The organism is Desulfoluna sp., from assembly GCF_030145185.1.
Classification (GTDB): Bacteria; Desulfobacterota; Desulfobacteria; order Desulfobacterales; family Desulfolunaceae; genus Desulfoluna.
The window spans coordinates 57,672-110,373 of sequence record NZ_JAQYWB010000007.1; the positions used below are offsets into that span (position 1 = coordinate 57,672).

The window sequence follows — 52,702 nt, forward strand, 5'->3', positions numbered from 1 at the left end:
TTGGTCGAGGCACAGACTCTCTTTCAGGGGGAAAAGAATACCGACACCTTGAAACGGGCCAGTGCCGATCAGATTGCCCGTTTGATCGCGACGTGGAAAAAGAGGGTATGCAAAACGGAACAGGAGCGCCTTCGGGTCGTGGAAGCGGTTCGTTTTTTGCGGGTTCTTTACCGGTTCAAGGGCCAGTATGAAGGCATTGCCCGTTTTATGGATCTGTTTAATGAGGGGGGCATGAAGGTCTCTGCGTCCCGGCTGATCCATGCCATGTTTCACACGGTCTTTTACTCCATGTACACCCGAGTCTGGGGTGAACTGGAAGGGGCGGAAGGGTTTGAGGCAAAGGAAGAGGCTGCCGAACGGACCCTGGAACGCACCCTGGATCCTGACCCAGGGACCACCGCCGTTCATTGATTTAAACCATCATTTTTCTTCTCAAGGGTACCATGTCTGACAGGCTGGTGATCTTTATCCGGATTTTGGCCGGATTTTTTATTATTTTACTCGTCTCTCCCGCCTCGGCGCAGCCCCGGTTTCGCCTTGTCTCTTACAATGTTGAAAATCTGTTTGATCTTACCCAAAATGGCAGCGAATACATTGGCTACATTCCCCACACCGTCTATGGCTGGAATGAGGCGGCGGCACGGGTGAAGTATGCCCATATTGCCTCTGTGATTGCAGACGCAGGCGCTCATGTGGTTGTGCTCTCTGAAGTGGAGACTCTGGAGGCGCTGGAGCGGCTCCAGGCTTCTCTTTTGGCGTTGTGCCATCCCCTGGACCATGGGGTCATCTCCAAACATCCCTCCATTGTAAGGTGTGCTGTGCTCTCTTCTTTTCCGGTGGTGGAACGCCGGGAGGTGGTGGTTGGAACGGGGATGCGGTCGATATTAAGGGTGACCCTGGATATCACGGGCACTCCGGTCGTGATTTACGCAAATCACTGGAAATCGAAACGCGGGCCAGAGAGTGGGCGCTTGCCGTACGCCCGGGCCCTGGCCGCAGATATCGCCACCTTGCCTGCCGGAACCGATTACATCCTTGCCGGTGATTTTAACTCCGATTACAACGAGTGGCAGATGTTTCACAGGGAGCCGAGGCTTAATGACACGGAAGGGGAGACCGGTATCAACCACGTCCTCGCCACCTGTTATAACGATGCCATGGTTACCGAAGAAGGGCTCAAAAAGGGCTGGGGGTGCCATTACGATCTTTGGATGGAGATCGAGCCGGCGAGGCGATGGAGTTACAATTTTTTTGGCAAAAAAGGAAGCCTCGATCATATCCTGCTTCCAGCCGCCCTCTATGACAATCGGGGTCTGAGTTATGTGGACGGTTCCTTTGGCCGGTATGCCCCGGATCGGCTCTTTCAAAACGGGGGCATCTATCGCTGGCAGCGAGAGAAAAAGGGGCAGGGCAGGCATCTCGGCAAAGGGTATTCGGATCATTTGCCCCTCTACGCAGATTTTATCGTCGGGCCTTTTGTGGCTGCCACCGAGAAGGCTTTTCGTGGTGACATGCGGGTTGAAAGGATTCCCCAGACCAACAACAGCGTTGAGGATTTGTACAATTTGCCTCCGGGCCTTGCCAACTATCGCCTCAAGGGACTTGTTGTGGTATACAGGGCGGCATCCGGTGTGGTGGTCAAGGCCAGGCATGGCAGGGCCATTTATCTCTACAGGGCCGGAGAGACCCTTAAGCCGGGTTGGGTTGTCGATCTGACGGTGACGCAGCTAAGTGATTATTACGGACTCCGAGAGATCACGGCTGTGGCCGATGTGGAGAAACGCGGGGAGACCGATCTTGCGCCACACCTTCTACCCGTCGATGGGGACGTTGACCTTTGCGAAAGTCGTCGGATCAATGAGGTTGTGGATAGCGTTTGTGGCCATTATATTAATGGTCGGCTTCGATATGGTGCCGGGCGTTCCGTTCGTGTTTACACGGTTAAAGGGATCAACCGTCCGAAAAATGATACGCCTGTCTGTCTGAGCCGGGTACGGGTCGGGTTTCACCGGACACCCGAGCTGGTGGTAGAACGTCAGGAACAGCTTCGTGTGGGTGACAGACCATAGACGCCTGGTACCTTGAATGTATGGGCCGGAGCGTACCGGAAACGGTCTTGGCTTTTGAACTCGCGGGGCCTCGCAGGGAGTACGGGAACACCTGAGGCCGAGTGGGTTTCAGCCTTTAATGATTTTAAATTGTTTTGTTTGTCTGAATAAGTTGTGGGATGGATTGTATGGTCGTGAGTCAAATGAAAAAGTGGCAACATTGTGAAACGATTTCCGGCATGCCTGTTGAAGCCGGGGCCTGTCTGGCCGCCTCGACGGGGCTCTCCCGGGGGCGGGTGAAGCTGGCCATGAAGCAGGGGTCGGTCTGGATCCGTCAGGGAAAAAAGAGGCGCCGGATCCGTCATGCCAAGCGGACGGTTCAGCCCGGCGAAACCCTGGAAATATATTATGACGAAGCCCTGCTGACCTCCGCACCACCTGAAGCCTGGTGTTTGAAAGACGGGGAAGATTACAGCGTCTGGTTTAAACCTGCCGGACTTCTCACCCAGGGGACCCTTTACGGCGACCATTTTTCTCTGGAACGTAAGGCGGAACTTCATTTTGCCGGAACGCGCCATATCCATCCTGTGCATCGCCTCGACCGGGAGACCGCAGGGCTGGTGATTTTAGCACATGGGAAAAAGAGCGCGGCGGCCCTTTCGGCTCTGTTTCGGGAGAGCCGCATCGAAAAGATTTATCGCGCTGAGCTCCTTGGCGATCTCCCCCCTTCCGGGACCGCGTCATTTATCGATCTCCCCATCGACGGGAAAGAGGCAAAAACAGAATTCGTCCTTGAATCCGTGGACGCGGAGAATCATATCTCCACGGTCCTTGTCCGCCTTCATACCGGTCGGATGCACCAGATCCGCCGTCATTTTGATATGATGGGTCATCCCGTCATGGGCGATCCCCGCTACGGCGAGGGCAACAAAAACCGCTTCGGGCTTCGCCTCGCCGCGGTCCGGCTCTCCTTTGTCTGTCCTTTTCTTAAACGACAGGTGGTCTTTACCACAGACGAGACACTGCCGGACCCTATCTTCAGGCAGCCCCACGGCGGCATGTTTGGTTGACGTGCTGATTTATCAGCCGGTCTGTTTTTCCATCTAACCCGGATATTTCACGAAGGGTGGGAAGGGTGAGTAGAAAAAGGTGAATTACATTTTGTATTTTTGAAACGACTGAAAATATTACTGCAAAGAACTGTTATTACAAATTATTCCTTACTCCTGATTGTTTTCTCATGAAATATCCGGGCTAAGGAGCTTTCCTCCTTGTCTGCCCTCCATTCAGGCTGAATAGTTAATGCAAGGCCACGATTATTAATAATCGTGGCCTTTTTTTATGCTTAAAAAAGTATGTCCTTTTTTAGGGAAAGATATTTCGTCAAGGATCGTTAAATTTTTGTATCTCTTCGCCGTTTTAATGCTTGAGAGGAAAAGGGGTGCGTCGGAGAGTCTATTTTTTAATAGATCGCGAATTGTTGCGAAAAGAAGCGTAGATGTATTTTGTGGGTGATACCAGTTCGCTTTAGTCGCCGTAAATATTGCATAAATGGGGCATGCTTTCTGCGGCCATTGTTTAATGAAACACCATTTAATTTTTTAACATTTATTAACTGAATTAATAATAAGTATTGAAAAAATAAAAAAAATATCATAAGTCATTGTTTTGAAGAAATATAAATTATTACAATTGATATAAGTAAAAACAATTGTATCATAGGTATGCTATTGATTAACCCTATCTCAAAAGGTGATCAGACGACCCTGTATTGAAAGATGAAAATAGATACCTCGCCTATCTACCTGTAATAATGTTTTAAAATTCAAAATATCTGGAGGCGTCATCCTCAGTGTTGGGCGGTCTTCCATGTTATAGTATACTCGTGTTTACCTGTGTCTTGAGCAAAGAGAGTGCTTTTTAAAAAAATCGTCGTAGGGCCGCTGTAGATATTCGTGAGAAGTAAAGAGTGCTGAGGGATTTCAGTGATCCATCTTTTAGAAACAATCAGGAACGAGTCATGCTTGCCTTCATAAAAACCATTAGGAGCACTAACCCGGATATTTCACGAGTCGGGTGCGCTTATCTGCAAGGCATCAGAGCTGCAGATGTAGTGATTTACCTCAAAGCTTTGATAACGCAGCAGATGAGTGCACCCGGCTCGCCCGAAGGGTGAGAAAAGCGAACAGATAACCGTGAATTATATTTTGTATTTTTGAAAAAACTGAATTTTTCGCAATAACCAATTGCAATAACTATTTATTGCTTTGCGTCGATCCTTTTCTCATGAGATATCCGGGCTAACCCGGATATTTCACGAGTTGGGTGCGCTCATATGCAAGGCATCAGAGCTGAAGATGTAGTGGTTTACCTCAAAGCTCTGGTAACGCAGCAGATGAGTGTACCCGGCTCGCCCGAAGGGTGAGAAAATCAAACAGAATACTGTGGATTACATTTTGCATTTTTTAAACGACTGAAAATGTTACCGCAAAGAACTGTCATTACAAATTATTCCTTAGTCCTGATTGTTTTCTCATGAAATATCCGGGCTAAAGAGTATCCGAAATTATAGTATATCAATCGTCGTGTGCTCTTTTTGTGGTAAAAATTGTCCTCTTTAAGCCTCATGATTTCAGTCGGATGGGTGACCATGCGCCTGTATTTTACAGCTTGATAATATATTGTTTCTATGCTGCGGGATCGATCGATGTGATGCCTTTGTTTTTGCTTGTCGTCTTTTGTTCAAGAAACAATGGGACTGTTGATTCTCGTGAGCTCGTAATTCGCGGGCCATTATCGGGTAAGGAGTTAAATGTGAAAAAAGTCGTCCTTGGAGTCATGGTGTTTCTTATTGTTACGATCAGTGCGTGTGGTCTGTCGCCCGTTTCTCCACCGGACTGGAAACTTCAAAAAGAGGGAATTATCCTTCATTTTGACGCAGATAATCAGCTGAACCAGAGCCATGGGAAAGCATACACCTTATATCTTGTGCTCTATCAGCTTAGTGATCCCAATTCATTTAATCAGCTTTGTGAAGATCAAGACGGACTCTCGACGTTACTGGAAGGCAAAGTGTATGACGAGAGTGTCGCGTCGGTTAAGAGTGTGTATATCTATCCGGGGAGTGATGTGACGCACAAGCTGGAGCGGGCGGAAGGGGCGAGATACCTTGGTATCGTCGCAGGTTATGGTGTACTGGCGAAAGAGAGAATTGTGCGGTTGGTGGAGGTCCCGGTATACATTGAACGAACCCGTACTTTCAGTATGAATAAAAAACTGGTCCCCGGACAGTTGCGTTGCGATTTTGTCCTGGGCCCGGATCAGATTGAAGACGTAAAGGATATCTAGGTATGGAGAAACCACTTTTCTGGCACCAGGGGCTTTTCCTTCAGCCCCAGCATCTTCAACTGACACACGGGTACCATGAGTCGTTGCTGACGCCTTTCAATCGTCATCTTCAACCGCATCTTAACGGGGTAGGTGCCTTGTCCATACGACGCTCGGCGGTATCCGGGCAGTCCATTCATATTGACACAGGGGCCTTCTGGTTTTTGGATGGGACCTATGCCGTGATTGGGGAAAACGCGTTGCTGGAGGCCAGGCGTTTTCAAGACTCCTGGGTGGATGGGAGTAAACCTCTGGTGGTTTATGTGGGCGTTAAAAAGACGAACCGGCTTCAGAGGAATGTCACTGTTCTTAAATCCGGGGTCAATCCGGCTGTTGTCACCACCCGATACGTGGTCGGGGAGGAGCCGGAGAGTATGAATGATCTTCACCACGACGGTCCGCCGGCATTGCTTAAAACCATGAGCCTCCTTCTTAAGGTTTTTTTTCATTCGGAGCTGGACCAGCTGGGTGGGTATGAGCTGATTCCCGTTGCCATGCTGGAGAGGAGTGGGGATGAAACCGTCCTCTCCTCCCGTTTTATCCCTCCCGTCTACACGTTGAATGCGTCCCCGGCCTTATGGGGTCTGGTTCAGGATATTTATGATCAGCTTTCTTACAAAGGGCATGATCTGGAGAGTTACAAAAAAAAACGGGGTGTTCATAACGCGGAGTTTGGATCGCGCGATATGGTATTTCTCTTGTCTTTGCGGACTCTTAACAGATACATCCCCAAATTAGCCCATCTGATTGAACACAAGGAGGTCCACCCTTGGGACCTCTATGCCATCCTGCGACAGATCATTGGCGAGCTCTCCTCGTTTTCAGATCGTGTGAATGTACTGGGAGACAGGGAAGAGGGGGGCGAGGGGCTCCCAGCCTATGACCATAACAACCTGTGGCATTGTTATTCCCAAGCGGGGTTGGTTCTCGCCAGCCTGCTGGAAGAGATTACATCCGGGCCGGAGTATATCATCGAGTTTCAGCGAGATGATCCCTATTTGAGTGTGATGCTTTTACCTTCTCATCTCGAAGCAAACAGCCAGTATTATATGGTGGTGACAGGCGCTGTGGAGAAGGATGAGATACTCGAAGCGGTGAACATTGGAGTCAAGCTTGGCTCCAAAGCGTCTGTGCCCGCATTTGTCGAACGATCTCTTCCGGGGATTGGCCTTGAGCACCTCACGACGCCCCCGCAGGAACTTCCGCGGCGGGGAGATTCATCCTATTTTCGCATTGATACCCAGGACGACCGATGGCTTCGCGTTGAGAGAGAGAAGCATCTCTGTCTTTATTGGGAAGGACTTTCAGACGTGATGAAAGTCGAGATTATGATCGTCAGGAGGCATTAACCATGTATTTGAGTGACTGTTTTATTCCTCTGATCGCTTGTGTGGCTTATGCCCTTCCTGAAGCCGAGAAAAAAGAGACGCCGTATTCTGATTTTCGGTCTTCGGTCATCGCCCATGTGGACCGTTGCCGTCTTCATCCGGATCGGGAAGGTGTTGAGGAGGATGATTATACGCAAGCTATGTTTGCGGTGTTCTGTTGGGTGGATGATCGGGTCATGCAGTCCGCATGGAGCGGAAAATCTCAGTGGCAGAAAGAGTCTCTGCAGCGAGTTTATTTGAAAACAGCCCAGGGGGGGGCCGAATTTTTCACTCGCCTTAAGGAGACGGATTCCTCTCAAAGGGGGGTCTTGGAAGTGTTTTATCTCTGCCTTCTGGCGGGGTTTCGAGGGCGTTATGGCTCAGAGGACGATGAGCAGATCCTTGACAATCTTAAGTCTGGAGTTCGTAAGAAAATGCTCCGAGATGATGAGACATTGGTGGGGGAGGGCCAGGGGAAGTTGTTTCCAGCCCCATACGAAGGGGTGTCGGCCTCTTTGGGTGGACCGGTCATTCCGCCTGAAATGCCCATGCTTCGGCTTTTATTTTTGTTTTCCCCTGTTTGCTTTTGTGGAATTCTTTTCGTGATTTATCGCTTTATTTTAAACAGTGAAATGATCACAAGTCTGGTGCCATAAATGAGAGTGTTTATGAAAATAATGGGTATTATCCTCCTTTTTTTGATTCTGCTCCTCGGCTTGCCTGTGGCTTCTGTTTTTATGGGATATTCCGCTTTAATAGGGATGTCTCTTGGTGCAGGCATATTGGGTGCTTTTTTACTGGTTGTGCTGGTGCATTTTTTATGGGGCAGGCGTCGTGAAAGAAATTTTGTCAACGGGTTGGTGGCGGAAGGGGGGGCAGAGCCTTCCATTGATGAAAAGGAGATCGACAAGGCCCAGCGCAAGCAATGGAAGACGGCCCTGTCCGAGCTGAAAAAATCCCACCTCAGGGTCAAAGGGGACCCGCTTTATGTGCTCCCCTGGTATATGCTTCTGGGCGAAACGGGGACGGGGAAATCCACGGCCATAGAGAATTCGGGCCTGAGTACCAATCTTCCCCAGCCCCCTCGGGTATCGGGGGTTTCAGGAACACGTCATTGCGAATGGTGGTTTTTTAATGAGGCCATTGTCCTCGATACGGCGGGGCGATATGCGACGCATCAAGACGAGCCGCTGGACAAACGGGAATGGCACTCTTTTCTCGGTCAATTGCCTCGATATCGCAAAAAAGAGCCTTTGAACGGATTGGTTGTCACGGTGTCGGCTAAGACGCTGTTGACAGCATCTCGCGGGGAGATTGAGTCGGAAGGGCTTAAAATCCGTGAACGCATCGATGAGTTGATGCAGGTGCTCGGGGCAAAATTTCCCATTTATCTGCTGGTCACGAAGTGTGATTTGATTCAAGGCATGACGCGATTTTGTGATTTGCTGCCCGAGACCGCGTATGAACAGGTTTTCGGATGCCTGAATGTCGACACGCCGTGTGACGCTCCGGATTTTCTGAATGCGTCTTTTGCACAGGTAACGCAAAAATTGAGGAGTTACAGGCGTCAGATTACACGGAGCCTTGATGCGGTCGGGAGTGCTCCGGTGTTCCTTTTTTTCCCCGAAGAGTTTCAGACGATGGAACCAGGCTTGTCCGCTTTTGCACAGGCTGCGTTCAGCAGTAATGTGTACCAGGAACCCCCGTTTTTCAGAGGGGTCTTCTTTTCAAGCGCCAGGCAGTCCGGTTCACCCGTTTCACATTTTCCAGAGGCACAGCCTTTTCTGGAGAATGAACAGAGCGAGGGACTCCAGGAGGCAACGGACAAAAGTTATTTTCTCCATGACCTTTTCTCGAAAATTCTTCCCGCCGATCGGCATCTGCATGTGCCTACCCGACGTTTTATAGATGGAAAAACCCGAATGTTCGGGCTGGCTTTTTCTTGCCTGATACTGGCTTGTCTGACCTTTGGGGGGCTTTTAAGCTACTCTTTTTCCGTGAATCTTTCGTTGATTCGAGAGGTTCAGCGAGAATATGTCACCTATGCGGCGTTGGGCGGAGATCTGGTTGAAGATGTCACGACCCTGGAGCGCCTTCGCCAGTTGATTAAAAAGGTAGAGAAGAGGAATCAAAGACGCTGGGTTCCCGATTTTGGACTGGGGCATTGTGTTCGGTTGGAGAGGGAACTCAAGCGGTTGTATTGTGAGAAATTTCAGGGTGAATTTATGGCGTCCTATGACACAAAGATGGGCGACTCTGTGGTCTATTTTTCCGAAGAAACTCCCGAGGAGGAGTTGGGGGGCGTCATCCTTCATTATATTCGTCGGATCAACCTGATCACACAACGGGTGAACGGTGGTGGATTCTCTGAGTTAATGAATCATCCGCAGCCGGATTATGACGTTTTGATGATATCGCCGGGGCACCAGAGTCTTCCCTCCGCCCTTGAAATTGTTCAAATACAGTATTGTGACTATCTGATCTGGGCAAGCCGGAAGATGTTGATTGGGGAGAGGGGGATGCTCTCTTCGTGGCTGTCCTATGTGATGAAAAATGAGAAGATCTCTCTGGCGTGGCTCGTGACGTGGTGCAACAGCCATGGGGGTGGGACTGTCTTGACTTTGGAACAATTTTGGGAAGGAAGCCTCCAACTTAAGGATGAACCGGTGGTGAATCCGGCCTTTACCCTTCAAGGGGTTGATCAGATTACCGGGCTTATCGGAGACCTGGAGCATGCCCTGGAAAATCCTTTGGATATAGCGAAAAAGAAAGAGGCATTTTTGAAGGGGTACAAAGAAACTTATGCCAAGGAGTGGTATGCCTTTGCGTCTTTTTTCCCTCGGGGGAAAGAGACGATTAAAGGCAGGGAACAAGGCCTTTCAACGACGGTCAGGATGGGCACTTCAGAAAATCCTTATTTTATGTTGTTGGAAAAAATGGCACGGGAACTCTCATTTATTCGGGACGATGTAGAAGAGACGCCCTTGTGGATGACTCCTATCTTTGAGTTTCAAGAGATCAGGCATTACGCGTCGACGGCGACACAGAGGCAGGACGCGCGTCACGCGGGTATTCCGGGCAAGGGGGGGCGGTTTTTGTCCAGAGTAAAAAAATATGCCGGTTCTGTCCGTCCTGTCGGAAAGGACGTCTCTGAATCTGTGATGATTTGTGCTGAGGCCTTTACCCAGTATACCGCAGGTATTTCTGGCATCTCGAAGGCCTCTTTGTCCATCGGTGGGTCCTTTGCACTGGCAGGCATCGTCTTCTCAGAAGATCCTGTGACGGGGAAATCGCCGGTTCGTCTGGCGACGAGTTCGGAGGAGACAATGAAGATTGCCATGGAGAATCATCGCGCCGCACGGGCGCTGTTTTGCACTCTGTTTCACGGACCCTTTGACTATCTGTGGGACCGCATATGTACCAACACCGGGGTGCATCTTCAAGAGGTGTGGGATGAAACGGTTCTTTCCGAAATTAATGGAATTTATGATAAAAAAACCATGAGTAATGCTCTGTTCGGGAAGAGTGGATGTGTGAGTAAATACATCGCCGGACCGGCAAGACCCTTTATCGGAAAAAAACGAAGAAAAGGATATTACGCCAAAAAAGCAGTTGGGAAAGTTATACCCTTTAAAAAATCTTTGTTTACTTACGTAACTCGCGGTACTTATGGAAATAAATCTGAAAAGACGGAATTTAAAGTCACCATTGAGGGGCTCCCCACTGATATTAATTCGGATGCAAATATTCAGCCCCATATGACCACCCTTAAGTTAGACAGCGTGGATAAAACCCAGGTGCTGGTGAATAGAAATTATCAGGTCAAAGAGACGTTTCAATGGTCTTCCCGAGAAGGCGGCGATGTGACGCTTAAAATTGGGGTGGGTGATCTGGTTCTCGAAAAAAAATACACCGGAAACTGGGCTTTTGCCAAGTTTATTAAAGCATTCTCTCATGGACAGCATGAGTTCCATGTGAAGGATTTTCCGGAATCTGAAGCCACTCTGAAGCGCATGGGGGTGCGTTATATTCGAGTCAATTACAAAATGACCGGGACCAGGCCCATTCTTCGGATGATGTACAACGTGGCGGGAAAACCCCCTGAGGTGATTATTGCGTGTTTGGATTGATCGGGAGACAAAAATGGAACGGGTACCTTTCAGGCAAACACCCAGTCGCCGGAGATTTTCTCCAGTTAGGGAGGCCGACGCCTTTGCTGAAGGGATTCTCCGGGTGGATGGAGAAGGGATACGAAGGGGGCGGTCGAGAGATCTGTTGGGATCCTGTCCTTAAATGGAATTTCTGGGCCAGGGGGCCTAACGGGGAATGGGTCTGTGGAATGATGAAAGCGAGCTGCGACAACCATCGTCGACGTTATCCCTTAATGATTGTAGGCGCGGGTTCGGGGGCAGCGAGTTCTGAACACTGGGACCTTTTGCCCTATGCGTGTCAGGAGACATGGACGGCCCTGGCATGCCTGGCCGAGTCTGATATCAGGAGCGTTGACGAATTGAAAAAGAAGGTGATCGGGATCCGGTGGCCGGATCCATCCTGGGGGACGCTTTACCGGAAGCGGGAGAGGGATAAAGACTCGGTGATATACAGGATCGGACAGAATCGGGGGTCAGAGTTTATGGATAAGATGAACAACATTGAGGGGCTGGCTCGGCGGGATTATTTTCAGGTTCCTTTGGATGTGTGTGAGGGAAGGGATGTCTTCACGCCGGCGTCCAAATTCCTTCGGCTCCTAAAAAGCCGTTCTGCCTTTGAGCCGACAATGGTTTTTATGGGAGGCTCCAAAACAAATCAACGCATGCTGTGCCTGAAGCGGCCTCTTCTTTTGGATGATTTTTATGCGTTGTGGTCCGTTGACGGAAAAAAAACATGCTGAGCTCGTCTGCTTTGCTCGGCAAAGAGCCCATCTGCGAAGCCTTTCCCGCCGGACAGGATGTGCGTTATGAGGTCGGTTTTGAATGTCTGCAGGAGGAGCTTGATAAACTCAGTTCTCCTGTCACCCGGGAAACGTTTCAATGGGATACGGTGGCGGCCCTTTCAATCGAGATATTAAAGACGAAGTCCAAGGACATCCTGGTGGCCAGTTATCTTTGCGTCGCCCTCGTTAAACTGAAAGGCTGGCCGGGCTTGGAGACGTCTACTGCGATTTACTCCGACCTTCTTGAGACTTACTGGGAAAACCTTTTCCCTCCGATGAGGCGCATGGGGGGGCGTCTTTCCGCCGTGCAGTGGTGGATGGAAAAAATGAGTGAGGCCCTTTCAGATGAAATGGAAGGGATACCGGATGAGAGCATGTCCCGACAGATTCTTGAAAATCTGGGACGGATTGACGCTTTTATAAAGGCGCATACAGAGTTGGATTTATCACTCGTCGCCTTAAGGCAACAGATCGAAGGTCTCCCCTTGAGAAAAGCGCAGGCTGGAATTCAGGACGATAAACCGGGAGAGCAAAAAGTCTTCGATCCCGAATTCACAACCGCTGTGACGCTGGATGCCGGGAATCTTATGAGAAGCCTGGCGCCGGTTTTTAAGAATATCAAGGCTGCGTCCAGAATGGTTCGAGATGATGGGACGCACAATCCCCAGTCGTATCGGTGGCTGCGTTTTGCTGTGTGGGAGCCGGTGAAAGCTCTCCCCCCAGCCATAAAGGGTGTAACGAAGATCCCGGCTCCTCCGCAGCAGGTGACGGCACCCCTGAGGCAAATGATGGTGGACGAGGCTTGGGAAGCGTTGCTTTTGCATTCAGAGAGTCAACTGTACAACCCACAAAATACTTTTTTGTTTTCACTGAATTACTATTCCGCTGAAGCACTGTGTCAATTGGGGAAAAAGTACACGGGGGCCCATGAGATGGTTTGCCGGGAGACCCGGCTTTTTTTTCAGCGTCTTCCTGGTATTGAGGCCTTGCGTTTTGCTGATGGGACGCCCTTTGCCTGTGAGGAGACGCTGGCGTGGGCCGTCCGAATGACGTCGTTAAAGGAAGGACAGGAGGAGACCTTTGATCAGGCGCCTGTGGATGAGGGGTCGTTGGCCGATGTGATTAAAAGCGCCCGGACGCTGGTCCGGCAGGGCATTGATCTCAACGAAGCCGTTGATGGGTTGCAACAGAAAATAAGGGCAAGTGTTTCGGGAAAAGAGGCTCTTGGCCTTCGCCTGGGGTTGATAAGCCTCCTTGCGGACTACAGGCATGAAAAAATTGCCGTCGTCCATGTAGAGAAGGTGTTTCATGATATGGCCCGCTTTAACCTCATCCGGTGGGACCCGCCGCTGGCACTTAACGGGTTGAAGGTGATGTACAAGGTCATGAAAAAACTGCCGGGAAAAGTGCCTGCCTCACGAGCCGCTGAGATTCTTGCCATGATTGCAGAGACCAGCACGGTGGAAGCGATAAAATTACATAAAATATGACAATACCAAAAAAAGAACGGGGGTAGGACATGGCAAAAGAAGCATCCGTTGCACCTAAAGAGCGCGTTAATATTGTTTATAAAACCTCTGTAGGCGAAAAGGAAGAATCGGTTGAATTGCCTCTGAAACAACTGGTTTTGGGGCATTTTTCTGACATGGAAAAAGAGAAGCGCATTGAGGATCGAGACTCCATCGCCATTGACAAGGACAACTTTAATGAGGTCTTGAACGCACAGAATGTGTCGGTGGACGTAAGCGTTCCCAACAAGCTCTCGCAGGATCCCGAAGCCGAGATGCGTGTCTCCCTTGATTTTAATCATATGAATGATTTCGGTCCGGAATCGGTGGCGCAGAAGGTACCTGAACTTCAGGCACTTTTGAAACTTCGGGACGCGCTCCTTGCCCTGAAAGGACCCTTAAGCAATATTCCTGAATTCCGGAACAGTATTCAGGAATTGATCCTCGACGCATCGCAGCGAAAGCAGCTTCTTACAGAACTTGGGTTGGATGAAGAATAAAGGAGGATGACATGAGTGAGGTACAGGAATCCGTTAATACGGCAGACGCGGGGGATGTTTGTGAAGGTTCCTCGCTTCTTGAAGAGATCATCGAGTCCACCCACATTAAGCCTGAAGACGATGCCTATGATCTGACCATGCAGGGGCTTCATGCCCTTATCTCAAAAATTGCCTCTTCTGAGGCCGGTATTGAGAAGGTCACAAAATCGGTGGTGGACGACATGATCGCAGAGCTGGATCGGCAGATCAGTGTGCAACTGGATGAAATCATCCATCATGTTGAGTTTCAGAAACTTGAATCGCTGTGGCGGTCTCTTAAATTTCTTGTGGATCGAACCGACTTCAGGGAGAACAACAAGCTCGAAATTTTAAACGTGTCCAAAGAGGAGCTTTTAGAGGATTTTGTGGATGCTCCCGAGGTGACCAAATCTGGACTCTATAAACGGGTCTACACCGAAGAGTACGGGCAGTTCGGCGGGGAGCCTTACGCCTCCATGATCGGCAATTACGAATTTGGCAGCTCTCCCCAGGACATCAAATTGCTGGGATTTTTAGGCAGTGTGGCGTCCATGGCACATGCGCCTTTTATCGGGGCTGTGGCTCCCTCTATGTTTGGCCTGGAGTCCTTCTCGGGTATGGCTCAGCTCAAGGATTTGAATTCGATCTTTGAAGGTCCTCAATATGCCAAATGGAAAGCCTTGAGAGAGTCTGAAGATGCTCGTTATATAGGTCTGGTGATGCCACGATTTCTGCTGAGACTTCCCTACGGCAGGGAGACAGACCCGGTGAAATCCTTTGATTACCGAGAGGATGTCTCGACGGACAACGAAACGTATCTCTGGGGAAATATTGCCTTTGCCTTTGCCTCTAAGTTTGCCGAGAGTTTTGCCAGGTATCGTTGGTGTACCAATATTATCGGGCCCAAAGGTGGAGGCGCCGTTGAAGATCTTCCCCTTCATTTTTTTGAGGACATGGGGGCGATTCAGAACAAAATTCCTACCGAAGTGCTTCTTTCTGAACGACGGGAGTTCGAGCTGGCCGAAGAGGGGTTTATCGGGCTGGCCATGCGCAAAGGGAGCGATAACGCAGCCTTTTTCTCTGCAAATTCCATCCAGAAACCAAAAAAATTTCCCAACACCACCGAAGGGAAAATTGAAGAAACCAATTACAGGTTGGGAACTCAGTTGCCCTATATGTTGGTCGTCAATCGATTGGCCCATTACTTGAAAGTGATCCAGCGGGAGAATATCGGGGTCTGGAAAGAGCGGGTGGATCTGCAAAGAGAGCTCAATGACTGGATCCGGCAGTATGTGGTGGATATGGATAACCCCATGCCAGGTGTCCGGAGCAGGCGTCCCCTGCGTAAAGCCCAGATTACCGTCGATGATGTTCCGGGGGAACCCGGATGGTACAAGGTCAGCCTGAAGGTGTGCCCGCATTTTAAGTACATGGGTGCATCCTTTACTTTGTCCCTGGTAGGTAAGTTGGAGAAAGAATAATCATTAACCACGGAGGAAATGTTTATGCCAATGACATCGCACATGGAAGTGACGGGAAATACGCAAGGGAAGATTGACGGCTCCTGCGATATGGAACGTCGTGAGAACACAATGCTCATCTATGCTTTTGACCATAAAGTGCATATTCCCAGGGATCCCCAATCTGGGCTTCCCAGCGGAAAACGCATCCATGGTCCCTTGACCGTCGTTAAGGAAATCGACAAAGCCTCTCCCAAGCTTTACCAGGCGCTCTGCACCGGAGAGCAGCTGTCCGAAGTGATACTCAAGAAGTACCGAATCGACAGCACGGGGACCGAAGAACACTATTTCTCCATCGCTCTTGAAGACGCCATTATCGTTGAGATGAAGCCTTACATGCCTATGGCATTTCTCGCCGAGAATGAACCTTTTCGCCATATGGAGGAGATCAAGTTCACCTATTCCAAGATCAAATGGACCTGGGAAGTGGACGGCATTGAATCCGAAGACTCGTGGAAAATTCCGGCGTAATTAAGGGGGCAATGTGAGTGATTTGAGACTGCTTGAGCGCGTCCGGGAATGGCAGCATACCCCCGGATTGCGAGCGAGAAACCATGCCGGGACACGGGTGACGTCTGTGGTGAAGCACCTCCAGCTTTTGTTGAATTCAAGGGTGGGGACCACATTGATGGACGGACAGTTCGGTCTGCCTGATTTGTCGGATTTGAAGCTCACCTATCCCGATTCTGTTCAGGATATGGAAAAGACCATTTCACAGACCATTGAAACCTATGAGCCGAGGCTTACCCGCGTCGGGGTCAACTTTGTTTTCCAGGATGACCGGACGTTAAGCCTTTTTTTTCGGATCGAGGCGACGCTGATTACCGGGGTAAAAAATGAAGAAATTATTCTGGAAAGTTCGGTGGATGCCTTTGGGAAAATGACCGTGAGAACGTGAGGTCTGTGACTCAGGCCTGCTGATGCATAAGGTTGTTGAAAAGGAGAGCGTGAGGGCAATCACGCTTCCCCCTGATAAACCAACCCGATACACCGGCTGAAAATCGACCTGAGCACAGACTGAACCAAGCCTGTTGCCTTAACCGGCAACAGGCCCTTCATCAGAAATAAATACCTCAGAGTCAGGTAGGAAATCAAGGACTATCAAACGATAAAGAATACTATGATGTTATGGATAATGAAGAAAAATAGAAGTGTGCTGCAAAATCGCTGTTCAACAAACAGAGGCAGACTCTATGAGATCTGTATTGTTGGTGCAGGCTCCCTGAAGCGTCATGTAGAATTGGAACTTGCGTTTGGAGGATAGATGAAAGGCATGACAGTGTTTGTGCTGTATATTTTTATAGGCTTGTTCATTAATGCGACCGCCTTAGTAGAGGATAGCGTTTTAGCTGCCGAAGGTAAGGCGTCCTATATGTTCAGAGGCATTTCATGTGAGGCATTTAAAGAGACCCTTTTACATGAAAGCCTCTATGTAACGTTTACGGAAAAACCCCTGTTTCATAAAAAAAGTAAATGCTGGGCGCTGTCGTGGAACGGGGTTCACGTTCTTCTTCCCCAGACTGATTTTGAGCATGTGTATGTAAAAAAGAATAAAAACGGCAGGTATGAGCTATTTTTGAAAACAAAAGAGGGGCTTTTGGTCAGTGTCACCTCAGACGAAAATACGGTATTTAACGATATTTTCGCTGTGACTGCAGATGGAAAAAATGTGGAATCCAGTGCGGATGGAGTGGTTTCCACAACCAGGATGTACGGAGGCCCTGTCACACTTTCTGCTTTGATGATGGCCGCTTATGAACACACTCCAGATCAGGTTACCTGCTGCAAGGAGAATTATGACGAAGATATTTCCGTTGCTATCGTGATGATTCTGAAAAAAATGAATAGGATAGAACTAGTCGCAGCCTATAAAGGAGTCGGTGCTCGTGCCGGCTGGATGACCGAATCAAAGGGCAAACAGCTCAGGGAGTATGACCTTAATATCCTTGATGCGACTCAAGAGCGCATCTTTCACCTGATGTATCGATTGCCTGAAGACGATCCATACCAAGACCTTCCCTTCCGGGTTGGCGAGGCCGGGGCTGCCGATAGTGAAGACGCGCCGCCCTGGCTTGAGGCATTGAACCAGGCATTGGCGTACTCTTCTGATGACGATTGGAGACGATACGCGGCCATCGCAAGGCAAAGTGGCATAAGTGAAAAGAGTATTTCAAAGACGTTGGAACGTGTGGTCGTGAAGCCCGTTCCGTAAGATTTTTATTTGTGAGTTGGAACCGGGTATCCGCAGTTCATGCGTTTGCGCCATACGTAAGCATGCCCCCAACCTTCGTGCGAATGGGGATCCGGGTACCCAGAGTTACAGCACGACGAATCGTACTCCTCGAAAACTTACGACATCAGCACCCCCCGCATGGTTTTTTTATAATTTATGGAGCGTAGCGACTCCTCGAACGAAGCACGAAGAACCAAGCACGAAGAACGCTTTTTAATGTTTTTTAACATTTTTTATAATCCACCCAAGCTCTTCATGGTGGCTGAGAAAGAGTGGCAATCAGAATGTTTAACTATTATTTTCAGCAGGAATTGAGTCATCTGAAAGAGATTGGCTCGGCGTTTGCCCGGGAGAATCCGGCCATTGCACCCATGCTGGGTGAGCCATCTTCCGATCCTGACGTGGATCGGCTTCTTGAAGGGGTTGCCTTTCTCACCGGTTCGATCAGGGAAAAGATTGATGACGAGTTTCCGGAAATTATCCATAATTTTATTCGTCAGGTGTGGCCTCATTATTTGAGGCCGGTTCCCGCCACGACCCTCATCGAAGTGGTTCCGGAGGCGGGGTCGGATTCTGGTGTGTCCGTTCGAACAGGCGTCGAGGTGGATTCCTTTGAGGTGGACGGCACCTCGTGTCGTTTTCGTACATGCTCCCATGTGAACATGGTTCCGGTTTCTATTGTTCGGGCAGGCTATGAAGAGTCTTCGGATGGCATCTCCGGCATTCGGGTGACCCTTGCATGCAAATCTCCTGAACATTGGGAATCAGACACCCTTAAATTTTATCTGGGAGGCGGGTACGCGAGGGCGTCCGAGCTTTATCTTCAGATGATGACCGGGGTGAGTCGTATTGCCATCGATTCCGGCGGGGAGAGACCCCAGGTTGTGTTATCGCCTGATTGCATAAAATCATGCGGCTTTAGCGAAGAGGATCCCTTGATTCCCTGGCCCTCTCAATCCTTTGCCGGGTATCGGTTTGTTCAAGAATATTTTGTATTGCCGGAGAAGTTTCTCTTTCTGGAGTTGACCGGACTCCATGCATGGAAAGAGCGCAAGGGCGTGAGTGAATTTGATCTTTTGTTTGAACTGAAGGGCATACCTGAGACCCCTCTGCGAATTGATGCGTCGAGTTTTATGTTGCGGGTGACCCCTGCGGTTAACGTTTTTAAACACAGCGCGGATCCGGTGCGGGTGAGCCAGAAAAAAAATGAATACAGGGTGAGGCCCACGGCTTCTGACCCTTCTCATTATCAGATTTATTCCATTGAACAGGTCTCAGGCTTCAAGGTGGGTCGTGGTGAGGGCTACCCCATGAAGCCTTTTCACAGCCTCGTCATTGAAGAGTCTGATATTGTTTACAACGAAATTTTAAGGCGGTCTCCGGTGAGAGATGCCATGGATTTCAGTCTCTCCCTTGCCATGCCCGAAGGGGGAGAGGTTTCCGACGTGAGGTCTCTTTCTTTTGATGTGCTCTGTACCAACGGAGACCTTCCCGAGCAGCTTCTTCCCGGTGATATAAAGGTGCCCACGGCAACTTCTCCCGAAGGGGTTGGGTTCAGAAACATTCGAAAACCTACCCAGGCTGTGTTGCCACCCTTGGGCTCCGAGTCTCTATGGGCCTTGGTATCCATGTTAAATCTCAATCATTTTTGTCTCACCCGGTGTGAGAACATGAAGGCGATGCTCAAGTTGTTTTTGATGGACGGGAGCTCGGGAAGGCGTCTCTTTGCGGCAGGTGAAAAGCGGGTTGAAGGCATCGTGGCCCTTGAGTCGACCCCAGTAAATCGACTTTTTAAAGGGACGATGATGAGCGGACTTATGATCCAGATCTCCATGCGAAAAGAACATTTCGCCGGCATGGGGGATTTGTTCCTTTTTGCCTCGGTGTTGGACCACTTTATCGGTCTCTCGGCAGCCCTTAATACATTCACGCAACTTGTGGTCACGGAAGTGACGACGGGGGAGAGGTTTGCATGGAAGGAACGCATGGGAAATCAGCTGCTGCGGTGAGGAAGATGCTCCTTGAGCAGGGGCGCTCCTTCTCTTTTTTTCAGGCCATGCGGCTTCTTGGGAATCTCAAGGCCGAGGCGGGAGAGAACCGCAGAGAGCGACAGGACACCGGGGGGACGTTTCGCGCGCGTCCTAACCTCTCCCTTGCCTTTGCCGGATCTGACGTTGAAGGGATTACAGAGAGTGCCTCGGGAAAATTGATATTAACGGCCAATATCTTAGGCCTCTATGGGACGGGGTCCCCCCTGCCGGTTTTTTATACGGAGGATTTGTTTGAGGGGGGCGATGAGGAGCCGAACGCCGCCAGAGATTTTTTGGACGTGATTAACCACCGTCTCTACGAACTTCTTTATGCCGGGTGGGCCAAATATCAAGTCGCCATGAAGGTTATTGAGGAAGAGGACGGCCGACTTAAGGACAGGATGTTCAGTGTAAGTGGCCTGGGCCATAAGTCCTTGCGGAAGGGGTTGCCACATTCTTGGAGAATGATTCGTTATTCTGGCCTTCTCTCCCAGGGAACCCGATCCGCATCGGGCCTTGAGATCCTCCTCTCCGACGCTCTGGACGGCGTGGCTGTTGAGGTGGTGCAGGCCGTGAAAAGGCTCGTGCCCATCAGCTTCGATCAGCGATGTGTTTTAGGGGTGTCTGGAAACATCCCTGGAGATACCTGCTACCTGGGGGATACCTTTGAGGACAGCATGGGAGCCGTGTTGATACGCATCGGCCCCCTCTCTGAAGCGTCGTATCGCTCCCTTTTACCCGGTACGGATGCACACCAATTGATTGTCTCCCTCACCCGGTTTTATCTCTCCACACCCATTGAATTTATCGTGGAGGTGGTGATGGGAGCGGAAGAACAGAAGAAGACCGCTCATCTTGGAGAGATCTCATGGTCACAGCTTGGATTGGATACCTGGCTCTTCTCCGGAGAACCGCCCGGTGAGCTGTCGTCACGATTTTATCCGGAAACGGATGGGGTGTGTCCCTCCGGTTAAACGGCGAGCTTTCGTTTCTCAGGTCAATCATATTCGCAGCCTGGTTTTTCCAGAATCCCACGGTGGATGCGATGTGGCTTTTAGACGGTATTCTTTAACCCTCAGGAAATTAACATGATCACAGTGGATATGAAATCCTTGTTAAGCCGATTGAATCCAAGTTGCCGGAGAGCCCTTGAGGCTGCTGCCGGGGTGTGTGTCTCGCGAACCCATTATGAGGTGACGGTGGAACATGTTCTGGCGCAGTTTTCCCAGGCACCGCTGTCCGATTTTTCCTTGATCCTGCGTCATTTTGGCATCAACGGGGACGCCTTACGAGGCACGTTGAACCGGACCCTTGAAGGGTTTGCCACAGGCAACGGGGCCAAACCGGTTTTTTCTCCCCGGTTGATGGAGTGGTTCCAGGAAGCCCAGCTCATCGGGTCGGTGGATTTTGAGGAGACGCAGATTCGTTCGGGGGTTCTTCTTCTGGCCTTTTTGAGGAAGCCGTCGCAGTTCTCCACCCTTGAAATCGCCGATATGATGCTTGAGATTAGTCGCGATGCCCTAGTGAAAGATTTTATGGGGATTACCACTCGGTCGGAGGAATCCAAAGGGGGGGCACCCCGTGGGAGGACTTCCGGGAACGGCGGCGGGGCGCTGGCGAAATATTGTGAGGATTTTACGGCCAAGGCGCGTGAGGGAAAAATCGATCCGGTCTTCGGACGTGATATTGAGATACGCCAGGTGGTGGATATCTTTGCCCGCAGGCGGAAAAACAACCCCATCGTGGTGGGGGAGGCCGGGGTGGGCAAGACCGCCATTGTGGAGGGGTTGGCCTTGCGTATCGTGGAGGGGGATGTCCCGGACTTTTTAAAGGAGATCACCTTGATGAGCCTGGATATGGGATTGCTTCAAGCCGGGGCCGGGGTGAAGGGGGAGTTCGAAAACCGCCTGAAACAGGTGATTGAAGAGGTCAAGTCATCGGAGACGCCCATCATTCTTTTTATTGATGAGGCCCACGTCATGATTGGTGCCGGGGGCTCTGCCGGTGGCAGCGATGCGGCCAATCTTTTAAAGCCTGCCCTTGCCCGGGGGGAACTCCGAACCATTGCTGCCACGACCTGGTCTGAGTACAAAAAATATTTTGAAAAAGATGCGGCCCTGGCCCGGCGTTTTCAGCTGGTCTACCTTGATGAACCGTCCGAAGCAACCACCACCCTGATTCTAAGGGGGCTGAAAACAAAATACGAAAAGAGCCACGGGGTCATCATTCGCGACGATGCTGTGCAGGCCGCCTCGGAGCTGTCCTCCCGTTACATTTCTGGCCGTTACCTCCCCGACAAAGCCATCGATCTGCTGGATACCAGCTCCGCACGGGTCAAGGTGCTGCTCACGGCAAAGCCCGGAGCTGTGGAGGACGTGGAACGCAATCTCCAGGCTATCGCACGTGAGAAAGAGGCCTTGATCCGGGATGGCGTGTACGGCACCGTCGTGGATACGGAACGCCTTGATGTCGTTGAGGTGGAGATGGCCGAGATGGAGGGAATGCTCACCGAGGTGACGGGGCGATGGGTTATGGAACAGGCCCTTGCAACGGAGTTGATTGATTTACGCCAGCAGTACTGGGCTCTGGCCCATTCCTCGCAGGCAGAAGTGGCCTGTGGCGAACTCTGCTGCGAGGTAGGGGAGACGGTGGACGGCGATGCCTGTGCACCGCCAGCCATAGGGGATAGCCCCTGCGATGAGCCGGGAGCCGCAGCGAATATACCGGACCCCGTGGCGCTTTTGTCCCAGATAGATGACAGGGCCAACGAGTTGGCCTCCATCCAGGGGGACAATCCCCTGATTCGAACGGAAGTGGATCCGGGGATTATTGCTGAAGTGGTCTCGGACTGGACCGGTATCCCCGTGGGCAAGGTCATGCACGATGAGGCCCAGGCCATGATGGGCATGGAGGAGGGCTTAAAGGGGCGCATTAAAGGCCAGGACGCCGCCCTTCATGGGATCTCCCGTATTATCAAGGCATCAAAAGCCGGTCTCTGCGATCCAGACCAGCCCCTCGGCGTTTTTCTTCTTACGGGTCCCAGTGGGGTGGGTAAAACAGAAACGGGCCTGGCTGTTGCCGACCAGCTCTTCGGGGGCGAGCGGTTCACCATCTCTGTCAACATGAGTGAGTTCCAGGAAAAACATACGGTAAGTCGCCTCATCGGATCCCCTCCCGGCTATGTGGGATACGGGGAAGGGGGCCTTCTCACAGAGGCCGTGCGCCAGAGGCCCTATTCTGTGGTGCTCCTGGACGAAGCAGAAAAAGCCAACGATGACGTTATGAATCTCTTTTATCAGGTCTTCGACAAAGGCGCTCTCTCCGATGGCGAAGGCCGACGGATTAACTTCAGCAACACGGTTATTTTCCTGACCAGCAACCTGGCCTCAGATGTTATTGCCAACGCCGCCGCACAAGGCGAAATGTGCGACAGCGAAACCCTGGTCGCCGCCATTCGGCCGGTCTTGAGTAACCATTTTAAGCCGGCCCTTCTTGCCCGTATGAGCATCATCCCCTTCCTCCCCCTTTCTGTGGATGTCATGCAGGAGGTAGTGGCCGTCAAGCTGCAGAAGGTGGTGAATCGATTGCAGGAGAGCCACAAAATTGCCCTGACGGTCTCACCCGCCGTCACCGCACAGATCGCAAGTCGCTGCAGCGAGGTGGAGACCGGGGCCCGCAACATCGACCACATCATGAGCGGCACCGTGTTGCCGTTGATCTCCCGGGAACTCCTCCTGCGCATGAGTGAGGGCGTACTCCCCCCGGAAATGCGGCTTGATACGGCAGATGGGGCCTTTGTTCTGAGGTAGTCCAATCTAAACAGGCAAAAAAACAGCCACCGCGGGTAAGGGGTGCCCCCTTGAAATCATGGGACAAAACCTGTTTGTCAAACTTTTCAAAAGTTTGGCCCCCGGCAGGGCCGCCGGAGGCATAGTGATTCCGGTGATAAATGATCATTTCATAGCCTGAAACGTCTAGTGGGCCCATATCGGAGGTGAACGATGATGTCAGTTGTTGAAATATTCAAGAACATGCGGCAGTTCGATTGTGTCTTGAACGGTCAAAAGCTCGATGTGTTTGAGTTCTCATCAGACGAATCGATCTCTGACTGTTTCGTTGTGCGAGCCACTGTGGTGTCTAAGAGGCGTCTCCTCAGTGCTGATTTTATCGGACGTGAAGGGCTTTTTACCCTCCAGGGGAGAAAGCAGGAACGGTATATTCACGGGGTGGTGCGTCGATTTGAGGAGAGGGAGACGCGGGGACGCCATTACCTCTATCATGTGACCCTCGTGCCCAGGGTTTGGGCGCAGGCGCTGATCTCAGATATCCGTATTTTTCAGGAGAAAACCGTCCCGGAGATTGTGAGGGAGGTGCTTCAAAGCGGGGGGATGCAGGCCAACGATTTTGAGTTCCGAACCCACCAAACGTACTCCCCAAGGGAGTATTGCGTGCAGTACCGGGAGACCAACTGGGATTTTGTGACCCGCCTCCTCGCGGAGGAGGGAATTTTCTTTTATCACGAATTCACGGAAGACGATCACATCCTTGTGTTCGGAGACATGCACGCCTGTCATAAGCTGATCTCAAAAAATGATTCTGTCCTTTTTACCCCGCCGGGCCAATTGGTGGATGAAGCGGAATATGTCACAGAGTTCTGGGTCTCAGAGAACATTACCGCAAGCCAATCTGTATTCAAGGATTACCATTTTCAGACGCCCTCCTATAAGCCCATCTCCAAAACCATCGCAGAGGGTGACAAGACTCTCGAACTCTACGATTATCCCGGCTATCTGACCAACGAGGCCACGGGCCAGCGCCTTGCCGATATCCATTTGGAGCGGGCGCGCCTTGACCGGGAAGAGTATTCAGGCAAGAGCCTTTGCCGCAGTTTTGCCGTGGGCCACCTCTTCACCCTGACAAAATACCCGTACAATGAGAGTAATCGGGAGTACCTCCTCACCCGCGTCTCTCACAAGGGCACCCAGCCCCAATCCCTTGAGGAGCTTGCCCCGGAAGGGCAGGGAAATACTTACTCCAATGAATTTACCTGCATTCCCTCAGAGACGCCATTCCGACCGGCCGCGGTGAAAAAACCTTCCGTGGAAGGGGTCCAGACCGCTGTGGTTACCGGCCCGGAAGGCCAGGAGATCTATACCGACGCATTTGGCCGCATTAAGGTTCAATATCACTGGGATCGCCTGGGTAAAAACGATGACAAGAGCAGCTGCTGGATGCGTGTGGCCCAGTCCGTCAGCGGCAAGGGCTGGGGCGCTTTTTTCCTCCCTCGCGTCGGCCAGGAGGTGATCGTCAGCTTTATCGACGGCGACCCCGACCGCCCCATCGTCACCGGGGCCGTCTACAACGGGGCCAACATGCCTCCCTATTCCCTTCCTGCAGAAAAAACCAAGAGCACCCTTAAAACCCACTCCACCCCCGGAGGCGATGGGTTTAACGAGCTGCGGTTCGAGGACAAAAAGGGTGAAGAAGAGATCTACATCCACGGCGAGAAAGACTGGAATATCGAGATCAAAAACGACAAGGGTCAGCATATCGGCCATGATGAGACCCTCGCCGTCGACAACGATCGCCGCAAAACAATCGGCAACGACCAACGCGAATCCGTAGGCAATAACAAAGAGATCACCGTCACTAAAAACCACACCGAGTCGGTGGGGGAGAACATGAGGGTGACGGTGGGAAAGAATTTGGATGAGTCGACTGGGGAGAACAAGACGGTTTCTGTGGGTAAGAGTATGCGAGAGACCGTGGAGGAGGATGTGGGCACGGCTGTCGGCAAAAATAGAACGGAGAACATAGGGAACAACAGCACCAGCGATATCGGAAATGATGCCAATCTGAGCGTCGGCAAGGACCACGCGATTTCCGTTGGAAATAATATGGATGTGGACATTGTCAAAGCCTTGAATACGGTAGCCGGTGGCACCATCAGTATGACAAGCAGTGGCTCGAATGTGAGGATAAACGCAGGGGGTGCCTCCATTACCATCACGAGCCGTGGCGATATTATCCTTGATGGGGTCAATGTCAGCATCAATGCCTCGGGCAATCTTACGACGTCGGGTTCTGTCATCAGCAAAAACTGATTAGCCCGGATATTTCACGAGTCGAGTGCTTCCATATTCAAGGCATCAGAGTTGCAGATGTAGTGGTTTACCTCAAAGCTCTGATAACGCGGCAGATGAGTGCACCCGGCTCGCCCGAAGGGTGAGAAAATCAGACAGAATACCGTGGATTACATTTTGCATTTTTGAAACGACTGAAAATATGACTACAAAGAACTGTAATTACGGATTATTCCTTAGCCCTGATTGTTTTCTCATGAAATATCCGGGTTAGGTGAATGGGAGGTGTGCTTGTGAGTCATAGAGGCCAAATACAGTGCACGGAAAATAGTGATCCTGTGTGTCAGGCTGAGACAATGAACCGTGGTGTGGAAGAGCTTGTCACCGTTTCCGTATCGGGGAATTGTGTGGGGCATATTGTCGGAATGGAGCGGGAGGATAACGCTGTCTTTGTTGATTATGAGGGCAACCCGTCGAAAAAGCCCGTGATCGCTAAACTGGGTCGACCTTTTATGTTGAAGGATCTTCAGAATGCAATCGCCCGGTCTCTTGATGTGCGACTTGATTTTGAAAATCATGACCCTGGAAGGCCGGTTGTGACGAACATCTATTACTCGATTCTTGATTCCAACGATGAGGCTGAAAAGGACCTCAGCACTAAAGAGATTCGTGTTCACGGAAAACGAATTGTTATTGAAGCGGAAACGGAGATTGTTATTCGCAGTGGTGAGGCAAGCACCACCTACACGGCAAAGAACGGGCGGTTGGTGTCGGAAGGGGTTGAAATTTTATCTGAAGCACTCCATGCGAACAAAATAAAGGGGGCTTCCATTGCCCTTAACTGAATCCATAGAAAAAACCGCGGCGGACAGGGCTCTTTTGGATCAGATAACAAACGAAACCCTTGGACAGAATCGCGATGTTGAGGTCGTCAGGGTTACGCGACAGGAAGAGATACGGAATATAGCTCTGACACGGGACATTGCAGCTATGGAGGTTGTTGAAAAGAGCAATATAGAGGTGTTTCACGATGAGATTTGTGCCGAGCTTGTCCATGAAATCGGCTATCTTTTTCGACGGTTCACTATGCTTTTTCATGAGGCGGTTTCCTGGAATCAGATAAAAAAGACGGAAGAGAGGCTCTCGGCCAGGATCGATGCCCTTCGTACATGCAGGAATGGATGCATCGATCATGTAACTGAAGGCCTTGACTCCGGCAGGGAAAAGGATGTGACGGCAGCGGTTTTTATCCTTTGCTCCATCGGTGATCAGGAACAAAGCGACAGGCATATAGACAGCGTCTTGAGTCGATATTCCCGTATCGACGATGTTGAACAACGCAGCTGGTATGCCCGTGGGATGACATATGGGCTTAATTCCCGTGTCACGTCCCGCCTTCTTTTTATTTCGGATCATGTATCGGACGTGATGCGCGCAGAATGCGTGGAGGTAATAGAAGCCCGAGGCAGGTTTGGCCATGGCCCGATCAAGGGAAGGGACTTCATGGTCACTGACGCTGCTCCTTGAGCCATTCGATTCATCCATCCCTGGAGGTTAAAGATGTGGGTCGTTGAAAATAAAACCCCTTTTGATGCGGTCGGCACGTTCACCCGGAATCAGGTGGGGGCAGAGGTCTGGGTTGTCGCTGTGAAGGGCACGTTTACGGTTGCGGAAGACGGGTCGGTCACGGTGGCAGACCGTCAGGAACCTGTATGCAGAGCTCCCGTGTATACAGGAGAACCGGGCCATTCATCGATGAAATACGATGTGGATTTGATCTCCGGAAAACCAGCCACCGATGTGATTATGCACGCAAACGCAACAGCTCCCGGAGGAAAGCCCGTCAAAAAGCTTGATGTATGGATGCGTGTGGGGGGTGTTCAGAAACGCTTCAGGGTGACCGGAGATCATCACTGGCGGCGTGGGATTTTTACATCAAAGACCCCCGTTCAGCCGTTTGTAAGAATACCGATCGTGTATGAACGGGCTTTTGGAGGCTGCGATCTACGGCACAAAAAGAGTAAAAAACAGGGCTATGAGGCTCGCAATCCCGTTGGCACCGGATATGTCCGTGTCGCCTCACATCGGAAAGAAATGCAGGTTCCCAACATCTGTTTTCAAGGGAAAAAGCAGCGCCGAGCGGAACCGGCGGGGTTTGGTCCTATTTCTGCCCATTGGGAACCCAGGGCGTCCTTTATGGGGACCTGCGACGAAGCATGGGCCAAGAACCGAAAACCCCTGCTGCCCGAGGATTTTGACTCCAGATATTATCAACAGGCTCCTGCAGACCAGCAGGCCGAAGGGTACCTTCAAGGGGGAGAACCGGTGACGCTTGTCAACGTGAGCCAAAGCGGCCGCCTCCGCTTCAACCTCCCGGAAGTTAAACCCCGATGCGCGACCCTTATCGGCAATGATGTGGTTGATCATGACATCAATCTTTACACAGTGATTCTCGAGCCTGAGGAGAGTCGATTGATGATGGTATGGCATTGCGCTTTTGAGTGTCACAACCGGGAGCATCTTCTTGAGAGAAGCATCGTAAGGATGAAGTAGATATGAGGTTAAATGCATGAATCTCGATCAGGAGATCGCCATCGTTCAATGTGGCGCGCGGACACCGGTCGGCACCAGCGCTGCCATGACGGCTGCCATGGTGCGGGCGGAAGTGACGCGACTGCTTCGTCACCCGTATTTCGAGGACGATCAGGGAAAGCCCCTTGTGATGGGGCGGGCCAGTTATGTCGGAGAGGAGTATGAAGGGGCAGATCGCTTTATAGCGCTCGCGATTCCTGCCCTTGAGGAGGCGTTGAGGCCCTTGAAGGGGATCCCGCATCAAAAACTTCCTCTCCCCGTGGTTATCGGTGTGCCGGAGATAAGGCCTGGGTTTTCTTTTGACTTCATTGAAGTGATTCAAGACAGCGTGACAGATGCCCTGAATCACAGCGAAACGTTGGAGACAGACGTAACAATGATACCTGCCGGCCATGCCGCCGGGTTGATGGCATTTAAAGAGGCGGCTGTTTCTATCCGTGAAGGCCGGTGTGAATTTGCCGTGTTTGGTGGAATCGATTCGTTTGATTCAGCGGCAACCCTCAGCTGGCTCAACGCCTGCAACCGGTTGAAAACTTCGAATAACCGGTTCGGATTTATACCTGGGGAAGGGGCGGGCTTTTGTCTGATCGCCTCAACCGAGATTATTTCGCGTTATGGATTAACCGGTGCTGCAACCGTTCGAGCCGAGAGCACCACTGAAGAGGCTCACCCCATAGGCAAGGGGACGGTGTGTACAGGACCGGGGTTAAGCGCGGCATTTGCCGACGTTTTGCACTATCTTCCGGAAAACAAACAGGTGAGCCGGGTTCTTTGCGACATGAATGGAGAGCGTTATCGAACCGATGAGTATGGCTTTGCAGCTCTGAGACACAGTCATCGGTTTGAGAGCGCGAGCAATCTTGTTGCGCCGGTCAACCGTTGGGGGGACATGGGGGCCGCGACGGCACCCAACTTGATTAACCTTGCGATTGAATCCGGCAATAATGGATACACCGGCGGTCCATTTCAGCTGATATGGACAAGCTCCGATTCCGGTAAACGCAGCGCCCTTCTTTTGGAGTTGCTTGCAAACTAACAAGGATAAACCTATGGCTCCGACAGTTACGGTAAACGGATTGACCCTCTGCCATCAGGGGAGCGGGGGCATCGCGACCTCGACTTTGCCCGATATCTGTTCGACCCCCACTCCAGGTGGGCCAGTGGATGTCGCATACGTTAATATCGCCATGGATAAAGACCTCGCAGGTGGGAGTGTGACCGTCACCGCCGACGGTGGCAATCCCATCGCCATTGACGGCTGCACGTTCTCAAAAAGCGTGGGTGATGAGCCCGGCTCCAATGGGGGCGTCTCTTCCGGCGTGAACCTGGGCGAAGCCTCTTTTATCTCCTGTTCCCCTGACGTCACGATTGAAGGGAAGGCCGCCTGCAGACTCTCCGACAAGATGATGATGAACAAAGCAAATTCAGCTTGTATGGGGGGGATTGTGATACCACCGGTGGTGGCGCCGGAAGCTGTAACAGCAAACGAGAGGAATGAAGACAAGTGGTTGAAGATAAAGCTGTTGGATGAAGAAGGGGAGCCGCTCCCTAATGCAAGATACGTTATTTTTAAAAAAGATGGCACGAAGTTTTTTGAAGGCAACTTGGATGAAGACGGTTTTGCCGAGATCAATTCAGATGTTTATATGAATATGTATACCATCGAATTTCCAGACCTTGCTGGGAAAATTAACAATAACTGATATATGGAAATTATCAAATGCCAGAAAATCAAAATAAAAGTCTAAAAGAAATATATGGAATCAGATTCAGTGATGTCTGGAAAGCCGATCCCAACAGGGCACTTGCCGGAAGAGAGGTGGTTGTTGTTAATAAAAATGAGTTCAATTCACTCGATAAAATTGCTCGGGCTCATGGTTTGTCAAATTGGAGAGAATTGTTTCCGCCGGCAACCAACTTGAATAAAGGGTTTCTTGAACACCGGGGTACCCCCCATATTGTTTACCCGGGGGACGAGATAATTATTCCGAAGAGGCAAAAAATAAAAGTTAACATTGTTGCCAATAAAGAGAATGTGATTGTAGCAAAGCCTGCTGAAAAGTTGGATCCACCCCGGCTGAATATGCTGTGTTTGTCCAAAGAGTATAAAATGAATGTCAGAGTAAAGGTGAAAGATGTGTGGCACGATTTGCGAAATGGTGAGTTTTATACGACGCAACTCGAAAAGTGCACAGATTATGACGGCAAAATAAAATTTGAAATCAATGATAAAAACATCGATTTATTTGACGAGATAAAATTAACAGCATTGGAAACCGACTCACATGGAAATCTGTTTATAGTAGTACAGAGACATGCGGTTGATTCAGCAGCTTCTTTTTTAAAGTACAAAGAACCTGTTGAAGATGAGTCCCGGAATGATTTTTTTATACTTGAGATTGAGAAGGAATATGATCATGAGTATAGATATTTAAAGGTTCTTGAAGATCCAGAAAAATCGTATCAGCTTGATAGATTGTCAAATGAAGAACTGAGTGATCTTGGCGCTCTATTGTTTCGATGCTTTCCCTGGCTTGAGAGTAAAAAAGCATTTTGTGGAGAGATGTTTTTGGGATCAAATGTAGTTCCATTTGCAATAGATATTTTACCTCGTTTGAACAACGATAATATCCGAAGGTTGCTTTTAAAAGATTTTCAGCAGAATGTTTTTAGAGATACTAGGTTTAATGTTAAATTTATTAATGGGGTCCGTCATGTTGTTTTTGAAGGAAACAAAGAAGCCTTAAGGAGGGTTAGTTTATTTTTGACGAATGGGAATCTCACTACTAAGTTAGCTTACAAAATGAGAGGGAATGGGAATAAAAATCTGAAAATTTTCTCTTCAGTATTTGAGCATGTTCCAAGATCTTTTGCTGGAAAAGTAAAGGCTGCAGCAAGGGGGACTAAAATGGCATTTTTTATCATTGGTACCATTGATTCTATTGAATGTTATAATGATGATAATATGAGTATTTCTGACTTATTGGTCAATATTGCCTCAGATTTTATAAAAATGATTGCTTCTGCAATGTTTGTGGCTGCTGTTGGGGCTTTGTTTGCCCCTGGAGTATTATCAATGGCAACTGTTGTGGTTGGTGGCTTTATAGTAGGCTTGGCTTTTGGGTTTATTCTTGATGCAATCGATAATTGTATTGGTAAGAATGGAGCGACGAATGGTGTTAAAGCGTTTGTGAGGGAGTTGCCTAAGAACTTAAAAGAAATAGGAGCAGAGGTAAAGTGTTCATACCGAGATGCGAATTGGGATTTGTCCCAATTCTTCGAGGCTATACACAGTCCTTACAGTGGGTATTATTTTGAATAGATAGAGTATAATATAGGGGGGGAGCATGAAGAAAATATATATCCTACTGGGGTTTGCATTATTATTATTAATAGTTGTAGGTATGAAAATTGTCCAGAGGAATAATTGGAGTCAGGAAATTAATGCCGCTGTTAAAAACGGTGATTTGAAAACAGTTGAGAAATTACTCAATGAAGGTGTCAATGTAAATTCTGTTGATAAGTATGGGTATAATATTTTGATGACAGCTTTGGGTGTGGGGGAATTTGAAATGGCATCTTTTCTGATAGATAAAGGGGCTGATGTACATCACGAAAGTAAATTAGAGAACAATCCATTAGAGGTCGCAATTCGGTCAAAAAATGTTGCGATTGTGCGAAAACTTGTTGAGAATGGCGCGAATATCCATGAAAAATGGTTTAAAGGCATGTGTCCAGTTGTTTTGGCAGCAATTCATTCTCCGGAAATATTAGAATTTTTAATTGAAAAAGATGTGGATGTTAACGTTGAAACAGATGACGGAATGACGGCGCTGGCTTATGCTGTAGACGGGAAAGACCTTAAACCTGTTAAATTGTTGGTTGATAATGGCGCAAAAATTAATAAACAAGATATATTTGGGACGGCTCCGATTCATCTTTCAGGTAGCTATGAAATTATGAAATACTTAATCTCTAAAGGAGCTGATGTAAATATTCAGGAAAACATGGGTCATGCCCCGTTGAATATGTTTTATGGCCGCCCTGAATATGTGGAGCTTTTATTGGATAATGGGGCTGATATCGATTTGCAGAGAAGTGATGGTGAGACGCCGTTGCACAAGGCGATAAGAAAAAAACGGATAGAATCAGCCAAACTTCTAATCAAAAGAGGGGCAAATGTATTTATAAAGGATCATAACGGAAGAACACCATTGGATGTCGCATACAAATATGAGGTTGATGAGGATTTAATTGATCTTTTAAAAAGACAAATGGAGAAATGAATAATTAATATTTATCGATACCCCGAACGACGCCCTAAAATGGAGGAAAGGTACAATATATCCAGATCTATACCCATCAAAAAGATTTTTAGTTTTTCTAAATATATCAGAAGAATTCTCTGGAAATACCATATATTAAAAATGGCTCTTTCACGATTTGAGTGGATCAGAATGGTTTCTGATTGCGGTGGGAATAAATTCACGTCTCAGATTACGACAGAAGGCTTTGCCATCAAGGTCAATTCAGAGGTGTGGCCTGATTACTATAAATTTCAGTTCTTAGTGTGCTTAACCCGGATATTTCACGAGTTGGGTGCGCTCATATGCAAGGCATCAGAGCTGAAGATGTAGTGGTTTACCTCAAAGCTCTGATAACGCGGCAGATGAGTGCACCCGGCTCGCCCGAAGGGTGAGAAAATCAGACTGAATACCGTGGATTACATTTTGCATTTTTGAAACGACTGAAAATATTACTGCAAAGAGCTCTAATTATATATTATTCCTTAGCCCTGATTGTTATCTCATGAAATATCCGGGTTAAGGGGTTTAGCCCTGTATTTATCCCGGACTTCTATAATTGCTTCTGACGCGAGCGCAAAAGCGAGTGCCCATGCCAAAGTCACCCACAGGAACCGAAACATGGATGGACCTCAAATGGCGGTGGCTGTCAAGATAGAAAAAATGGGCACCTATTTACAAGAAAGTCTTAATTTGGCTGCTGGTCAAAAGGAACATTATGAGCGAGATGGATGAATGGATGGCGATTACCTACGAAGACGACGATTGGATGAATGATGTTAAATTATACAGTATTGTGGGGATAGGAATAGCCACTTTTTTCGGCACTATTCTTTTGGGTGGTATAATTATGGCGCTTAATTATGTAAAACTTGGAAAGAAACTTGAAGCATTGAATACTATTTTAATTACTATTATTGCCATGAGCTTTATTTTTTTTCTTGTTTTGATTTTAAAAGAATTCGATTTTCCAAGTCTTGATCTTACCGCCCCTCAATTTATTGTGTTCATGCTCTTGGCATGGAAATTTCAAGGACAAGTGATCGAGGAACATTCTGCAATGGGTGGTATGCTCGAATCGAATTTGAAAGTTGCCGGTATTTCAGTGTTGTTCTTTTTGAGTATGTTTTTGTTTCTAAGTAGAGCTGGGATATTTACCCTCAGCCAATAGTTTGTGTAGTCCAAATGTTTTTTAAATAGATGAATCGTAATGTGACTAAGTGATTTTGACTCCGCGCCCTGTAAATATTTTAACGGGAAATTTTGGACTATTAGATTATTTGTGTCATCGATCTGTGCCTTTATTTAGTTGGAATTAAGAGACTATTCCAAAAGGTTAAGAGTTCGTAGAAATTACATTTTAGGCTGTAGGTACGATTCAAATTTATATTTAAGGAGAGAGTTTTATTGAATTGTAGCGAAAATTCAATAAAGAAGGTTTTGTAAGAAGATGCTTTAAATGAAGATATAGGATAAACGTTAGAATTGTAATGGATAAAGACTGTCTTTTAAATTTGAATTAATGGCGAAATGCTCATAAAACAAGGAGTTTTAAATGTTAGACAATAAGTTTAAATATATAATAAAAGATGACTCACTCTGTTTTTTGAAAAAGCGTTTATTCAAAGAGGATATAAAAATAGAGATTATGTTTGATGAGATAAAAAAAGTAAAATTCACCCCTGCTATAGGTTTGTTCAGAAATAGATCCTATGCATATATTTATAGTAAGAAAAACAAAATTTTAATTGGGCATTCTGTTGTGGGATCAGGCACATTAAAAGAGTATGAGTTATTAATTTTTAGACTTTTGAAAGAAGTAAGAAATAATAAAAATATAAAATACGTTAAAGGTAGTTGGTTGATGAGGTTTTGTATAATTATTATTTTTCCTTTTTATATGGCAATATTTTTGCCCTTACTTTTTTTCCAAATTACAGCGCCTGTGATGGGCTTCTGGCTTTTCCGAGTGTTTTCGATGCTTAATATTGTTTTGATAGCCACAATTATTTTTAATTGCCCCAAAAATTTTAAAGATTTAAAAGTGGAAAAGTTAGATCCAAGACTGATAATGAAATATGGACCGAAAATATTATTTAATGACGCATATAAAAAAATCGTTGGAATGAAAACCGGTGCGCTCTCTTGTTCTTAGGAATTTGCAATGGTAAAACTGTTGCTTTACTACTTTTTTGCCTTGTTAGATCTGTAAAGATATCACACGTCCTGACAAAATATAGTTATTTTTGTTGTGATGTATCAAGAAGTTATCATTTGACCCTGTCTGCGGTTCTGCTTATATATGATGTCTCGAAAAAGACTTCGTACTTCACCGCGACATCGACCATGGGAGCCAGGCATGCCTCGACAATTGATATCTCTTTTGTTCTGCACATTTGTCCTTTTTACTCTTTGTTCTTGCGGGTCTTCCGGTGGAGATGATTCGGAGGAGGGTTCATCCCCGCCCATCCCCACCTTGACCCTCATTAAATCAGGCGACGGCTCCGGCCACATCTCCTGCGACTCTGGCAGAGTTGATTGTCACGACGTCTGTCAGATCGAGGTAGAGACGATGGATACCTTCACCCTCACGGCCGTTGTGGATGAAGGTTCAATATTTGGTGGATGGAGTGGTGATATTCCGGCGTTCAGCACGGAATTGAGCATTACAATCACGGTCTCACAGGTCAGCACCATCACCGCAAACTTCAGTTTAATAGAGGCGGCGGAAAGCCGTCTTCAACCCGAGCAAGACCTGCTTTATCTCGGGGCGTTCAAGCTTCCCGATGAGAAGGGCACAGTCCCCATGGCCCGGTGGTCCGGCGGAGGCCAAGGCATGACATTTTACCCCAAAGGGGACCCCCATGGGGTCGCTGACGGGTTCCCCGGATCGCTTTTTAGTATCAGCCACACCTACGCAAACCATGTCTCTGAATTTTCCATCCCGGTCCCGGTGATTTCGGTTGATAAAAATCTTGATGATCTGCCCCGGGCGACGACGCTCCAGCCCTTTGCCGATATCACGGAAGGCCGTCAGACCCTGGGGCTTACCGGCACAACCCTGGTGGATATTCAGTACTATCCCAGGCAGGGCAGCCAGGCCACGGATAAGCTGTACTGGACCCTTTACGAATACTACATGCCCCATGCAGATACCCCCTATCACGGATGGGCCGAACTCGATTTGTCAGCCCCCCAGAGCCATGGCATGTGGCGCTTGGGGGACTTCCCGGCCGCGGCCACAAGCAAGTACCTTTTTGACGTGCCAGCGACCTGGGCAACCATCCATACGCCGGGGAAATCCCTCGCGGCGGGAAGGTACAGGACGCCCAACAACGGCAGCTGGGGGCCCGCCCTCTATGTGTTTGGCCCGTGGAACGACGGCAACCCGCCTGCGGACGGCTGCAAGCTTGGCGCCATCGAGCTGCTCAAGCACTCCGGCGAGCACCCCGTTCGAGGAATGGGCTTTAGTGACAATTGGGTCGACGGGGCCTGGCTGACGGCAGGGGACCGGTCCGCTGTTGTCATCGCCGGCAAAAGAGGGGTCCGGGAGAGGGCCGGTGGGCAATGGACCTATGGAGTTCCCCAACCGGATGACTACTCGAGAAGCAAAGGGTATCACGGCTGTCCGGATTACGGCGCTTTGCTCTTCTATGACCCGGTGTTGATTGGCCATGTGGCAGGGGGCACCCTTACCCCGGATGAGGTGCAGCCCTATGCCGTGTACAACGTGCAGGACCTTCTGTTCTCGGCGAACATGAACCTTCCTGTTCAGGATATTCGTACCCGTGGTAAATCCCTGGGTGGGGTAGGGTACGATCGGAAAAATAACCTTCTTTATGTTCTTGAGATTGATGTGGAGGGATATTACAGCCCTGGTAAACCCATTGCCCATGTCTTCGAGGTCTTTCCCAGCGCGAGCTTTGCAGACACCATCCCGCCCTCATCGCCGTCCAGTCTTGCCGCCACAGAGGTCACGTCCGAAGAAGTGATCCTCACCTGGGAACCCGCCGAGGACAACGCTCATCTTGCCGGCTATATCGTTTACCGGGACGGGCACCCCATAGACACCGCCATCGTCCCCACCTGCACAGACGACAGGGTAAACCCAGACGCGAATTATCGGTACACGGTGGTGGCTTTTGACTCCCGGAACAACAAGAGCCTTGTCAGCCAGCCGTTGAGGGTTACCACCCCCTCCGGCCCCGACAAACGGCTTCCCCTCATCACGGACATTTACCTCACCGACACCACGGAAACCAGCGTTACGGTTCACTGGAAAACAGATGAACCCACGACAAGCAAGATTGAATATGGTGCCCAGTACCATGATGACCAGGAGGTGATCGATTCCAGCCTTACCAGGACCCACGCCATTTCCCTCACGGGCCTCACGGGTGCCTTGGATTGTGGGGTCTACGTCTATTGTATTTTCTCCACCGATGCCTACGGCAACACCAACAGCCACTCAAAAAAAGCCTTTCGCCCAGCCAGGCCCACGACGGACAACCAGCCCCCTTTGCTTGAGTCCACTGGGGCGAGGCGGGTCTCGGCAGGAGACCTTGTTCAGTTCGTCCTCAGCGCCTGGGATTCGGATCGAGGGGACAGCCTTCGCTTCTCGGCGACCGGACTTCCCGATGGGGCCACCTTTGCACCTGCAACCCGCCTGTTTCAATGGAGACCGGGGCCAGATGACATCGGTATTCATCGCATGACGTTCTCTGTCAGCGACGGGGACCAGGTTGAGAGTGAAACCGTAGCGATTGTTGTTGAGGAGTGAGCCGGTACGTTTTGTTCGCTCCGGGCTCTCTATCCCATGGGGAAAAACTGGGAATGCGTTGCCGCCAGGTGTATTCCATCCACCAAAACCAATGCAGGTGATGTCTCTGGTATATTTGGCACACATGAGCCGTGGATCACACGAACAGAGGGAACAGGGGCCATGTTTTCTGTGCTTTTGGTTTCCTTTATGCCTTGCATGATTCCATGTCGGCCTTTTTTCACAGCAAAAACCCTTTCTTTTTTACCGCGGGGTGCCGGTGGCTTTGCGGCATGGTTACCGATTCAGATGCTATCCCGGATATTTCACGAGTTGGGTGCGCTTATATGCAAGGCATCAGAGCTGAAGATGTAGCGGTTTACCTCAAAGCTCTGATAACGCGGCAGATGAGTGCACCCGGCTCGCCCGAAGGGTGAGAAAATCAGACAGAATACCGTGGATTACATTTTGCATTTTTGAAACAACTGAAAATATTACGACAAAGAGCTGTAATGACGAATTATTCCTTAGTCCTGATTGTTTTCTCATGAAATATCCGGGCTATGCCGTAGAGTGTGTCGTGCGCACCTCTTTTATCCTCTTTCTTTAATCAGGTATTGGAACGGGCGTTTATGATGGGATGGCCCAAGGCGATATCCTGAGCCATCCCCAACGTCTTTCTGTGTCTTTTTAGCGGACGTACCGGCATGTCGTTGTTCCCACCCGATTTTACCATCATCATGAATTTGGGCCTGCAGCATAAAATTCCCTTTTCATGGTGTTTTTCTTATGGTCTGGCCGGTATCGAAGGCGTTATAGCCCGGATATTTCAAGAGAAAACGACTATGCATAAGCAATAAAATGTTATTACAGCGTGTTACAAAGAAAAACATGGGTATTCCAAAGATGCGAAATGTCATTCACCGTTTTCTCCTTGCTTTTCTCTCCCTTCACTCGACTCGTGAAATATCTGGGATAGGAATAATACGGCAAAAAACGAGTCGCCTGCGTTCAACCCAAGATCAGTAGGTGTACACCGTTGTTGATTCAGAAGCCGTGGGCACCGGTTCCCAGTTCCCACCGTTGTCAACGGACCGGATGGCAAAGTGATAGGTCCCGTGGGCAGTGGCCGTGTAGGAGAGGGAGCCGCTGGTGCCTGTTGCCCAGAGCCCAGAGTAGGAGAAGCTCGCGGCCCCGGGAGGCTTCGCGTACAGGTAGGACCGCTTGACGCCGGTTTGGGTGTCGGACGCGGTCCAGGCCACGGGAATGTTCGGGGAGACACTTTGCGCGGCAGAGGTGCAGCCGGAGGAGGGGGGGGTGGTCTCCACGATGATGCTTACCCCGTAAGCGGTGGCGTAGGCGTAGTTTTCAAGGTAGCATTCGCTTTTGAAATCAATGGGGAGCCAGTGGGTTCCGGCCGCAATCCCTGAGGTTGTGATGGAGTATATGGTGGCCTGGGGGTTGTTCGGATAGGGGCCTGGAAGGATGGTGGGCAGGGCTTGGTTGTTGGCACCGTTGATTGTTGCGCCGGTTATATTGGCCAAGGTGACGGTGTTGGTGTGGGCCGAAACGTCGCCGTTGTTGAAGATCCGAACCGTCACATCAAAGGTCTGGTAAGGGCCAACATAGTTCGGCCGGGAGTAGTTCCGCTGAAAGGAGGGTGGTGTGGCTTCGGTAAAGTTTTCTTCCGTTGCCAGGGCGTAGGCTTCAGATGTGGCTCCGGCAAAGGTGCTGCTCCAGGCGTAGGCCTTGATGACCACAGGGTTCCACCCGTTGGCTCCGGCGGCGATGTCCACCTGGTGCACGTTGTCGTTGCCGTCCATATCCGAGTCAAGGAGGGCGCCGTTTGTTTCGTTGTACAGCCGAAGGTTCAGGTCGCTGAGGGCGTATGTTGTCGACGGGGGCTCCCCGCTGACGTAGTTGCTTCGTTTCTGCCAGACCAGGGTGGCTTTTTCCGCTGTGGTGGTGGATTTGTACATGGTGCCTTTGTACAGCTTGTAGTCATCGTCTGTTGCCGTGTCATTTCGGGCGATGATGCTGTCCGTGAAATAATCGGCCCTGTTAAATTCGGCTTCGTCCATGTCCAGGTAGCCCCAGCCGTAGGACTTGTCCCAGTAGGAGCCCACAACGGAGTCGTCATCAGCAGTCGTGAGGGTGTTGTTGCTGTCCCAGGCATCGGCCGTGTTGATCAGGACCGCCTTTTGGGCCATGGGGGTATGGTTGCCTGCTTCTTCCATTAAGACGACAGCCGCTGCCACGTGGGGAGCGGCCATGCTGGTACCGGATTTGCTGATAAAGTCGTTTTCGTCATCATGGTCCGCGTTCGTACTGATGATGTTGGATCCAGGAGCGCAGATGTCCGGTTTTTTGCGGCTGTTCAGGGTGGGGCCAACACTTGAGGAGCTTCTTCTGACGTCATCACTGCGGGAGAGGGTGTTCAGGTCGTCCATGTTGGCCACGGCCATGAGGTTGTAAGCTGGGGCGGGATGGGTGATGGTGGGGGCGTTGTCGTTCCAGCCTGAGTTTCCGGTGGATTTGGTCACCATGATGCTAAACTGTTTAACAAAGGAGTCGTAGAAGGCGTCGCTGTTGGAATAGTCCGTGTCGTTGGCCACGCCGTATCCCAGGCTGTGGTTGATGACCTCTGGACCTTGGGTCGCGCTTGTGGCGAGCCAGTCCATGTTTTCCATGGTGCCGGATTGGCCGGGACCGCTGTTGGCCCAGATGACAGCATCCAGCCCGTATGCCCCGCCTTTGTAAGTTGCATCGGCGCTGGCCACGATGCCGGTGACGTGGGTGCCATGATCCGCGGTGACACTGCTTCCTGGCTTGCTGTAGAAATTGACATTTGAAAATGCGGGATGGTCTTCGGCAACACCGGAATCGACAATTCCGAAATCATAGGCCCCGCCGTCGTACTGAATGTTCCACCAGTCATCGTAACCGCAACTGGGGACACTTATATTGAGCTCGTATTCGGTCTTTCTGTTTGGCTCAATGGCGATAACCCCATCGGTGCCAGCGACATGTTCAAGGGCGTCGGAAGGGAGTATGGCGCTGACGGTGTTCATGGAGGTGGTGCGGCTGATCACGGTTCCCCCAAGGTTGGTAAGGACGTCTATAAATCGGTTTTGGTCCTCGGAAATGGCCTGCTTCAGAGACGTGCCAACCTTTCGCCGCATGGCATCCAGCTTATCGTCCAGCTGAAGGTTCAGTTTTTCCAGGCGATCCCGGTCCCTGTTTGTCACAGATTGTTTGATCTGCTGGTACGCCGCTTTTTCTTTGTCGGGGGGAAGGGATTCTGACGACTTGTACTTTCCGTAAATGAAGCGAATTTCCCCGGAGAGTGCGTCGATCTCTTTCTCAAAGGGCAGGGTCGCGTGTTTTGAAATGCTGGTGAGGTCCTTGCTTTTTAGAAAAATAATCACGTTGATATGATCTCGAGTCTTGCTCTCTGCGAGTACCTGGGGTGCCACACGGCCCTCGTAGGGGGTTTTATCATCCCTCGAGACGGTTAGAGGGGATGCGATGTTGTCTTCACCTGTATAAATCCCAGAATTGGTGTCTGATGCATGCAGGGGGGCTGCTGTCAGTGATAGATAAAGGGCACATGCGGCAAGGGTCAGTTTGTGATAATGACGTTTTTTCACGGAAACCTCCTTGGGTTGGTGTGTGGCTATGGTGCGAATGCATGGCTCCTTTTTTGGGTTTCTGCATACGCGAACAAGGGTGGTATAATGGATACCGGGGTGGTGTGATGGTTTAAAACGGTATCCCATTTCATGGGGTAAAACGGATGCGTCAAGGGTGTAAACAGTCTCGGTTAAAAGGCGGGGTTACATCATTTTTATGCGTTTTTCGTGATCAGGGGCCGCAAATCGAACCCGCAGAGACGGCGTGGGTGCAGGTTGAATTTATTGGAAGAAGAGTGGTTCGGAGGTTAGATGTGTGGTCAATTATGAAATTAATTTAATGGGTGTCGTAAAGGATGTCAAAGAATTTCGCAATTGATTTTTCGATATATAGAAGCGACGCTATTCCATGAATAGAAAAGAACAGGAACATGGACCATGTTCTTTCGGCTTGAGATTTCGTTGATCATATGAAACTCTTGCCGCCGGTGGTTTTTTTTGTTGTGCTGAATCGTTACAAAGCGGGAAGTACAGATTTGAATTGACTGGTGTAACATGCCGTGTTTTTGGGTGGTTTTGTGCCTTGCTAAGAGTGTAGGCATGGCCCGGCTCCTTCAATAAATTGCGCAACAGGCCGACCAACTTGGCTATAGTGGGAAATAACGTGATGCGTCTTGATAAATTTGTCTGTAAAAGTACCGAATTAACGAGAAGTGAAGCGACCCAGGTTATTCATGCCGGGAACGTCATGGTTAATGGTTCTGTTGTTATAAATGAAGCGGCTCAGGTTCATGAAAATAATACGATCGCTCTTGATGGACAAAGGCTGAAAACTCGCAACTTCCGCTACATAGTGATGCATAAACCGCTTGATACCATTTGTTCAAATGTCGACGAAGCGTATCCCTCTATATTTAATTATATCGATATTGAGAAAGCCTCAGAACTTCATATCGCTGGACGTTTAGATGCTGACACCACAGGTTTGGTTTTAATAACGGATGACGGACGCTGGTCGTTTAATATCATCTCGCCTATCTCACAATGTGAAAAAGTTTACCGTGTTGGTTTACGTGACGTTATTGCTGATGACGTTTCTTTAAAATTTGAAAACGGAGTCCAATTACAGGGTGAAAAGCAACCGACTTTACCGGCGAAGTTAAATGTTATTGGCCCCAAAGAGGTGCTTTTAACGATAACTGAAGGCAAGTTTCACCAAGTTAAGCGTATGTTTGCTGCTGTCGGTAATCGGGTTGTTTCATTGCATCGAGAGAAAATTGGAGAGATAAGTTTAGATATTAACGTTGGACAATGGCGTTATTTAACGGTTGATGAGGTGAATTTATTTTAACCCGGATAGACCTTTTCTGTTTTGATGGAGTAGTACTTGAAACGGAGTTTCCGACGGATTCTGTCAAGCCGGCGGGTAGGGGGCGCAGGTTTCATAAATACCTCCTTGCAATTATAAGTTTCAAGGGGTAAGAATTTAATCGTATGAAGATAAATGGTCGAATTTTTTGGCCAAGTAATTGTCAGAGATGGTATGTCTTCATTGTGTAGCTTTCAGGGGAACAATGATAGCGATTGGAAACATGAAGATAAATTTGAACTGTGTCTGAAAATACATGAAATATACGGATTATCGGACATTTCTGTCAGTTTTTACCCGTGAGAGGGTATTATGGGACAAAAATGTCCGATAATAATTGTTATATTTGCAATATGATAAGGAGTTCGAGATGTTTGAAAAAACCAAACGTCCAATTGTAAAATTTTTACAGCTAATCAAGCAGTCTTATATTTTCATAATTTGCATATTTATTATTTTTGTCGGGTTTGATTTGATTGATTCACATTATTCAGGTTACGGAAGCAATGAAGCAAAAATTTTAGGTGAAAATATTAGGGTTGGTTTAAAGATTCTGGGAGGATCAATTCTCGTAGGTTCATCTTTATTATGCTTGACACTGAATACCCGTGGGAAAAAATAGTGCTGTTAAAATGATTTGGAATTCTGCGATATAACAATCGCTTACACACGATTCGCAAAAAACTGCGCTCGTTCCACGCTCCGCATTTTGCGCCCGGTGAAGCGCACGTTATACAAAATAAGGAAGAGTAGATGTCGTTGCAAATGGCAAGCGAACTTAGATTTTCAATGGGGGCTACAAATCTCTTGAGCGACAGCGCTTTAAAAGACTTTTTGACTTTGATTAAAAGAGTGTCATCCCCGCTTGGGTGTCAACAAACTGTTGAAATTTTCAAGCGGTATTTCTGTAATGTTTCAGGTGATTACTATGCCCGAAGTTCTTCATTAAACTGGGCTGAGTCTGATATGAGTTTTCAGGCACAGAATGCTTCGAAAGATGCTCCTAATTTTATAGCGGCAATATATGAAGCTTTTGAAGAGCTTAGAGGTAAAGGGGCTACTGTACCAACGGTACAACACATCAATCAGGTCTTAGCAAATAATCAATGCCTATATGAGATAATCGATGAGCAACTAATTGAAACAGCCGGTCAGGTTGCTATCCCGGAGATTAGTGAGTCCGTTTCAACCACAGTTATGAGAGCTTTAGGGGACGCCAAGGCACTTGTAGGAACAGTGGATGCGTCAAGTGCAATAGATCGTGCTCACACTGCACTTCATGGATATTTGGTGCAACTTTGTCATGATGGATCAATTGAGCTTCCGAATAATCCTACAGCATCTAAGGCATTTAAATTGCTCCGCGAACAGCATCCCGCTTTGCGAGCATCAGGGCACAGAGCAGATGACATTACCAGGGTTCTTAATTCTTTTGCTACATCTATTGATGCCTTTTCTACTCTGAGAAATAGGGCCAGTCTTGCACATGTGAATGAGTTGCTTGATGTTGCCTGAGGCAACAGCGATCATTAATGCTATGTATACAATTTTTAGGTATATACAAGATAGCATGCGCAGGAGTCAGGTGAATTTTGTATAACTACACGCTGCAGGGGACGCCAAAAAGCTGCGCTCGTTCCTCGCTTCACTTTTTGACGCTCCTGAGCGCTGCGTTGGAGGACAGACCCGCTTCACGTGGGATAGTCATTCAAGCAGTAAAAATTTACTCTAACATTTCTGTTTGTCGTACAAAATAAATGCCTAAATACTCTGCTAATCAGATATTTAAACAGGCATACCGATCCTACGACCAATCTCATCCTCTTCCAGACTATAAACGCGATGCTGCTCACAGTATGATGGTATGACGTACTGCGACCCTTGGCGGTCATGTCCAGGGGTGCCCCGATGGTCATTTTCACCGGGTATGGTACAACTCGGCAAACAAAACCAAACACCGGACCTGCCCGCAATGCTCTCACCTGCAGATCCAGCAATGGCTTGAAAAGCAAAAAGCGAGGCTTCTCAACTGCCATCACTTCCATGTGATCTTTACTGTTCCACACCAGTTCGGTTTTTTGCTTCACATGAACTTTAAGCTGCTGGCTGCGATCCTTTTTACCTGCTCACGGGATACCATCTTTATGCTGTGTCTTAACCCGAAGCGGCTTGGGGCAAAGCCCGGGATCATTTCCTCGTTTCATTTCTGGATGAAGACCCTTGAGCCCCATCCCCATACCCATTGCCTCGTCAGCGGCGGCGGGGTGAATGATGCCGGTGAGTGGACCCCTGTGAAAGGCTTGTATCTCTTTCCGTTTGAAGCGGCGCGTGCTCTGTTTCGGGGGAAAATGAACGATGCCTTGAAAAAAGCATTCGAGAAAGGACAGCTTATCCTCCCTCTCCATATGACCTCTCAGCAGTTCATCAATCTTCTCAACAAATTGGGTCGCAAGAAATGGAACGTCAAAATTTGCAAGAAATACCGTCATGGCAACGGAGTCGTGACCTACTTGGCCCGCTACCTTCGAGGCGGCCCCATCGCCAACCACCGCATCAAACAGATTACAGAAACCCACGCTGTCTTCGATTGGGGCCGTGAAGAGCAAAAGCTGATGACGCTTCCAATAGATGAGTTCATCGAACGATTTCTCTATCACGTTCCACCACCACGCTCTGTGCTGGTTCGATCTTACGGCCTCTACTCTCAGGTCAAAAAGAAGGATCTGAATATCGCCCGGCATGCCCTTGGCCAAGGGGAAGTGGAACCGCCCAGCAAACTCGTGTGGCAGGATGTTTTCAAAAAAATAGACCCATCTAAAACCATGTGCCTGGCATGCGGAAAGCCTCTGATTGTTACCCGAGTCATCCCTCCATTCGGTAGAGTTTCAAGAATGAACAGCCCACCGGGAACCCACGGTATGATCATTTGCGGGTGGCACTAACTGTTTATGTTTTCTCTTTTTTCATGCATTGACAGCACGGGTGGGTTCTGCTTTAAATCAGCAGGGTATAGGAAGTATTTCACAGAACCTACATCACACTGACGAAGGCTTCATGAAAATCTACTCTTTGATCGCGCAATATAGAGATACACATGACACAGGTTGACGCTCCGTGAGGTGGGTTTTGTGTTGAAACTCCATAGAGGCTATGCCAATTCGAGAGTTGTCGTTGCGCGGGCCTGTCCAACGAATAAGGATAGATTGTGTGAGGAACGAACCACGATCTTATCCGGTTGAACAATTCGTTGAAGGGATCAGCTTCGCACTACGGGGGGTGTCTGTGCTTCAAGCACTGTCCCTTAACTATTCGTTATGTCTCTTAAGAATATTCAATGACGTACTTAATTGTGTAGCGGAAGATCATTATATATGTACTGTGATGGATTTTCTTTATGTTGTAGATATACAAAGCAGAATAGCTTGAATTTTCAAGAGAAAATATATTATGGGTTTGGACTTTTTATTTGGAGGCAAAATGAATACTACGAAAATCAAATTTTTAATCATGATTTCAATTTTCCTATTAAATGGATGTATTTCTATGCAAAAAAACGAAGTGAGCACTACAAATAGAGAATTAAACTCTAAAAAAATAGTAAAAAAGATTGATATAAACTCTGGTTTATTTGATCTGACTAATCAGATTGTTCAAAGCCTATCAGAAACAAAAAAAACAAAAATAGCTATGGTTGAATTCTCTAATCTTGATGGTAATATAACCCATCTTGGGAAGTATATTGCCGAAGAATTGACTACGCGTTTATTTCGAACTGGCAAATTTTATGTAGTCGAAAGGCATCTATTAAACAAGGTTTTAGATGAACACAAGTTAAGCGTTTCGGGGCATATTGATGAGAGTACCGCCAAATCAATTGGTTTGATATTAGGTGTAGATTCTATTGCAACCGGAACGGTTACAGATTTAGGTGATACAATTAAAATTAATGCAAGGTTAATATCAACTGAAACAGGAGCCATATTCGCTGTAGCATCGAGTGAGATAAGTAAGGACTCTACAATCAATAGATTGATGAGCAAAATAAGTTGCATATCACGGGCTACAGAAACACAACCTACAAAAACCATAAATAAAACAGTGCCTGTCAAAAAGAAACTTTCTAAAAAAGAGGAACTTAGAAAAAAACTTATTGGTAAGTATAAATCAGTTAGGCCGTTGATAGAAAATGGTAAATATTTTGAAGCCAGTCGTTTAGTTGAAGGTACTGTTACGTATGAGCTTGTTATACCTAATTCAGGGGACTTTTTTATCAGCAAAGTAACAGGTAGTAGGAATTACGACACTGTAAAGGTAGATAGTCACTACAATTATATTTCTGATAATAAGTTTCAACTTAAAGAGATGGAAAAAAGACGACTTGGAATGCATGAAAAATGGTACACAGGTAAAACATGGGATGCAGAATTAGTTGGCGACATTATAAAATTAAGTTTTGTTGATAATAACGATAATGATTATCAAATTTCTTTAAGTAAAACGAGGTGATATCAGGATGCAGTTGATACAGCCAAGCTAAAATACGATTGGACTTTTGTTTTAGTCATTCAGGCCAAGCTCTCTAAAAAAACATAAGTTTAGTTTCCAATGTCGTGAAAAAGCAGGCAAGTCAGTTTGTCATGGCAAATGCTTATGATTAGAGTAAAAACATAACAAACCACTGGTAGGGACCGCTGCCGCTCCGCGGCAGTTCCCTCGCTTTGCTCGGAGGCCCCACAGTTCCAGCGTTAGAGCGCCAAGGAAAGCTTGTCGCATCTTGCAGGGTGGAAGTCCCTGTCGGGAAAGGTCTAACCCGCCACCCGTATCGAGTGTTGCGCCTGTTGCGGAGCTTAAGATTAAGCGAACAAGACAGGTGAAGCGTACACAGAGAATTGTGCAGGCCGTAGGGAGTTCACAGCTCCTGAGAGCTGGTACAGTTTCGAAATGAAAGTTGAGATCGACGAGAGCTTTAACGAGCACCGAAGTCAACACAGAAGCATCTGTATCGTGGTGAGGATGTGGAGGGTCTCCGGAGTCATCAGGCTGTGGCATGTACAAAGAAATGCGTTCAAGAACTTGGGAGACCCACCTCAGTTCCTGCAAAGCAGGTAGGCGTAGAGTATTTTGAAGAGGAAAAGCGCTGATGACGGGGCGGGAGTCGGATCATTTCATAGTACTCAGAGATTGGGAGAGCCAGTTACAAGGGGAAGGGAATGACGGAAGTACGTAGCCCGCACAGGAAACTGATGCCCGACAATGTAGATCGGGGTAACCATGAGCCCACCTTCCTGCGGGGAATAGCAAACAAGGCAAGGCTGAGACCGGATTGTCGTTTTAAAGATTTGTCCCGCTGTCTTGACAAGCCGCTACTGGTATATTGCTTTCGGAAGTTGAATCGAAAGTCAGCACCGGGTGTGGATAAAGTCACCGTTGAAGATTACGGAAAGAATCTGGATGCGAATCTGGATGATTTAATTGGCAGACTGAAACGGGAAACCTACAAAGCGAAGCTGGTCAGAAGGAAACACATCCCGAAGGCCCCAGGAAAGACTCGTCCGCTGGGAATACCAGCTATCGAGGACAAACTGGTGCAGACAGCGGTGTCGGCATTGTTAAGTTCGATCTATGAAGAAGCATTTTGTCCATTCAGTTATGGATACCGGCCAAAACGAGGCGGTAGAGATGCTGTGGATGATTTAACCGTGAGGATGCAGTTCGGACGATTTGGATATGTTGTAGAGGCTGATATCAAGGGCTTTTTCAACCATCTTGATCATGGTGTATTGCTGAAAATGGTTGCGCACAGGGTTGATGATAAACGCTTCATAAGGCTGATAAATAAGTGGCTGAAAGCTGGAATACTGGAAGAGGACTTGAGTATACAGTTTCCGGAAGAGGGCACACCGCAAGGTGGCAGTGTCTCTCCTATCTTGGCAAACATCTATCTGCACTATGTCGTTGACGATTGGTTTCAGAAAGTGGTGAAACCTAGGTGCCAGGGTGATGCAGTGCTGTGTCGATACGCAGATGATTTTGTCTGTGGTTTTCAATATAAGCGCGATGCAGAGCGGTTTTACAACGTGCTACTGAAGAGACTCGGTAAGTTTAACCCGCAAGTGGCAGAAGACAAGATGAATATTTTACGTTTTAGTCGGTTTGCCCCCGGACTGAAGAATCGTTTTACGTTTTTGGGGTTTGAGTTTTACTGGAGTACGGACAAGAGGGGAAAACCCCGGCTGTTTAAACGTACCTCAAGAAAGAAACTCAAAATTGTGAAAGCTGCCCTGAAAGAGTACATCAAGAAATACCGACACATGAAAATACCGTTGTTGATAAACAAGCTCAACCGGAAGCTTCAAGGACACTACAACTATTTTGGTGTGGTGGGGAACCTGTCAGCGCTTCACGTACCGTACAGTTGCGTTGTGAAAGCATTGTACAAATGGCTGAACAGGCGAAGCCAGAAGAAGAGTTTTACTTGGGATAGGTTGAAGAGTCTTTTAAGCGTGATCCAGCTGAAGTATCCGATGGTGAAATATCAACCAGCGAAACAACAGCGGGTTTGGTGGTAAGACTTTTATTTTGCTGACTGCGAAAGCGAGTACAACCGAGGAGCCGGATGAGGGAAAACTTCACGTCCGGATCTGTGTGGGGGGTATCAGGCAACTGGTATTCCTACCACGTCTGGTTCTTAATGTGTCTCGCATCTGGCAATGGTGAGATGGAATTAGCAAGGAAAATCACTTTGTACACATTCAAAAATACAGAAATTAACAATAAGAAGGCTTCTGAATTTGAAACAAAGTCTATGCTATATTTGTTAGGAATGCGAAGTGATAGCAATGAAATTGAAATAATAACCGTAGATTGTTTCAACGATGTAACAGGTGTTAATAGTAGCTTTAGTAAGCTTTGGGATGTTCAAAGCAAAAACCATAAAAGCCTCCCTCCATCAAAAATTGGAGAAAGTTTATTCACTTTATACGACAACTATGTATCTACTATGTCTTTTCATGCATATATTTTATTTATACCCAAGCTCGATAGAGCATATCTTGTTGACGAAAGCTTAAACTCATACGGATATGAAAACATCAAAAGTAAACAAAGGGCTGGAATAGAAAAAAAGTTAAAAGAGAAAATCAATGGTAATAAGTCTGGTACTGTACCGCCATTTTTTTATGATTTTTTAGATAATGTTCTATTTGTTGAAGGTAATAAGAGATTAAGCACCTATATAAAGAGTTTATCAAAGTTTAAAAATAAAAAATCTGTGTCCGAAGATGTATATGATCGTATTTTTTTGGAGATAAGAAATGCCCAATCAGTTTTAAAAAATTCATATATTGAAAACGAAACTATAAGTCATCCTTCAGAAGTCTTAAAATTCGGACGGCATATTAGTAAAAAAGAAATCAATACTTTACTGATTAGTAGGTTAATCGGGATAGATATTTTTTCATTTCCTGGTATTCCAATTTCTTTCATTCCCTTTACTTCTGGGTTGGATGAAGAAGAAATTAAAGATCTTTTACAGGAGTGTAATGAAAACTTAAGTAGGGCTTTTTTTGATAAAAATGGATGCAGAGAATTTTGGAAGATATCAGAGAGTTTAATAGGTCTTGTTAAAAAGAATCCAAAAAGAATTGTTAAAAATATTTATGACGATCTAATCTCAACTATTGAAATTAAATCGATATATTTAACCGAAAAAACTATTCAGTACATGATATCTCTCGTAAAGGCAGGATTAGAAAATGTTAGTTAAAAAAATTGCATTTGGTGATGAGCATGAAGCATTTATCGAGGATAGATTGATAGATGGTGTGAATATTATATTTAGTGATGACAACAATAGAGGGAAAACCTTGGTTATGCAGGGTTTAATGTACTCGATTGGTTATGATTCTATTTTTCCAAGCTCTTTCAATTATAGGGAAAAATATTTTTATTCTTGCTTTAATATAAATGAAGAAATTTACGAATTTATAAGAAAAAAGAACTCGATAGTCGCTAAAACAGAAAACTCGATACAGGTTTTTAATTCTGTAGGCGAGTTTAGATACTATTTTGATCAGTTTGTGCATCCGGTTCCCAAAATCCTTAAAGATGAACGCTTAACAACAGTAAACCTTAGTTTACTTTATGAGATTTTTTTTGTCGGTCAAGATAGTAGAAACCCTTCGGGGCTTATCAGTAAAGGCCAGTTTAATAAGACCGATTTTAAAAGTATGGTTTATGAGATAACGAATTTGTCTGGTGACCCGTTAAATGCTGAAGATATAAAAGAAACTCAAGAACAAATAAAGAATTTAAAGTTAAAGTTGAAGGATACAAAAAAGAAGATATCTCTTATTAAATCAAATCCTGATATTGCTGAGTTGGTATCAAAGTTTTATGACTCTGAAAGAGTGCAAGAAAAAATAAAAAACATCAATAGTATTAATGAGAATATATCTAAACTGCGCCGTTCCAGACAGAGAGAGATTAATAGAAGGTTGAAATTACAACAGTTAGTTTCAGAATTGAATTCACTAAATCGTGACCTTAATGAAGGAAATGTAAAATGCGGAGATTGTGGTAGTGAGAGGATTGTGTATTCCAATAATGATATGACATTTGAGATTAGTAACGTTGATGTTAGAAATGGAATTCTTAAATCAATAGAAGCAAATATTAATCAAAAAACAGATATAATTTGGGATTATTCAAATGATATTAATCGTCTTCAAAACACGCTTAATCAAGAACTGAAAGAGACTCCCCAAAGTTTTCAAGAGATTGTTTTATATCAGGAACAGGTAGTATCTGATCAAAGTTATGATGATGAAGCTTTTTCAATTAAAAATCAGATAGACTCACTTAATGAAAAATTTACAACATCAAAAAATATCAATGAAAGCTTAAAAGCTGATCGTAAATCTCTTGATAAAACAATAATTGAAGAGATGGCAGATCTTTATCGGAAAATAGACCCAAGTGGAAACTTGGATTTTGAAGACATATTCACTAAAAGAGATTCGACATTTTCAGGCAGTGAGGAGCAAGAGTTCTATTTTTGTAAAGTAATAGCTCTTAATAATGTTTTGAAGCATGCGTTCCCAATTATCGTCGACTCTTTTCGTGACGGTGAGATATCAACATTAAAGGAACAAAAAATGTTGGACATTTATACTCAATTGAACAAGCAGATTATATTGACATCAACTCTTAAAATGGAAGAGTATAGCACTGATAAATATAGTTCTGACAAATTGATTAATGCTATAGACTACAGCAAACATGCGGATTGCAAAATTCTCTCAGAGACTATGAGTGAGGAGTTTAGGGCCTTAGTTTTAGGCTTCAATGGGTTAATATTATAAAACCAAACCATAACGAATAAGGATAGATCGTGTGAGGAACGAACCACGATCTTATCCGGTTGTTGGACAAGCCCGGGGTCATTTCAAAGTCTGCATTATATATGAAAATATCTTTTTTGAGACAGAAGGGTGTAGATGCGTTTTCAAAAAACGCACCGATTTCAAGGCGTGCAGAATCATGAGCCTGTAAATAGGCTTTAAATTAAACCACGTGGTTGAGCCATAAAAAGCTGTCTCCTCTCTGTTTGGGTGAACGGCTGCTCCAGCCTTTGTCGGACTATTATCCAGGCGCCGATAAGCCAAATCGATATCCCACAACTGTCATGGCTGATTTGCAGCAGGGGCATTTAAAAACTGGCCTTGGGCGTGGTTTCATCTCTTTGATTTTCACATGCAAAACCAACTGCACGAGAAACAGCATCTTCTTCGCGTTGCCATGAATAAAGCCGTAGCCTCTGACTCTCCGGAATTTCTTGGGCAGTACATGCTGCATGATGAGACGTAAGAGACCAGGGCACGACCAGCGACCAGGGGACAAGCACCATGCGCTGCTTGTTTTAGCCTAATCGTTTTCTGATGAAATATCTGGGTTAGAGGGAAGGATAAAGTCGGCATTCAGTGGAAGCTATACGCCATGGTGCACAACATCGGTAAAGTCGCCCGCTATGCTTGGAATTGAAACAGGTATTGGTCGATTTCGGCGCGAACATTTGGACATAGTTATTTTATGGGTATGCAAAGGCGTGCATGGATAGTAAATCAGTAACATAAGTTGGATGACTGGCTTGGAAATACGATTGGCATGACATAAGAATTTATGTTCGCTGAATTGTGGAAAGATACCGGGGAATGGCTTTCGATTTGGTCTGGCAGATGATTTCTGAAAATGGGGTTATCCTACAGGCTCGTTAGCCTGTCAGCGGCGTCGTGAAAATGTCTGCCTACTGGCGGTTTAAAAATGCATTAAAACAAAGCCGTCTCAGGTGGGCAATTCTGAGACGGCTTGATAGTTTTATGCTGGAGGGTTTTCGACGCGGGCCTTCATTCTGTAGCTTTT

Annotated in this window: 38 protein-coding genes and 1 pseudogene (1 of these 39 running past the window's edge); 37 read left to right on the forward strand and 2 right to left on the reverse strand. The window is 47.7% G+C overall.

Going from position 1 to position 52,702, the window contains the following annotated elements:
• The 28 genes from Q1Q75_RS03410 to Q1Q75_RS03545 form a co-directional block, all read left to right on the forward strand.
• Positions 1-411, forward strand: partial view of a hypothetical protein gene (locus Q1Q75_RS03410; RefSeq protein WP_300667606.1) — the 3' portion only. It extends 1,908 nt beyond the left edge of the window; the window shows 411 of its 2,319 coding nt (coding positions 1,909-2,319); its start codon lies off the left edge, out of view; the stop codon is at positions 409-411.
• Positions 412-443: 32 nt separating this feature from the next.
• Positions 444-2,069 (forward strand): endonuclease/exonuclease/phosphatase family protein, encoded by a 1,626-nt coding sequence (locus Q1Q75_RS03415; protein ID WP_300667607.1) that lies wholly within the window; start codon positions 444-446, stop codon positions 2,067-2,069.
• Between the two features lie 167 nt (positions 2,070-2,236).
• Entirely contained in the window at positions 2,237-3,118 is an 882-nt protein-coding gene (locus Q1Q75_RS03420; protein ID WP_300667608.1) for an RluA family pseudouridine synthase, read from the forward strand.
• A gap of 1,744 nt (positions 3,119-4,862) precedes the next feature.
• Complete coding sequence (gene tssJ / locus Q1Q75_RS03425) at positions 4,863-5,396, forward strand: type VI secretion system lipoprotein TssJ (RefSeq protein ID WP_300667609.1); 534 nt, start codon at positions 4,863-4,865, stop codon at positions 5,394-5,396.
• A gap of 2 nt (positions 5,397-5,398) precedes the next feature.
• Complete coding sequence (tssK, locus tag Q1Q75_RS03430) at positions 5,399-6,784, forward strand: type VI secretion system baseplate subunit TssK (RefSeq protein ID WP_300667610.1); 1,386 nt, start codon at positions 5,399-5,401, stop codon at positions 6,782-6,784.
• 2 nt (positions 6,785-6,786) lie between these two features.
• Complete coding sequence (locus tag Q1Q75_RS03435; RefSeq protein ID WP_300667611.1) at positions 6,787-7,458, forward strand: DotU family type IV/VI secretion system protein; 672 nt, start codon at positions 6,787-6,789, stop codon at positions 7,456-7,458.
• A gap of 12 nt (positions 7,459-7,470) precedes the next feature.
• Positions 7,471-10,932 (forward strand): type VI secretion protein IcmF/TssM N-terminal domain-containing protein, encoded by a 3,462-nt coding sequence (locus Q1Q75_RS03440; RefSeq protein WP_300667612.1) that lies wholly within the window; start codon positions 7,471-7,473, stop codon positions 10,930-10,932.
• The gene (gene tagF / locus Q1Q75_RS03445) at positions 10,920-11,693 is read left to right on the forward strand and encodes a type VI secretion system-associated protein TagF (RefSeq protein WP_300667613.1); all 774 of its coding nucleotides are present in this window, start codon (positions 10,920-10,922) and stop codon (positions 11,691-11,693) included. Before Q1Q75_RS03440 ends, tagF begins: the two co-directional genes overlap by 13 nt.
• Positions 11,687-13,225 (forward strand): type VI secretion system protein TssA, encoded by a 1,539-nt coding sequence (gene tssA / locus Q1Q75_RS03450; protein WP_300667614.1) that lies wholly within the window; start codon positions 11,687-11,689, stop codon positions 13,223-13,225. The genes tagF and tssA overlap by 7 nt, the downstream gene beginning before the upstream one ends.
• 29 nt (positions 13,226-13,254) lie before the next feature.
• Entirely contained in the window at positions 13,255-13,743 is a 489-nt protein-coding gene (tssB, locus tag Q1Q75_RS03455; RefSeq protein WP_300667615.1) for a type VI secretion system contractile sheath small subunit, read from the forward strand.
• 11 nt (positions 13,744-13,754) lie between these two features.
• Positions 13,755-15,242, forward strand: a complete 1,488-nt coding sequence (gene tssC / locus Q1Q75_RS03460) for a type VI secretion system contractile sheath large subunit (protein WP_300667616.1) — start codon at positions 13,755-13,757, stop codon at positions 15,240-15,242.
• Positions 15,243-15,266: 24 nt separating this feature from the next.
• The gene (locus Q1Q75_RS03465; RefSeq protein ID WP_300667617.1) at positions 15,267-15,752 is read left to right on the forward strand and encodes an Hcp family type VI secretion system effector; all 486 of its coding nucleotides are present in this window, start codon (positions 15,267-15,269) and stop codon (positions 15,750-15,752) included.
• Positions 15,753-15,765: 13 nt separating this feature from the next.
• A complete protein-coding gene (gene tssE / locus Q1Q75_RS03470; RefSeq protein WP_300667618.1) occupies positions 15,766-16,179 on the forward strand; it encodes a type VI secretion system baseplate subunit TssE in 414 nt (137 codons plus the stop codon).
• 366 nt (positions 16,180-16,545) lie between these two features.
• Positions 16,546-17,493, forward strand: a complete 948-nt coding sequence (locus tag Q1Q75_RS03475; RefSeq protein WP_300667619.1) for a hypothetical protein — start codon at positions 16,546-16,548, stop codon at positions 17,491-17,493.
• Positions 17,494-17,786: 293 nt separating this feature from the next.
• The gene (tssF, locus tag Q1Q75_RS03480) at positions 17,787-19,523 is read left to right on the forward strand and encodes a type VI secretion system baseplate subunit TssF (protein ID WP_300667620.1); all 1,737 of its coding nucleotides are present in this window, start codon (positions 17,787-17,789) and stop codon (positions 19,521-19,523) included.
• Entirely contained in the window at positions 19,487-20,518 is a 1,032-nt protein-coding gene (gene tssG, locus Q1Q75_RS03485) for a type VI secretion system baseplate subunit TssG (RefSeq protein ID WP_300667621.1), read from the forward strand. The genes tssF and tssG overlap by 37 nt, the downstream gene beginning before the upstream one ends.
• A gap of 114 nt (positions 20,519-20,632) precedes the next feature.
• A complete protein-coding gene (tssH, locus tag Q1Q75_RS03490; protein WP_300667622.1) occupies positions 20,633-23,353 on the forward strand; it encodes a type VI secretion system ATPase TssH in 2,721 nt (906 codons plus the stop codon).
• A 192-nt stretch (positions 23,354-23,545) separates the two neighbouring features.
• Positions 23,546-25,648, forward strand: coding sequence for a type VI secretion system Vgr family protein (tssI, locus tag Q1Q75_RS03495; protein ID WP_300667623.1), 2,103 nt, complete (start codon positions 23,546-23,548; stop codon positions 25,646-25,648).
• Positions 25,649-25,995: 347 nt separating this feature from the next.
• Positions 25,996-26,472 (forward strand): DUF6484 domain-containing protein, encoded by a 477-nt coding sequence (locus tag Q1Q75_RS03500; protein WP_300667624.1) that lies wholly within the window; start codon positions 25,996-25,998, stop codon positions 26,470-26,472.
• On the forward strand, positions 26,459-27,154 hold the full coding sequence (locus Q1Q75_RS03505) for a hypothetical protein (RefSeq protein WP_300667625.1): 696 nt from the start codon (positions 26,459-26,461) through the stop codon (positions 27,152-27,154). Before Q1Q75_RS03500 ends, Q1Q75_RS03505 begins: the two co-directional genes overlap by 14 nt.
• 33 nt (positions 27,155-27,187) lie before the next feature.
• On the forward strand, positions 27,188-28,180 hold the full coding sequence (locus Q1Q75_RS03510; protein ID WP_300667626.1) for a DUF2169 domain-containing protein: 993 nt from the start codon (positions 27,188-27,190) through the stop codon (positions 28,178-28,180).
• A gap of 16 nt (positions 28,181-28,196) precedes the next feature.
• A complete protein-coding gene (locus Q1Q75_RS03515) occupies positions 28,197-29,255 on the forward strand; it encodes a beta-ketoacyl synthase N-terminal-like domain-containing protein (RefSeq protein ID WP_300667627.1) in 1,059 nt (352 codons plus the stop codon).
• A gap of 13 nt (positions 29,256-29,268) precedes the next feature.
• Positions 29,269-29,922 carry a DUF4150 domain-containing protein gene (locus Q1Q75_RS03520; RefSeq protein WP_300667641.1) on the forward strand — a complete coding sequence of 218 codons (654 nt, stop codon included), beginning with the start codon at positions 29,269-29,271 and terminating at the stop codon, positions 29,920-29,922.
• A 17-nt stretch (positions 29,923-29,939) separates the two neighbouring features.
• Entirely contained in the window at positions 29,940-31,541 is a 1,602-nt protein-coding gene (locus tag Q1Q75_RS03525) for a hypothetical protein (RefSeq protein WP_300667628.1), read from the forward strand.
• A gap of 25 nt (positions 31,542-31,566) precedes the next feature.
• A complete protein-coding gene (locus Q1Q75_RS03530) occupies positions 31,567-32,505 on the forward strand; it encodes an ankyrin repeat domain-containing protein (RefSeq protein WP_300667629.1) in 939 nt (312 codons plus the stop codon).
• A gap of 736 nt (positions 32,506-33,241) precedes the next feature.
• On the forward strand, positions 33,242-33,694 hold the full coding sequence (locus Q1Q75_RS03535; protein ID WP_300667630.1) for a hypothetical protein: 453 nt from the start codon (positions 33,242-33,244) through the stop codon (positions 33,692-33,694).
• Between the two features lie 384 nt (positions 33,695-34,078).
• Positions 34,079-34,678 (forward strand): hypothetical protein, encoded by a 600-nt coding sequence (locus Q1Q75_RS03540; RefSeq protein WP_300667631.1) that lies wholly within the window; start codon positions 34,079-34,081, stop codon positions 34,676-34,678.
• A 204-nt stretch (positions 34,679-34,882) separates the two neighbouring features.
• On the forward strand, positions 34,883-37,303 hold the full coding sequence (locus tag Q1Q75_RS03545; protein ID WP_300667632.1) for a fibronectin type III domain-containing protein: 2,421 nt from the start codon (positions 34,883-34,885) through the stop codon (positions 37,301-37,303).
• A gap of 1,001 nt (positions 37,304-38,304) precedes the next feature.
• Here the strand turns inward: Q1Q75_RS03545 and Q1Q75_RS03550 are convergent.
• Positions 38,305-40,932 (reverse strand): S8 family serine peptidase, encoded by a 2,628-nt coding sequence (locus Q1Q75_RS03550; protein WP_300667633.1) that lies wholly within the window; start codon positions 40,930-40,932, stop codon positions 38,305-38,307.
• A 649-nt stretch (positions 40,933-41,581) separates the two neighbouring features.
• On the opposite strand from Q1Q75_RS03550, the gene Q1Q75_RS03555 reads away from it, so the two are divergent.
• From Q1Q75_RS03555 to Q1Q75_RS03590, 9 genes and pseudogenes are all read left to right on the forward strand, one after another.
• Entirely contained in the window at positions 41,582-42,265 is a 684-nt protein-coding gene (locus Q1Q75_RS03555) for a pseudouridine synthase (RefSeq protein WP_300667642.1), read from the forward strand.
• A gap of 388 nt (positions 42,266-42,653) precedes the next feature.
• Entirely contained in the window at positions 42,654-42,905 is a 252-nt protein-coding gene (locus tag Q1Q75_RS03560) for a hypothetical protein (protein WP_300667634.1), read from the forward strand.
• Positions 42,906-43,036: 131 nt separating this feature from the next.
• A complete protein-coding gene (locus tag Q1Q75_RS03565; protein ID WP_300667635.1) occupies positions 43,037-43,798 on the forward strand; it encodes an abortive infection family protein in 762 nt (253 codons plus the stop codon).
• 365 nt (positions 43,799-44,163) lie between these two features.
• Positions 44,164-44,331: pseudogene (locus Q1Q75_RS22575) on the forward strand (transposase zinc-binding domain-containing protein); the annotation flags it as partial.
• A gap of 39 nt (positions 44,332-44,370) precedes the next feature.
• Positions 44,371-45,225 (forward strand): transposase, encoded by an 855-nt coding sequence (locus Q1Q75_RS03570; RefSeq protein WP_300667636.1) that lies wholly within the window; start codon positions 44,371-44,373, stop codon positions 45,223-45,225.
• A gap of 505 nt (positions 45,226-45,730) precedes the next feature.
• Positions 45,731-46,789, forward strand: a complete 1,059-nt coding sequence (locus tag Q1Q75_RS03575) for a FlgO family outer membrane protein (protein ID WP_300667637.1) — start codon at positions 45,731-45,733, stop codon at positions 46,787-46,789.
• A 704-nt stretch (positions 46,790-47,493) separates the two neighbouring features.
• On the forward strand, positions 47,494-48,852 hold the full coding sequence (gene ltrA, locus Q1Q75_RS03580; RefSeq protein WP_300667638.1) for a group II intron reverse transcriptase/maturase: 1,359 nt from the start codon (positions 47,494-47,496) through the stop codon (positions 48,850-48,852).
• Between the two features lie 149 nt (positions 48,853-49,001).
• Positions 49,002-50,048 carry a hypothetical protein gene (locus tag Q1Q75_RS03585; protein ID WP_300667639.1) on the forward strand — a complete coding sequence of 349 codons (1,047 nt, stop codon included), beginning with the start codon at positions 49,002-49,004 and terminating at the stop codon, positions 50,046-50,048.
• On the forward strand, positions 50,038-51,645 hold the full coding sequence (locus Q1Q75_RS03590) for a hypothetical protein (RefSeq protein ID WP_300667640.1): 1,608 nt from the start codon (positions 50,038-50,040) through the stop codon (positions 51,643-51,645). The genes Q1Q75_RS03585 and Q1Q75_RS03590 overlap by 11 nt, the downstream gene beginning before the upstream one ends.
• 280 nt (positions 51,646-51,925) lie before the next feature.
• Here the strand turns inward: Q1Q75_RS03590 and Q1Q75_RS22580 are convergent, their stop codons facing one another.
• Complete coding sequence (locus Q1Q75_RS22580; RefSeq protein ID WP_366945148.1) at positions 51,926-52,183, reverse strand: transposase; 258 nt, start codon at positions 52,181-52,183, stop codon at positions 51,926-51,928.
• Between the last annotated feature and the right edge of the window lie 519 nt (positions 52,184-52,702).

What these genes read in the sequence shown, in the direction of transcription:
- Q1Q75_RS03585 (WP_300667639.1), top strand. Translation starts at nt 49,002, where the DNA reads ATGGAATTAGCAAGGAAAATCACTTTGTACACATTCAAAAATACAGAA.
- Q1Q75_RS03560 (WP_300667634.1), top strand. Translation starts at nt 42,654, where the DNA reads ATGTTTGAAAAAACCAAACGTCCAATTGTAAAATTTTTACAGCTAATC.
- Q1Q75_RS03440 (WP_300667612.1), top strand. Translation starts at nt 7,471, where the DNA reads ATGAAAATAATGGGTATTATCCTCCTTTTTTTGATTCTGCTCCTCGGC.
- Q1Q75_RS03510 (WP_300667626.1), top strand. Translation starts at nt 27,188, where the DNA reads ATGTGGGTCGTTGAAAATAAAACCCCTTTTGATGCGGTCGGCACGTTC.
- Q1Q75_RS03435 (WP_300667611.1), top strand. Translation starts at nt 6,787, where the DNA reads ATGTATTTGAGTGACTGTTTTATTCCTCTGATCGCTTGTGTGGCTTAT.
- Q1Q75_RS03515 (WP_300667627.1), top strand. Translation starts at nt 28,197, where the DNA reads ATGAATCTCGATCAGGAGATCGCCATCGTTCAATGTGGCGCGCGGACA.
- tssH (WP_300667622.1), top strand. Translation starts at nt 20,633, where the DNA reads ATGATCACAGTGGATATGAAATCCTTGTTAAGCCGATTGAATCCAAGT.
- Q1Q75_RS03525 (WP_300667628.1), top strand. Translation starts at nt 29,940, where the DNA reads ATGCCAGAAAATCAAAATAAAAGTCTAAAAGAAATATATGGAATCAGA.
- Q1Q75_RS03530 (WP_300667629.1), top strand. Translation starts at nt 31,567, where the DNA reads ATGAAGAAAATATATATCCTACTGGGGTTTGCATTATTATTATTAATA.
- tssA (WP_300667614.1), top strand. Translation starts at nt 11,687, where the DNA reads ATGCTGAGCTCGTCTGCTTTGCTCGGCAAAGAGCCCATCTGCGAAGCC.
- Q1Q75_RS03415 (WP_300667607.1), top strand. Translation starts at nt 444, where the DNA reads ATGTCTGACAGGCTGGTGATCTTTATCCGGATTTTGGCCGGATTTTTT.
- ltrA (WP_300667638.1), top strand. Translation starts at nt 47,494, where the DNA reads ATGACGGAAGTACGTAGCCCGCACAGGAAACTGATGCCCGACAATGTA.
- Q1Q75_RS03590 (WP_300667640.1), top strand. Translation starts at nt 50,038, where the DNA reads ATGTTAGTTAAAAAAATTGCATTTGGTGATGAGCATGAAGCATTTATC.
- Q1Q75_RS03475 (WP_300667619.1), top strand. Translation starts at nt 16,546, where the DNA reads ATGAAAGGCATGACAGTGTTTGTGCTGTATATTTTTATAGGCTTGTTC.
- tssK (WP_300667610.1), top strand. Translation starts at nt 5,399, where the DNA reads ATGGAGAAACCACTTTTCTGGCACCAGGGGCTTTTCCTTCAGCCCCAG.
- Q1Q75_RS03535 (WP_300667630.1), top strand. Translation starts at nt 33,242, where the DNA reads ATGAGCGAGATGGATGAATGGATGGCGATTACCTACGAAGACGACGAT.
- tssC (WP_300667616.1), top strand. Translation starts at nt 13,755, where the DNA reads ATGAGTGAGGTACAGGAATCCGTTAATACGGCAGACGCGGGGGATGTT.
- Q1Q75_RS03555 (WP_300667642.1), top strand. Translation starts at nt 41,582, where the DNA reads ATGCGTCTTGATAAATTTGTCTGTAAAAGTACCGAATTAACGAGAAGT.
- Q1Q75_RS03420 (WP_300667608.1), top strand. Translation starts at nt 2,237, where the DNA reads ATGGTCGTGAGTCAAATGAAAAAGTGGCAACATTGTGAAACGATTTCC.
- Q1Q75_RS03570 (WP_300667636.1), top strand. Translation starts at nt 44,371, where the DNA reads ATGAACTTTAAGCTGCTGGCTGCGATCCTTTTTACCTGCTCACGGGAT.
- Q1Q75_RS03575 (WP_300667637.1), top strand. Translation starts at nt 45,731, where the DNA reads ATGGGTTTGGACTTTTTATTTGGAGGCAAAATGAATACTACGAAAATC.
- Q1Q75_RS03540 (WP_300667631.1), top strand. Translation starts at nt 34,079, where the DNA reads ATGTTAGACAATAAGTTTAAATATATAATAAAAGATGACTCACTCTGT.
- tssB (WP_300667615.1), top strand. Translation starts at nt 13,255, where the DNA reads ATGGCAAAAGAAGCATCCGTTGCACCTAAAGAGCGCGTTAATATTGTT.
- tssI (WP_300667623.1), top strand. Translation starts at nt 23,546, where the DNA reads ATGATGTCAGTTGTTGAAATATTCAAGAACATGCGGCAGTTCGATTGT.
- Q1Q75_RS03465 (WP_300667617.1), top strand. Translation starts at nt 15,267, where the DNA reads ATGCCAATGACATCGCACATGGAAGTGACGGGAAATACGCAAGGGAAG.
- tssG (WP_300667621.1), top strand. Translation starts at nt 19,487, where the DNA reads ATGGAAGGAACGCATGGGAAATCAGCTGCTGCGGTGAGGAAGATGCTC.
- Q1Q75_RS03520 (WP_300667641.1), top strand. Translation starts at nt 29,269, where the DNA reads ATGGCTCCGACAGTTACGGTAAACGGATTGACCCTCTGCCATCAGGGG.
- Q1Q75_RS03545 (WP_300667632.1), top strand. Translation starts at nt 34,883, where the DNA reads ATGCCTCGACAATTGATATCTCTTTTGTTCTGCACATTTGTCCTTTTT.
- Q1Q75_RS03565 (WP_300667635.1), top strand. Translation starts at nt 43,037, where the DNA reads ATGTCGTTGCAAATGGCAAGCGAACTTAGATTTTCAATGGGGGCTACA.